The organism is Myroides sp. (assembly GCF_032073645.1).
GTDB classification, from domain to species: domain Bacteria; phylum Bacteroidota; class Bacteroidia; order Flavobacteriales; family Flavobacteriaceae; genus Flavobacterium; species Flavobacterium odoratimimum.
Window position 1 is genome coordinate 115,343 of the sequence record NZ_DAMANB010000006.1, and the last position, 57,671, is coordinate 173,013.

The 57,671-nt window shown below is 32.7% G+C and carries 49 protein-coding genes (2 of these 49 running past the window's edge); 32 read left to right on the plus strand and 17 right to left on the minus strand.

Annotated elements, in window-relative coordinates; translation table 11 throughout:
- The 13 genes from RT228_RS06575 to RT228_RS06635 form a co-directional block, all read left to right on the plus strand.
- Positions 1-285 carry the 3' end of a deoxyhypusine synthase family protein gene (locus tag RT228_RS06575; protein ID WP_006258986.1) on the plus strand. The gene continues 693 nt to the left of window position 1, outside the view, so 285 of the gene's 978 nt are visible here — the last part of the coding sequence; its start codon lies beyond the left edge, outside the window; its stop codon occupies positions 283-285.
- 145 nt (positions 286-430) lie between these two features.
- Positions 431-985 (plus strand): hypothetical protein, encoded by a 555-nt coding sequence (locus RT228_RS06580; RefSeq protein ID WP_006258985.1) that lies wholly within the window; start codon positions 431-433, stop codon positions 983-985.
- A gap of 1,016 nt (positions 986-2,001) precedes the next feature.
- Positions 2,002-2,328, plus strand: a complete 327-nt coding sequence (locus tag RT228_RS06585; RefSeq protein WP_006265206.1) for a hypothetical protein — start codon at positions 2,002-2,004, stop codon at positions 2,326-2,328.
- Positions 2,329-2,428: 100 nt separating this feature from the next.
- Positions 2,429-2,776 (plus strand): hypothetical protein, encoded by a 348-nt coding sequence (locus RT228_RS06590; protein WP_006265207.1) that lies wholly within the window; start codon positions 2,429-2,431, stop codon positions 2,774-2,776.
- Positions 2,777-2,951: 175 nt separating this feature from the next.
- Positions 2,952-6,689 (plus strand): two-component regulator propeller domain-containing protein, encoded by a 3,738-nt coding sequence (locus RT228_RS06595; protein WP_313138519.1) that lies wholly within the window; start codon positions 2,952-2,954, stop codon positions 6,687-6,689.
- Between the two features lie 181 nt (positions 6,690-6,870).
- On the plus strand, positions 6,871-9,939 hold the full coding sequence (locus RT228_RS06600; protein WP_006258981.1) for a SusC/RagA family TonB-linked outer membrane protein: 3,069 nt from the start codon (positions 6,871-6,873) through the stop codon (positions 9,937-9,939).
- Between the two features lie 12 nt (positions 9,940-9,951).
- Positions 9,952-11,541 carry a RagB/SusD family nutrient uptake outer membrane protein gene (locus RT228_RS06605; protein WP_006265209.1) on the plus strand — a complete coding sequence of 530 codons (1,590 nt, stop codon included), beginning with the start codon at positions 9,952-9,954 and terminating at the stop codon, positions 11,539-11,541.
- A 63-nt stretch (positions 11,542-11,604) separates the two neighbouring features.
- Positions 11,605-13,398, plus strand: coding sequence for an alkaline phosphatase (locus RT228_RS06610; protein ID WP_230456725.1), 1,794 nt, complete (start codon positions 11,605-11,607; stop codon positions 13,396-13,398).
- Positions 13,398-14,897 (plus strand): calcineurin-like phosphoesterase C-terminal domain-containing protein, encoded by a 1,500-nt coding sequence (locus RT228_RS06615; protein WP_313138520.1) that lies wholly within the window; start codon positions 13,398-13,400, stop codon positions 14,895-14,897. Before RT228_RS06610 ends, RT228_RS06615 begins: the two co-directional genes overlap by 1 nt.
- 328 nt (positions 14,898-15,225) lie before the next feature.
- Positions 15,226-16,713 carry a S41 family peptidase gene (locus RT228_RS06620; RefSeq protein ID WP_006258977.1) on the plus strand — a complete coding sequence of 496 codons (1,488 nt, stop codon included), beginning with the start codon at positions 15,226-15,228 and terminating at the stop codon, positions 16,711-16,713.
- A gap of 115 nt (positions 16,714-16,828) precedes the next feature.
- On the plus strand, positions 16,829-17,539 hold the full coding sequence (locus RT228_RS06625; RefSeq protein WP_313138521.1) for a sterol desaturase family protein: 711 nt from the start codon (positions 16,829-16,831) through the stop codon (positions 17,537-17,539).
- Positions 17,540-17,801: 262 nt separating this feature from the next.
- Positions 17,802-18,935 (plus strand): hypothetical protein, encoded by a 1,134-nt coding sequence (locus tag RT228_RS06630; protein ID WP_313138522.1) that lies wholly within the window; start codon positions 17,802-17,804, stop codon positions 18,933-18,935.
- Between the two features lie 156 nt (positions 18,936-19,091).
- Complete coding sequence (locus tag RT228_RS06635; protein WP_006265216.1) at positions 19,092-20,870, plus strand: aminopeptidase P family protein; 1,779 nt, start codon at positions 19,092-19,094, stop codon at positions 20,868-20,870.
- 49 nt (positions 20,871-20,919) lie between these two features.
- Here the strand turns inward: RT228_RS06635 and RT228_RS06640 are convergent, their stop codons facing one another.
- Together RT228_RS06640 and RT228_RS06645 are read right to left on the minus strand one after the other, a co-directional pair.
- Positions 20,920-21,783 carry a hypothetical protein gene (locus RT228_RS06640; protein WP_313138523.1) on the minus strand — a complete coding sequence of 288 codons (864 nt, stop codon included), beginning with the start codon at positions 21,781-21,783 and terminating at the stop codon, positions 20,920-20,922.
- 736 nt (positions 21,784-22,519) lie between these two features.
- Entirely contained in the window at positions 22,520-23,014 is a 495-nt protein-coding gene (locus tag RT228_RS06645; protein ID WP_313138524.1) for a GNAT family protein, read from the minus strand.
- Between the two features lie 180 nt (positions 23,015-23,194).
- Here RT228_RS06645 and aroC point away from each other — a divergent pair, with 180 nt between their 5' ends.
- A complete protein-coding gene (gene aroC / locus RT228_RS06650) occupies positions 23,195-24,262 on the plus strand; it encodes a chorismate synthase (RefSeq protein ID WP_313138525.1) in 1,068 nt (355 codons plus the stop codon).
- A 3-nt stretch (positions 24,263-24,265) separates the two neighbouring features.
- On the opposite strand, the gene RT228_RS06655 is transcribed toward aroC, so the two are convergent.
- The 4 genes from RT228_RS06655 to hutI are packed head-to-tail and all read right to left on the minus strand — an operon-like array spanning position 24,266 to position 28,618.
- Entirely contained in the window at positions 24,266-25,615 is a 1,350-nt protein-coding gene (locus RT228_RS06655; protein ID WP_006258969.1) for a sensor histidine kinase, read from the minus strand.
- A 1-nt stretch (position 25,616) separates the two neighbouring features.
- On the minus strand, positions 25,617-26,291 hold the full coding sequence (locus RT228_RS06660; protein WP_006258968.1) for a response regulator transcription factor: 675 nt from the start codon (positions 26,289-26,291) through the stop codon (positions 25,617-25,619).
- Positions 26,292-26,293: 2 nt separating this feature from the next.
- A complete protein-coding gene (locus RT228_RS06665; protein WP_006258967.1) occupies positions 26,294-27,337 on the minus strand; it encodes a formimidoylglutamase in 1,044 nt (347 codons plus the stop codon).
- A 39-nt stretch (positions 27,338-27,376) separates the two neighbouring features.
- Positions 27,377-28,618: an imidazolonepropionase gene (gene hutI / locus RT228_RS06670; protein ID WP_006258966.1), complete on the minus strand. Its 1,242-nt coding sequence runs from the start codon at positions 28,616-28,618 to the stop codon at positions 27,377-27,379.
- Positions 28,619-28,697: 79 nt separating this feature from the next.
- Here hutI and corA point away from each other — a divergent pair, with 79 nt between their 5' ends.
- Both corA and RT228_RS06680 read left to right on the plus strand, forming a co-directional pair.
- Complete coding sequence (gene corA, locus RT228_RS06675; protein ID WP_006258964.1) at positions 28,698-29,783, plus strand: magnesium/cobalt transporter CorA; 1,086 nt, start codon at positions 28,698-28,700, stop codon at positions 29,781-29,783.
- Positions 29,784-31,055: 1,272 nt separating this feature from the next.
- Positions 31,056-32,090 carry an LLM class flavin-dependent oxidoreductase gene (locus RT228_RS06680; RefSeq protein WP_039329459.1) on the plus strand — a complete coding sequence of 345 codons (1,035 nt, stop codon included), beginning with the start codon at positions 31,056-31,058 and terminating at the stop codon, positions 32,088-32,090.
- A 64-nt stretch (positions 32,091-32,154) separates the two neighbouring features.
- On the opposite strand, the gene RT228_RS06685 is transcribed toward RT228_RS06680, so the two are convergent.
- The 3 genes from RT228_RS06685 to RT228_RS06695 all read right to left on the minus strand — a co-directional run bounded on the left by RT228_RS06685 (position 32,155) and on the right by RT228_RS06695 (position 34,552).
- A complete protein-coding gene (locus RT228_RS06685) occupies positions 32,155-33,567 on the minus strand; it encodes a PLP-dependent aminotransferase family protein (RefSeq protein WP_016649477.1) in 1,413 nt (470 codons plus the stop codon).
- 159 nt (positions 33,568-33,726) lie between these two features.
- Positions 33,727-34,152, minus strand: a complete 426-nt coding sequence (locus RT228_RS06690; RefSeq protein ID WP_313138526.1) for a hypothetical protein — start codon at positions 34,150-34,152, stop codon at positions 33,727-33,729.
- A gap of 154 nt (positions 34,153-34,306) precedes the next feature.
- Positions 34,307-34,552 carry a hypothetical protein gene (locus RT228_RS06695; RefSeq protein ID WP_006263517.1) on the minus strand — a complete coding sequence of 82 codons (246 nt, stop codon included), beginning with the start codon at positions 34,550-34,552 and terminating at the stop codon, positions 34,307-34,309.
- Between the two features lie 409 nt (positions 34,553-34,961).
- Between RT228_RS06695 and RT228_RS06700 the strand changes: the two genes are divergently transcribed.
- The gene (locus RT228_RS06700) at positions 34,962-35,699 is read left to right on the plus strand and encodes an OmpA family protein (RefSeq protein WP_006261139.1); all 738 of its coding nucleotides are present in this window, start codon (positions 34,962-34,964) and stop codon (positions 35,697-35,699) included.
- Positions 35,700-35,859: 160 nt separating this feature from the next.
- A complete protein-coding gene (locus RT228_RS06705) occupies positions 35,860-36,543 on the plus strand; it encodes a phosphoribosylaminoimidazolesuccinocarboxamide synthase (RefSeq protein WP_006258958.1) in 684 nt (227 codons plus the stop codon).
- A 53-nt stretch (positions 36,544-36,596) separates the two neighbouring features.
- Here RT228_RS06705 and RT228_RS06710 read toward each other — a convergent pair whose 3' ends face one another.
- The 6 genes from RT228_RS06710 to RT228_RS06735 form a co-directional block, all read right to left on the minus strand.
- Positions 36,597-36,836, minus strand: coding sequence for a twin-arginine translocase TatA/TatE family subunit (locus tag RT228_RS06710; RefSeq protein WP_006261141.1), 240 nt, complete (start codon positions 36,834-36,836; stop codon positions 36,597-36,599).
- Positions 36,837-36,930: 94 nt separating this feature from the next.
- A complete protein-coding gene (locus RT228_RS06715; protein WP_006263518.1) occupies positions 36,931-38,010 on the minus strand; it encodes an alanine racemase in 1,080 nt (359 codons plus the stop codon).
- A gap of 4 nt (positions 38,011-38,014) precedes the next feature.
- Positions 38,015-38,458, minus strand: a complete 444-nt coding sequence (locus RT228_RS06720; protein WP_006263519.1) for a GNAT family N-acetyltransferase — start codon at positions 38,456-38,458, stop codon at positions 38,015-38,017.
- Between the two features lie 803 nt (positions 38,459-39,261).
- The gene (locus RT228_RS06725; protein ID WP_006258953.1) at positions 39,262-40,380 is read right to left on the minus strand and encodes a GNAT family N-acetyltransferase; all 1,119 of its coding nucleotides are present in this window, start codon (positions 40,378-40,380) and stop codon (positions 39,262-39,264) included.
- 88 nt (positions 40,381-40,468) lie between these two features.
- Positions 40,469-41,137 carry a spermidine synthase gene (locus RT228_RS06730; protein WP_313138527.1) on the minus strand — a complete coding sequence of 223 codons (669 nt, stop codon included), beginning with the start codon at positions 41,135-41,137 and terminating at the stop codon, positions 40,469-40,471.
- An 86-nt stretch (positions 41,138-41,223) separates the two neighbouring features.
- Positions 41,224-41,736, minus strand: coding sequence for a helix-turn-helix transcriptional regulator (locus RT228_RS06735; protein ID WP_313138528.1), 513 nt, complete (start codon positions 41,734-41,736; stop codon positions 41,224-41,226).
- Positions 41,737-42,040: 304 nt separating this feature from the next.
- Between RT228_RS06735 and RT228_RS06740 the strand changes: the two genes are divergently transcribed.
- The 11 genes from RT228_RS06740 (at position 42,041) to RT228_RS06790 (ending at position 51,384) form a co-directional block, all read left to right on the plus strand.
- A complete protein-coding gene (locus RT228_RS06740; RefSeq protein ID WP_071307647.1) occupies positions 42,041-43,192 on the plus strand; it encodes a M14 metallopeptidase family protein in 1,152 nt (383 codons plus the stop codon).
- An 88-nt stretch (positions 43,193-43,280) separates the two neighbouring features.
- Positions 43,281-43,760, plus strand: a complete 480-nt coding sequence (locus tag RT228_RS06745) for an Lrp/AsnC family transcriptional regulator (RefSeq protein ID WP_006258948.1) — start codon at positions 43,281-43,283, stop codon at positions 43,758-43,760.
- A 149-nt stretch (positions 43,761-43,909) separates the two neighbouring features.
- Positions 43,910-44,914, plus strand: coding sequence for a metal-dependent hydrolase (locus RT228_RS06750; protein ID WP_006261145.1), 1,005 nt, complete (start codon positions 43,910-43,912; stop codon positions 44,912-44,914).
- 32 nt (positions 44,915-44,946) lie between these two features.
- Positions 44,947-45,903, plus strand: a complete 957-nt coding sequence (locus RT228_RS06755; protein WP_006261146.1) for a hypothetical protein — start codon at positions 44,947-44,949, stop codon at positions 45,901-45,903.
- Positions 45,904-46,023: 120 nt separating this feature from the next.
- Entirely contained in the window at positions 46,024-47,313 is a 1,290-nt protein-coding gene (gene kynU / locus RT228_RS06760; protein ID WP_313138529.1) for a kynureninase, read from the plus strand.
- A gap of 84 nt (positions 47,314-47,397) precedes the next feature.
- A complete protein-coding gene (locus tag RT228_RS06765) occupies positions 47,398-47,964 on the plus strand; it encodes a hypothetical protein (protein WP_313138530.1) in 567 nt (188 codons plus the stop codon).
- Positions 47,965-48,051: 87 nt separating this feature from the next.
- The gene (locus tag RT228_RS06770; protein WP_006258942.1) at positions 48,052-48,639 is read left to right on the plus strand and encodes a hypothetical protein; all 588 of its coding nucleotides are present in this window, start codon (positions 48,052-48,054) and stop codon (positions 48,637-48,639) included.
- Between the two features lie 71 nt (positions 48,640-48,710).
- The gene (locus RT228_RS06775; protein WP_006261148.1) at positions 48,711-49,358 is read left to right on the plus strand and encodes a DUF4240 domain-containing protein; all 648 of its coding nucleotides are present in this window, start codon (positions 48,711-48,713) and stop codon (positions 49,356-49,358) included.
- A 219-nt stretch (positions 49,359-49,577) separates the two neighbouring features.
- Complete coding sequence (locus RT228_RS06780) at positions 49,578-50,276, plus strand: hypothetical protein (RefSeq protein WP_313138531.1); 699 nt, start codon at positions 49,578-49,580, stop codon at positions 50,274-50,276.
- Positions 50,224-50,835: an SMI1/KNR4 family protein gene (locus RT228_RS06785; RefSeq protein WP_313138532.1), complete on the plus strand. Its 612-nt coding sequence runs from the start codon at positions 50,224-50,226 to the stop codon at positions 50,833-50,835. The genes RT228_RS06780 and RT228_RS06785 overlap by 53 nt, the downstream gene beginning before the upstream one ends.
- A 15-nt stretch (positions 50,836-50,850) precedes the next feature.
- Positions 50,851-51,384 (plus strand): DUF4303 domain-containing protein, encoded by a 534-nt coding sequence (locus tag RT228_RS06790; protein ID WP_313138533.1) that lies wholly within the window; start codon positions 50,851-50,853, stop codon positions 51,382-51,384.
- Between the two features lie 39 nt (positions 51,385-51,423).
- On the opposite strand, the gene RT228_RS06795 is transcribed toward RT228_RS06790, so the two are convergent.
- Complete coding sequence (locus tag RT228_RS06795; protein WP_016649469.1) at positions 51,424-52,653, minus strand: MFS transporter; 1,230 nt, start codon at positions 52,651-52,653, stop codon at positions 51,424-51,426.
- A gap of 349 nt (positions 52,654-53,002) precedes the next feature.
- Here RT228_RS06795 and RT228_RS06800 point away from each other — a divergent pair, with 349 nt between their 5' ends.
- Positions 53,003-53,758, plus strand: a complete 756-nt coding sequence (locus RT228_RS06800; RefSeq protein WP_006258936.1) for a hypothetical protein — start codon at positions 53,003-53,005, stop codon at positions 53,756-53,758.
- A 78-nt stretch (positions 53,759-53,836) separates the two neighbouring features.
- Here the strand turns inward: RT228_RS06800 and RT228_RS06805 are convergent, their stop codons facing one another.
- The gene (locus RT228_RS06805; RefSeq protein ID WP_006263530.1) at positions 53,837-54,583 is read right to left on the minus strand and encodes a glutamine amidotransferase-related protein; all 747 of its coding nucleotides are present in this window, start codon (positions 54,581-54,583) and stop codon (positions 53,837-53,839) included.
- Between the two features lie 326 nt (positions 54,584-54,909).
- Here RT228_RS06805 and RT228_RS06810 point away from each other — a divergent pair, with 326 nt between their 5' ends.
- Positions 54,910-56,877: an OmpA family protein gene (locus RT228_RS06810; RefSeq protein WP_006258934.1), complete on the plus strand. Its 1,968-nt coding sequence runs from the start codon at positions 54,910-54,912 to the stop codon at positions 56,875-56,877.
- Positions 56,878-57,201: 324 nt separating this feature from the next.
- A protein-coding gene (locus RT228_RS06815) for a hypothetical protein (protein WP_006258933.1) crosses the window boundary here: on the plus strand, positions 57,202-57,671 show its 5' portion. The gene runs 4 nt beyond the window's last position; only the first 470 of its 474 coding nucleotides appear in the window; the start codon lies at positions 57,202-57,204; the stop codon falls past the right edge of the window.

Sequence of the window (57,671 nt, forward strand, 5' to 3'; positions counted from 1 at the left end):
GATCAGGGAGTTGGTTTCTTCCAGATAGGAGGAGGTATTGCTGGAGATTTCGCTATGTGTGTAGCTCCTATGTGGGCACAGGATTTAGAGGATGATTCAGTATTGAGATGGAGATACTACTGTCAGATTACAGATTCTACCACTTCTTTTGGATCTTACTCAGGATGTATTCCAAACGAGAAGATTACTTGGGGTAAACTAGACGTAGATACACCAAGTTATGTAATCGAATCAGATGCTACTATTGTAGCCCCATTGATTTTCTCATGGGTATTGAAACAATAAATTAGAAAGAGCCTTCGGGTAGTCATGGTCGGAAGATTAATCTTCCGACCATGACTAGTTTTAGAACCTCTTTTTTTATGTTTACAAATGTAGATATTTAAATTATTACATTAATTTAGATCTAAATAAAGTTTAGATTTAAGTGATGAAAAGATTAATACTATTGTTTGTTCTGCTTGTTTTGTATGGATGTACAGATAAAAGCGGTATTAATTTAGACAAGCATTTTTTGGAAAAATTAGCATTTGATTATCCGCTACAAGTAACTGATGATAGAGATACTCTACCATCAAATTATAATTTTATAAATCTATACGCTAGATGCTCTGAAAAACAAGTTACTGTAATTCGTTTGACTAGTTTAATGAGGCTTTATGATCAGTCTAGTAAATCGGTTACATTCTATGAGTTTATTGAAAAAACACTAAATCAACAGAGAGTATTGGATAATTCAAAAGAAACTTCTTGTTTTGATTTAGTAGATAGTGTAACAGGAGAATATGAGAGATTGAGTTTTGATGAATTTATTGATTTGTATTTTTCAAAATCTTTATCTGATCAATATATTTTAAAGCAGGATGTAGATCCTAAAACAATAGATACTATTGCTTACTATTGTTTTATAAATAATTACTTAGTAGAATTTGATTGTTATATTGGTTTATACCATTTATATAAGATTAGTGATATAATTGAGTAAACGATGAGTATATGTGGGTGGTGGATTATGTTTATCTTTTTTTAGCTCCTATTTTAAGAATCTATTTTTTAATATTTAGAGAATTATAATTTAACCTAGACACAGGAAAAATAATAGAGTGAAGAAGAATATTATAGTTAAAATAATCGTGGTAATTAGTGAAAAAAGAGCCTTCGGGCTCTTTTTTTTGTCTTAGAATAAAGGACTAAAAGCAACGTTCCTTTTCTTAGGAATGAAATGAAAGAATGGTGTAATCAAAGTTTTTCTATGGTATTATTAATTGATTATTAGACTGTTCAATAGATACTAAAGCCTATTAAAATTCTAAATATGAGAATATTTTAACCAATCTAAAATCTAAAAACAGGACAAATCACAGCTGTTAAAAAAATTAACATATAGGCGTTTTTCAGGAATTTACAGCACGCGACAAAGTCAGTGATATCAAGGCTTTCGGGAAGATTGTTTGAGCGTTGTTCGGAAGTTCTTTGCAAAGTGTTCGGAAAAAGGGGGTGTTTTCCGAACACTTTCCGAACAAACCACAACGGAGACCGCATGAATACTCGGTTCGCAGTGAATTTACGATGTTAAAAAACTTGTTAAAATTTTGAAATTGAGATTTTGAAAGCTGTGGTTTGTGCTTTCTTTTTGGTAAGATGTACCAGACTTTGAATAGAAGAATATTCTCAATAATAACCATTGAGTCAAAGCCTTTACTGCAGGCAAAGGTAGTAAAAAAATAGATAGGAGAAAAGAGGGTGTAGGAGGTAAGGGGAGAAATAGGTGGTGTGTCTAAGAGAATTAAGCAATGGGAATTGTTTTATATAGCTATTTGAATTGTTGTATTTTGGTTTTGTTATTTTGATTAATTTTATTCAAAGTGTGAGGAAATGCTATTCATGTATTAATACTCTAATAATAGCAAATGATTTACCTTAAATTAAAAAACACTGCTTTATCTAGAATGATACTGTAGTTGTATAGCAGTAATGTAGATGTTATAATTAGATGATACAATGAAGTTAGTGGACTTAGTGAAATATTTCAGAAAAGGAGGGACTTATCAGGACTTTTGTAAGTTGTACTTCCTAAATGTTGATTCAGAGGTTATCGAAATATATATGGAAAAACCTTTTCAAATAGATAACGAGCTCTCTTTTTTTGAAATAGAACAGACAGAAGGAGTGTTAGAGTTTGAAGCTAATAATATAGTGTTGTCAAGTTTATTTGATTTCTATGTGTTTCTTGACATGATCGAAGAATCAAATCAAGAGACCTATAAGAATGTAAGCGATCTAGATATTGCTAAAAGGCTTATTAGTTATGGTTTAAATAATGCTTGAGGAAAGCAATACTTAATAGATGTTATTTTTATGAGACAAGATGTATGGGGAATAACGGAGAATATTTGTGATAAAAGGAAGATTAATAGTGAGAAATAAGATGAAAGAGATTAGTGAAGAGCAATCGTATAGCTATTTTTTAGAAACCCTTAATTGTTGTGGTACTTTTCTTCTAAATCGTAATGATGATGAAATAGAGTATTTGATTTTTGAAGTATTCGATATTAATGTTCGTACATTTTTTTATTGTGATACGCTTATAAAGTTACTTACTAATAAAAGAATATCAATAGAAATGTATGAAAAAGCAGAGAGAGTTAGAAATCTATATTTGAGTATCGAGGGGACGGACTTATGGAGTATTAAAGGTATAAGAGAAAGTGATATATGGAAAGAGATTTTTAATCTATGTGATGATATAAGAAGAAATGAAATTATAAAAGAATGAATAAGATACAGTTGTTTGGTAATCCCAGTAAGGATATATTGTCAAGAGATGTGTTATCTGTATAGTATTAAAACATTTTTTCTAACATATAGGTAACTATAATTTAACTTGGGCTTATAGACTAAATATTTCAATACCTTTATTTTTACGCATTTTATAAGCTATAATAGTGCCGATGCGTTGGTTTTTTATATTTTTTCTGTTTTCTTGCCTTTCTTGGGGGCAAAGTGTCCACTTTAAAACAATCACTACAAAAGAAGGACTTTCTAATAATTCTATTAATTGTATAGCAAATCACCCTGATGGGGCAGTCTGGATAGGAACATGGGATGGGCTAAACCTATTCGATGGCAAACAAGTAAAGGTCTATAAACACGACCCTAAGAATCCTAATTCTATTGGAGGTAATGATATTTATGCATTACTAAGGGATAGAGAAGATCGCTTGTGGATCTTATCTGATGGGAAACAGATAAGTTTATGGATAAAGGATGATGTTTTTCAGAATTATAGTTTTTCTAGTGAACCTCGTGTACTGAGTTTAGATGAACAAGGCAATATTCTCGTACAGCTAGAATCAAAAAAGTGGTTCACTTTTAGAGGAGGTCAGTTTGTATCTGTAGATGCTCGTTATATTGGTGATATGGCAGACCACTTAGTAGAGGATGCTAGAAAGAAGTCTCCTCAGTATTATGTGCAAGCTAGTTTACTAGAGAATATACGAGAGCAATTTCCGGAGTTCATTATCAATGCTATTGCAACAGAGACTAATGGGAATACATGGATCGGTACTAAAAGCCAAGGTGTTTTTCTATTAAGAGCAATAGAGGGGGAATATAAGATTATCGAAAACCATAAAGTAGATCCACAGCATCCTTATAGCTTACTCAGTAATGAGGTGATGGTACTGCATATAGATAAGTTTGACAATATATGGGTAGGGACTAAAGATGGTGGAGTCTCTATTCTACCGACGAATAAGGCAAGTCTTGATTATGTGTTTTCTCATTCAGAGAGACAACCTCATCTACCACATGAGACCATTCGCGCTATTGCGGTAGATAAGCTAGGAGGTAGATGGATAGGATATTATACACAAGGGGTTTTTTATCAAAAGAAGCGTAATGAACCTTTTGTACCAGTTGTTATAGAAAAATACAAAGAGAATAAGGATTGGAACAGAATACGCAGTTTATACTCGGACTCTCATGGTAATATCTGGATAGGAACCTATGCAGGAGTAGTAAAGATAGAAGAGGGTAAACAAGAGTTTTTTCAAGAGGGAATTACCAAGCATTTTATCAGTAATAGAACGTATGCCTTTGCAGAAGATATCAATCATTATCTATGGATGGGTAGCTGGGGAGGTGTGAGCAAGTATAATGCACTGACTAAAAAGTTTGAACCTTTTATCAATCAAGATAAATTAAAGCAATACCATATTCGTCATATTTCTATTCAAGATAATTTATTGATTTTAGCTACTGAAGAACATGGGGTGGTATTCTACGATTGTCGATCTGGGGAGATTAATATCATTAATCAAGAAAAAGGATTGCTAGGCAATAGTGTATTCTCTACTTATGCAGATGCTTTTACAGGTGATCTATGGGTGGCTACTTTAGGAGGGATATCAGTATTTGATACTGACTATGAACTTAAGAAGCAAATTAGAGAAGAAGATGGTCTTCCTAGTCATTTGGTGTATAGTCTTACTCCTTCTCAGGATGATGTTTGGATTAGTACTACTAAAGGAATAGCTTCAATAGATAAACATACTTATAACGTCTTAAACTTTAGTAATTATATTGGTTGGCAAGGACTAGAATTTTCTGAAGGAGCATATAGTCAGAGTAAAAAAGGCTTTTTGCTTTATGGAGGAAATAAAGGCTTAAATATCATAGATCCAGGACATCTCAGAAATGATCAAAAAGCCCCAGAATTTAGAGTCTTACTCAATGAACGTATAGCAGAAGAGGGAAAGGTTAGTTTTTTTGAACCAGATGAGAATAAATTGCGTCTTACTTTATATCCTATAGGTTTTAATCAATATCCGATTAATCAATTTGAATATAGAATAGTAGGTCTTTTTGATGACTGGAGGGTTCTTCCTCAAAAAGAAGTTAATTTAGATGATTTAGACCATAAACGCTATCAGATAGAGATACGTGATACAGTACAAAAAGACAAGCGTATAGTATATATGATTGCTTTTGAAATCGAAAAGCCTTTTTTCTTACAGCCTTACTTTGTTATTTTATTTGTCATCGCTGGAGGGGTAATTGTTTTATGGCGTGTACGTATCAAGCAAAGAAAGATGAGAAAGAGAGAGATCGAGCTTAAAAAACAGGTAAGAGATCGAACAAAGGAAGTGGAAGCACAAAAGAGACATCTCGCTAATAAAAATGAACAACTTAGTATTTTAAATCAAGAAATAGAACAACAGAAAGGAGAATTACTGAATCTACATAGCAAATTAAAGAATGACGATATAGAGATGGAGAATTTCAGAATCTTCTTGTTATCTCGAATTAAGAAACCTATTGTTAATACATTGGGAATACTAGAAGAATTAAATGTTGAAGCAGCACAAAAAGAGGAACTAATTAAAGTTTATGATATGGTTCGGGAGTGGAACTATATAGAGCAAGTTAAGGATTTTGACACTATAGAATTAGTAAGTGTAGAGATGACTTCTTTTATAGAGCACCTAAAAGAGGAGTGGGGAGCGATAAAAGAGAAGTATGGCGTAGAGATAGTAGTGTGTAATGAAGTAGATGCTCAGTGGGTAGAAGTAGATTTATTGCGTTTTAAACTGTGTTTGCGTTATCTGCTATACGAATGTTATAAATACTTAGAAGATAATCAGCAGATAACGGTTCGCTTCTATATGAAGAACAATGTTTTACATATTGATTTAGACTCAGAGAGTCATACTTTATTTGCGTTTTGGAATGACAACAGAAATTTTAGTCCTTACTACAGAGCTTTTGAGACTTTATTACAGAATCTAAATGGTATACTGATCATTAATAGTGAGTCAGTGTTCTCTCTTGGCATATCTATTCCTCTAGTCCCATTAGAAGAAAATAGGAGAGTAGAGAAGGGGAATTGGGATGAATTCTTAGAAGAGCTACAAGTGCTCCCAAAGGATAAAACCAATATTCTAGTGTATGCTAAAGAAGAGGATAAAGCAATTGTCAAACAGTTATTAGCAGGACAAGAAGATACTAATTTGGTCTATAATCACAGTGTGAGTAGAGTGGTAGGGAATATAGAGCATTATAAGTATGATGCTTTAGTACTTTATAATATTGAGATGTCTGATCGCACCTTATCTCTATTTGCACAGATTAAAAAACTGGCTCAGAAACAAAGGTTACTTATCTTTTATATCGCAGAGACAGTAGATTATTTTGTACAAGAGCAATTGAGTCAATTGGGGGTTAGTGATTTTATTCACTTACCAGTTGGTAAAACTACATTAGATAATATGGTTTTTAAGCGTATTCGCTATGATAAAGAAAACAAGGAAAGCAATACACTCCTTTGGAAGACGAATCTAACAGAGGATGTTATAGTGAATCTCTCACCTAATGAGCGCTTGTTTAGAAAGGGGATGGAAATGATGAATGCAAGATTTAGTGATGCCTCATTCAGTGTAGATCAATTGACAGTAGAATTAGGTATTTCTAAGATGAAGTGCTATCGTTTATTTAAAGAGTTTGTAGAGCAATCTCCTTTAGAAATATTAATTGAAATGCGCTTACAAAAAGCAAAAGTATTGATCGAGAAAGGTGACCTAACGATTTCAGAAGTCTGTTTTGAATGTGGTTTTAACGATCCAAAGTACTTCAGTAAATCTTTTAAAAAACGCTTTGAACACAGTCCTTCACACTTTAAAAATGACTAGAAGAACGTGTAGAATAGATTATCCTAGTGTTAACTAAAGGTTATTGTCCAAATAGTACACTACTCTGATATAGAATTAGCCTTTTACTGAAAGATTATTACACTTGACTGAAAGAAAATTACCCCTGTATTATACAAAGCAGAAGTACTTTCGAAAGTGAAATATCAATGTAATCAATCTTATGAAAAGACATTTCTTAGTATGGCTGTTATGTATAGGAGGTAGTACTTTCTTACATGCACAAGTGATAGTAAAAGGAAAGGTAGCAGGCAAAAGTGATGGCCTACCTGTTTCTTTTGCTACAGTAATCGCTAATAAGGATAATTCTACTTGGGTAACTACGGATGCCGATGGGAATTTTACGCTAGAATTAGCCAAAGAAGCGGGTACTCTTTCTGTGGAGTATTTAGGATACAAAACGAAAACGATCAACTATCAAGGCGCTCAATTAGTAAGTATCCTTTTAGAACAAGACAGCAATATCTTAGATGAGGTTGTTCTAATTGGATATGGAGCTTCAAAGAAAAAAGATATTACCACTTCGATTGCAACAGTGGACAATATTAAACAAGTTGCTTCTAGACCAGTGTCTAATTTAAGTGATTTCTTACAAGGACAAGTTGCTGGGGTAACTGTAACGCAGCAAGGAGGAGATCCTTCTGAGAGCAGTAAGATGGTTATTCGTGGTTCAGGTTCATTAGCTAATGAGGCTCCACTTACTGTAGTAGACGGTGTGCCTTATTACGGACCAGCAATTAGCCCAAATGATATTGAATCTGTATCTATCTTAAAAGATGCGGCTGCAGCTGCAATCTACGGAGCTCAAGCTGCTTCAGGAGTAATTGTAATTACAACTAAAAAAGGAGTAAAGGGAGATCCTAGTGTTTCTTTAAATGTGTATACAGGTTTTTCAAAAGCAACAAACTTACCAACACCATTAGATGCACAAGGGCAAGCTTCTGTATATAATATGGCAGCAGATAATGCAGGAGTTCCTAGACAGTCTGCGCATGATGCTCTACTTAATCCGTGGGGACAAGTGAATAGAACAAATTGGATGGATGAAATCTTTAGAACAGCAGCTATGCACAATGTAGATGCTAGTATCTCTGGAGCTTCTGACCATACGAATTATTTTGCTTCTCTTGGGTATAATAAAAAAGAAGGAACTTTAATAGGAACATTTTCTGAACGTTATAACTTTAGATTAAAGGCAGATACTAAGCTGACTGATAAAGTAACTATTGGAGAGAATGTATACTACTCAAATACAAATGCTATTGGTACTAATACTACAAGTTCTTATTCAGGAAGTGTTATCAGTGCTTTATATATGCCTTCTGCAGCGCCTGTATACGATGCTGATGGTAAATTTGGAGGAGTAGTCCCTCATGATTTAGCACAGTTTGCTGGAGCGTATGGAGATGTGTATAATCCAGTAGCACTATTGCTAAGACCTACAACATCTAATCCAACGAATTTCTTGAATGCCAATGTGTATTTAAACTATGATATCGTTGATGGACTATCCTTCAAGACTTCTTATAGTTATGATTACACAAGTAATAAATATAAGAAATTTACGCCTAAGGCACCAGAGTTAGGAAGAACAAACTTAAATAACTACTTATTAGAAAATAACTACGAAAAAACCCATTGGATATGGGATAACCAGTTGACTTATCACAAGACATTTGGTAAGCATGATGTTAATCTAACGGCTATTCATTCAGCACAAAAAACAAATTACGACTATATTTCTGTACAAGGAGAAGGCTTTGGAAGTGAAGAATCATTTAACCAGTATATGGGTAATGCTTCTATCATCAGAAAGCCAGTTACAGAGGTGTATGAAGATGCCTTAACTTCTTTGATAGGACGTGTGATGTATAACTTCGATGATCGATATTTCGTATCGGGAAGTTTGCGTAAGGACACTACTTCACGTCTAGCTAAGAATAACCAATCAGAAGTATTCCCTTCTGCGTCTGTGGGATGGAGAATATCACAAGAGAACTTCTTTAATGTAAATGCAATAAGTGAATTAAAATTAAGAGCTTCTTGGGGACAAATCGGAAATATTAATTCTGTAGGCTATTATTCTTTTGATGTACCACTTAGCAATAGTGATATTATTATGGGAGAAGATGGTATGCTTACAGGTAAAGGAACTTATGTAAACCGTCAGTCTAACCCTAATTTAAAATGGGAAACATCAGAATCTTTTGATATTGGATTAGATGCTGCTTTCTTTAATGGACGTTTAAACGTAGTGGCTGATTACTTTAGTAAGCGTACTAAAGGGATGATCATTCCAGGATTAGAAGATGCTCATCATGGTACAGCGGCAGCAGATGTAAATGGTGGTGAAGTACTGAATAAAGGTATCGAATTGTCATTGAGTTATAATGATCATATAGGAGACTTAAACTATAAGATCTTTGGGAATGCAAGTTTCTTAGAAAATGAATTAGTAAACTTAAATGGATATAACCAAAGCGGAATAGATTATATCGCTCATGGAGATAATGTTCGTGGGGTACTTTCTCCATATAGATCTGTAGTAGGTAGACCGCTTTACTCTACTTATTTAGTTCCTTATTTAGGAATCTTCCAGTCGCAATCAGAGATTGATGCGCACCGTTCTAATGAGGGTAAATTAATACAACCTAATGCTAAACCTGGTGACTTTAAGTTTGAAGATAGCAATGGAGATGGTAAGATAGATAATAATGATAAGCAGTTTATGAACGCTTACTTACCTAAGATTACTTATAGTTTTGGTTTAAACTTAGAATATAAAAACTTTGATCTAAGTATGTTCTTCCAAGGAGTAGGTGATGTGAAAGTATTCAACGGATATAAGTTCACAGCTTACAATGCTTCTTTACAAGGATATAATTTAGATAGTCGTGTGATGGGAGCATGGACTCCTGATAATCCGAATGCTAGTCTTCCTAGATTATCTACTAAAGATGATAATCAGAACTATGGAACGACTTCTAGTTGGTACTTAGAAGATGCTTCTTATTTACGATTAAAGAACTTAACAATCGGATACACTATGCCTAAGAGTGTAATGAATAGTCTATCTCCTAAATCTAGTTTAAGAATATTCATGTCTGGAGATAATTTATTTACGATTACTGGATATGATGGTATAGATCCAGAAGTAGGAGGTGTAGGAATGGACGTAGCAAGATATCCTGTGTCAAGAACAATATCAGGAGGTTTCTTATTTACTTTTTAATCACTTATAATTATGAAAAAATATAGTTTATCTAAATATAGCTTAGTATTAGGTTTATCAGCAATCTTATCACTAGGAGCTTGTAGTTCTGATTTTACAGAGTTAGATCCAAAAGGGAATACATCTTATGAAAACTTCTGGAAAACAGAACAGGATGCTACAGAGGCGGCTAATAGCTTGTATCAGATGATGATGGAAGATGAAATGTTCGGGAGAGGGTTCTTTTGGTATATTAATGCTTCTGACGATATGGTAACAGGACGTCTTAATGCAACAGCAGATAACATTAAAAACTTTAACCTAAACGGGGATGAGGGCTATATCAATGGTATTTATCAAAATGCTTATAAAGTAATCCGAAGAGCTAATGATATCATTGTTAATGTTCCTGGAATGAAAATTAGCGAATCATTAAAGAAGAGAGTACTAGGTGAGGCTTATTTTATGCGTGGTTTCTTTTATTTCTGGCTAGCGCATACGTATGGAGATAATGGAAATAACGGTGGTGTGCCTATTATTACAGAGGCTAATATGTCTCAGCCAGCAGGAAGCTATACAAGGCCAAAAAGCGTGATTGAGAACTATGACCATATCGTTCAGGATTTGACAAAAGCATCAGAGTTATTACCTCTTTTTACTTCTTATTCAGCTGATAATTATGGTAGAGCACATAAAGATGCTGCTTTAGCCTATATCGCAAAGACTTATTTATATTGGGCACAATATGACTCTTCTAAGTTTAATGAAGTAATTAAGTATGCAGACGCAGTTACAAATTCTGGATCAGGAAGAGCACTTGTCAATACAGGTAATCCTTCTAAAGATTACAGAGAATTACACAGTGCTTTAAACAACTGGAAGAGTGAGTATATCTGGTCTGTAAACTCTGGAATAGAAGGAGGAAGTATTCTTCCGGGCTGTATGTTAGAGAACAAAGGATGGGGAGCTTATAACGGATGGGGGTATTTTACACCTACTGAGGGGTTATACCAAGAGTTCGAAAAAGGGGATGCACGTAGAGCAGTAACGCTATTAGTCTTTGGAGATGATTTCAGCTACTTTGGACAGACCAAAAGATACTCTTCAGAGAACTCGATGTCTGGACTTCAGTTTAACAAGTATATGTATGAGTATAGTACAGAAGATGCTTTAGGGAAGTTTATCAATATGAATGGAGATAAACCTACAACGAATTACAATGTTCCTCTAATGCGCTATGCTGAGATTTTACTAATGAAGGCAGAAGCTCAAATTATGTTAGGGCAGAATGGTGATCAGGCATTAAATCAGGTACGTAAGCGCGCTGGATTAGCACCTAAGAATGGGGCGACAATGACTGACTTAAAACATGAGAGAAGAGTAGAGTTAGCTGGAGAATTTGCAAATAGACATTTTGACTTAGTAAGATGGGGAGATGCAAAAGAGGCTTATGGAAAACCTCTTTATGGAAGAATTCACGAAGATCGTTCTAACCCTGATTCTCCTTATAAGGTATCAGAGGTATGGAAAGCTAGAAACTTTGATTCAAGTTATATGCACGTATGGCCAATACCAAATAGGGCTGTACAATCATCAGGAATACAACAAAACGTAGGATGGTAATTTAATTTCAAAACCAATTGAGGGCTACCTTTTTGGGGCTAGCCCTCTTTTTTATGCAACACAATGAAACGACTTTTTTTATCTATAGCCTTTATTTCGAGTGTTTTAATGGCTAATGCTCAATCAAAAAATTATAAAATACACTCTCATAATGATTATCATCAATCTACTCCTTTCTGGACGGCTTACTCTAATGGAGCAGAGTCCATAGAGATTGATTTAGTCATAGAACAAGGCAAGTTATATGTAGCACACGAAGTAAGTTCTGTACAAGTGAATAGAACGATAGAAAGCTTGTATTTGGAATCATTAGAAAAAGCTATTCAATTAGGTATCGGTAAGGCAAAGGGACTTAGTTTTTTAATTGATTTAAAATCAAATGCAAATCAGTCTATGGAGCTATTATTACCAGTACTGAAGAAGTATGAACGATTAATTAAAGAACAAGATATCACTTTTGTTATTTCTGGAAATAAGCCAGATACAAAAGTTTTTGAACAATATCCAACCTATGTAAAATTAGATCACCAGAGTTTAACTCCTTTAAAAAATGCAATGCTATGGGAACGAGTAGCCATGGTAAGTCTTAATTTTAAAGACTACTCTGTCTGGAATGGTAAGGGGCGCATGGTAGAAGAAGAAAGACAAAAACTTCAAGAAGTAATAGACTTAGTTCACAAGCAAGGTAAACAAGTCCGCTTTTGGGGAACTCCTGATGGGAAAACAGCATTTAAGGCGTTTTATGATATGGGCATTGATGTTATCAATACTGATAATCCTTATCTAGCACAGACATACTTAAAAAACTTAGATCGTGCTGTATATCATAATAAAACAGTATCTGAGGTCTATAAGCCAACATTTGCAAATGATGATAAGGATTTACCAATTAAGAATGTTATTCTTCTTATAGGGGATGGAAATGGGCTGACGCAGATATCTTCTGCAGCTTTAGCAAATGGAGGTGACTTAAGTTTACTTCAGCTGAAGAGTGTAGGCTTGATCAAAACGCAAGCAGGAGATGATTTTACAACGGACTCTGCAGCAGCAGGGACTGCTTTAGCAACAGGTCAGAAAACCTATAACCGCTCTATTGGGATGGGGATGGACAGAATGCCTTTAAAGAATATGACGGAGTACTTAGCGCCGTTTAATTATAAAACGGGAGTAATTACCACAGATGAATTAACAGGGGCTACGCCTTCTGCTTTTTATGCACATCAAAAAGATAGAGATGATAGCTCACTAATAGCTCAAGATTTATTAAAAAGTCAACTTTCTCTCTTTGTAGGTGGAGGAAAGAAGTCTTTTAACAATGTGAATCTAAAGCAAGAGTTTACTTTACTAGAGCAAGTAGAACAGCTTAGTACCAGTAAGGATGCTCGTGTTGGTTATTTCTTAGGAGAAGGAGGATTAAAAGGTGTGATAGAAGGAAGAACAGACGTTTTAGCCCAATCTACTAAACACAGTTTAGACTTTTTGTCAAAAGGAAATCAACCTTTCTTTTTAATGGTAGAAGGAGCTAAAATAGATTCTTATGGTCATTTTAATAATACAGGGGGGATTGTAACAGAGGGAATTGACTTCGATAAAGCGATAACAGAAGCTTTAAAATTTGCAGATAAAGACGGGCAAACGTTAGTTATTATAACAGCAGATCACGAGACAGGTGGTTTTGCAATTCCACAAGGAGACGTAAAACAAGGTATTATTGAAGGAGATTTCATTTCTCATGATCATACAGGAGCTATGGTACCTATTTTTGCTTACGGGCCTAAATCGGGTGAGTTTAGAGGTGCTTATGAGAATAATGAAGTGTACCATAAGATTATAAAACTCTTAAATCTAGATAACTAATGAAGCGCTTATTAGTAGGTATAAGTCTTATTATAACGAGTGGAGCTTGGGCACAACAGACACAAGTAAAAGGTAGAGTTTTTGAAGATAGCAATCAAAATAGGCAATACGATAAAGGAGAACCTTTGTTAAAAGATGTTTTGATCAGTAATGGCAAGGATTTAGTAGTGACTAATGCTAAAGGTGAGTATAAGATCAACAGTTTAGAACAAGGTCAAATCTTTTTAATCAAGCCTTCAGGATATCAGTCTCCTTTGTCAAAGTCAAATAAAGTTGAGTTTTATATTCCCTTTGGAGAAGAACATAAGGGTTATGATTTTCCTGTGTATAAGCAAGAGGAAGATAAACCTCTAAAGGCTGTTTTATTGGGAGATTTGCAGTCGGATGTAATGGATGATATTCATCACGTAGAAAAACTCGTGGTAAGCGAATTAGCTACCACACCTCCAGATTTAATCTTTCCGCTTGGAGATTTAGCTTTTGATCGTTTAGAAGTATTTGAGCCTTTATCACAGGCATTAGGTGTAATCGGTAGCCCTATATATTATGTGGTTGGAAATCATGATTTAAACTTTGGATCAGGTCTAACACTTCAAGATAGAGATAGTAGTTATAAGAAAGCTTTTGGCCCATCTTATTATGCATTAGAATATGGAGAGGAGCTTATTTTAGTACTTAATAATATACTTCCTGTAAATGACAAAGAATATATAGGAACAATAGATGAGGTACAAAAAGCTTTTATACAAAATGTACTAGCTCGTTATGCTCTAAAGTATGATAAAGTAAAAGTGATGATGCATATTCCTATTGAGTTTATGGAAGATAAGCAGGAGTTTCTAGACTTGTTTAAGGACTATAAAGAAGTCTTTGTAGCTGTAGGACATACACATACACAGTATCATCAGTACTTTGAAAGAGATAATAAAAAACCTGTACATCAATTAGTAGCTGGAGCTGTTTGTGGTGCGTGGTGGCAAGGGCCTCATGATATCGAAGGTATTCCTTTTGCTATGATGTATGATGGTACTTGGAAGGGATACTGGACACTAGAAACACAAAAAGGAGATTATAACTTATCCTATAAAGTATCTGGTAGAGCTGAGGATAAACAGATTCAGATTTGGACTCCAGAAGTACAAGAGTGGGATAAGAGTTTAGAACACTTAAACGATGGATATGTTTATGCAAATGTATTTGCGGCAGATCTAAATACAGATGTTGAAATAAGCTTCGATGGTGTAAGTTGGCAAAAGATGGAGTACTATGAAGGCGTAGACCCTCATTATACCCGTTTAATAGAGCTACAGAATCAAGGGCGATATAAAAATATGAAAACCTCTCCTTTAGTAGACGCTAAAAGGAAGAGTAAACATTTATGGCGTATGCCAATACCTAAGGGGTTAAAAGAAGGCCCTCAGTTAATTAAAGTAAAAGCTATTGATCCTAGATACGGTCTTAATCATGTGGAGAATCGTGTCTTGTGGACCCCAAAATAGTTTTGTTGTAAGAAGTTGTTGTTTCAACTTTTTAGATTAGTAGTGTTTGTATTGGAAGGTGGCCTGGCGAGGTCACCTTTCTTTTTTGAACTCTATTTAAAAGCACAAAGTAGGTTATTTTAAAAAAGATTGTTTTTTTAACTTTTATAAAATAATAAAAATGAGAATTAGCTGTTATAATATACATACTAGTAAAAGTTGCGTAGGTATATGCTTAACTTTATCTTTGTATGCTTAGGAAATAAAGAGATTTGCATAAATTGCTTTTGGAATAATGTTTTAAAATGCTATAAATTCTTTATTTTAGATAATTTAATTGAGAACAGGAATGATAAAAAAAGGTTTATTATTAATTGCCTTATTATTGAGTAGTTCTTTTGTATTAGGACAGAAGAAATATTCGGAGTTGACGAAAGAAGATTATTTAAATGATTTTGATATACTTATTAATATTATAAAAAAGCAACATCCTAATCCATTTCGAACTATTAGTGAAAAGGACTTGGATGCAAAAGTTGCAGAAATAAGAAAAAAACTAGAAGAGAATCCTTCTTATGCTAATTTCTTGTTATCTAATCCGATTCCTCTAATTCACGATGCTCATTCCTCTTTGAGTACAGATAGTACCGTTTTTGAGGATTTTACAAAGGAAACTTCTTTTTTCCCAATTAATACCATTGTTTATGATGGAAAGGTGTTTGTGAATCAACACAATCCTACTATACCTGTGGGAAGTATAATTACCAAAGTAAATGATGTAAAATCAGAAGACTACTTAAAGCGTATTAATGTAACAACGGATGGAAGTATAGAAGCTGATGATGCTAAAGACTTTTCGTTCTATGTGTCTTTAATGAGTCCTGAGCAAGAGTATAAAATCACTTATCTTGATAGTCTAAATGCTGTAGAGAGTAAAGAAGCTACATTAAAGGCAGTTAACTATGCACGAAACTATTACAATGTACAGAAAGCTATATTGCCAGTAGATATCATTAGTTATTCTTATGGAATCTATGGACAGAAGGTCAATGACGATACATACTGCCTAACGATTAAGACTTTTGCTTTTTCAGAAGAGTTCGCCTACCAGAAATTAAGTTCTTTCTTTGAGAAGATTAATGAAGAAGGAGTAAAGAATTTAATTATTGACATCAGAGGTAATGGAGGAGGATATCTAAGTAATATTCCTTTGTTTTACTCTTTTATATCACAAGAAAAAGTGTTTAAAAACAATTACAGATATGCAACTAAGGTAATAGATATCAATGTACGTGAGAATCTTATAGATGCTAGTGGTAGACAGTATTCTGATATGGATATTAAGAATATGAATAACTTTATGTTCCAGCGATATGATAAGAGCGAGGTAGAAGGAGATGAGTACTACTATGGTAATAATCGATTAGATGAGTCTTATGTAGAGAACTATCCTCGTGATCGATATTTCTTTGAAGGGAATACGATGTTATTGATAGATAATAATACAGTATCAGCAGCAGCGTATTTTGCTTCTTTATTTAAAGAGAATAAAAGAGGGATTATCATAGGACAAGAGACACGTACCTGTAGTAACTTCACTACGGCATCTTGGTTTATTAATTATAAACTACCTAATACGCAGACAATAGTTGATTTGCCTCGATCAGAAGTGTTTTTTAATAATTCAATTAGTACAGAGAAAGGCTGTAGAGGAGTATTACCAGATTATACAGTAGATGAAAAAGCCTTTTATAGAAGTATATTGAATGAAGAAGACCCTGAGCTTACATTTGCTTTAGATTTGCTAAAGAGACAAGCTCAAAATGAAGAACAGTAATTAAGAATACTCTAAATAAATATAGATATAAGATGTAGAAGGATGACTCAAGCAGTCATCCTTTTTATTATATGTTTTTTGTAAGTTTGATTATTAATAATATAAATAGAGAATCATGTTAGATCTAGTGATCGGAATGTCTATTACACAACTAATCCTTTTTAGTATCGTTTTGAATATACTGTTCTATGCTGTATCTATTGGATTGTATTTGACTCTAAACAGATGTAAGAAGGGAGAGTATATCCAAGAAGTAAAGCAGGAGATTACTAGAAGAGATCTAATATTATCATTTGTTGTTTTGCTGTGTAATGCAGCCGTTTTTGTATTAGGAGTAGGGTTGTATAATTATGGGTATATTCATGTATTAGAAGGTAGCTCTATCACTGTTATAGCTCTACAAACATTAGGACTAGTGATTGGTATGGACTTTCTAATGTATGTATTTCACAGATTAGCTCATATCCCGATTTTTTATCCATTAGCGCATCTAAGACATCATGAGCACAACAGTGTTAATGCGATAAGTTTATTTGTATTACATCCACTAGAGGCTATTGGTTTTGGGCTACTGTTTATCTTGTTGTTGTGTATATATCCTTTTGACACTTTTTCGATAGGACTTTATTTATTTATTAATCTTATTTGGGGAACTATAGGTCATATAGACAAGGATGTGTTTAAGAATACTTACTTTGAACGTTGGACACGAGATATACTGTGTCTTACCTTGTTTCACAATATTCATCATCAAGATCCGAACTGTAATTATGGTTTTTACACTTTATTATGGGACAAACTTTTTAAAACGTATCGAAAAATATAATAAATGTCTTGTAAACGTTTGAATATTAGTAGGGTACTAATTTTTTTGCTATCATTATAATGATGTGATTTACTTGTTTCCTTTTGTAAGGTGTTGATATATAATGGTGTCTATATCTATATAGTGGTTTATAACTATCTATTTAATTGTTTTTGGAAACGTAATTTTATTTTTTTGTCATTTGAAATTTGTAAATTTGATATTCATGGTTTTAGACAAGGAGTTTAGGATTATGCATACTATGTTATTTAAAAAGAAAAATATGAAAAAGGGTATTGTATTATTGGCACTAAGTATAGGAGGAGTACTATATGCGCAAGATCATACTACAGTGACAGATTCTATACATAGAGATACTCTTAAGTTGAAGGATATTAGTTATCTAGTAGAGACTTCTACTGTTAATGATAGTTTGAAAGTTGTAGAGAAGACAGCATCATATCCTAATACATTATCTATGTTAACGGATCGATTAAAGTTTATTTCACTTTATGATCAGCAAGCTAAGGCATATATAGAGGTAGAGAATAAACAAGATACAATACAGGTAAAGGCTATATATCAAGAAGGGGAGATATATAAAGGACTATTAGTAGAAGAGAATGTATCTAATGATCTTGATATCGTTTATTATGAAGATGCTATTCCGAGATATCGTTATACTACAGATCATGATTATCATTACTATACACTATTATCTAGTGAGTTAGATAAGAATGATTCTATACGTGGGCAGTTCTATGACTTACATGAAGGGAGCCTATTACCTTTAAAGCAAGAGTATGTAGATGGACAATGGGTAACAACATGGCAGAAAGACTTAGAACAGCAAGAAGTAGTGATAAATGGATTAGCTACTCCTGCTATCTTGTACTCTTCATTAGATGATAAAAAAGAGCGCATGGTATGGAAAATCGAAAATGAAAATAAGGAGTTACATTATATATTCTTACAAAGAGAGGGAAATATGATTCTAATCTATGAACAAGCTTGCCCTGTAGTAGAAGGAGAAGAGGTGTATCTAAATGTTGCCTCAATGATAAACGTTGGTTTTGACAAAAAAAGGGTAACTGCTAGGACCAATAATAAGGAATCTATCTCAGATGTTTACTTTGAAAACTTTGGTAAGCGCGATTGGAAAAAGCCTAATCAGTATGTTTTTGATTATTATAGGAGATCTGATAAGAAGCTTGTACGAGCACGTGCTGTACTAGATCCAACAGTTATGAGTAATAAGGTGTTTTCAGACTTTATAATCGCTTTAGTGAACAATCCAGAGTTGTTTAGAAGAGATGTTCATTTAAAAGACTTTACTTTTGAAGATGTATTAAGTAAACAAATACTAAGGTTAAATTCTACGATTAAGCCAACTCACATTTTAGACGAACAGAAATAAAATAAAAGAAGCCAACTAAATGTTGGCTTTTTTGCATTTAAGGGATTAGAAATTAAGCTAGTATCTACAGAAGTAAAAACTATTCTAATTTAACAGATTTATCTTTTTGTAGTACTCGTCATTTTGTACCTTTAGCTTGAAAAATTTATTATCGTAATGACATATTTAGAAAAATTATCGAAGATACGTTCACTGATGAAGGAGAGAGGAATTGATGGATACATTATCCCTTCTTCAGATCCACATATCAGTGAATATTTACCAGATTATTATAAGTGTATAGTTTGGACATCTGGTTTTAGTGGTTCAGCAGGAACATTAGTGATTACACAAGACTTTGCTGGATTATGGACTGACTCTCGTTATTTTGTACAAGGACCAGCGCAGTTAAAAGGATCTGGTTTTGAGTTAGTAAAATTAAAAGTTCAACATGCACCTGAGTATGTGTCATGGTTAGGAGATAAATTACAAGCAGGTAATACAGTTGCCTTTGATGGTAACTTAGCTTCATTAGCAGTGGCGAATGCTGTAAATACTATATTAGGACCTTTAAATATCAAGGTAGACGGTCATGTAGACTTATTAGATGTAATATGGAATGATAGACCAGCTTTGCCAACAGAGCCAGCTTATACATTACCTATTTCTATTACAGGACAATCTACTCCAGATAAGATAGCAGCTGTACGCAAAGTTTTAAAACAAAAAAGAGCGACATGTCACCTAATTTCATCTTTAGATGATTTAGCTTGGATATTGAATATAAGAGGTACAGATGTAAAATGTAATCCTGTTACACTTGGTTTTGTATTTATCAGCCAGGATAAATCTATCTTATTCATTGATTCTAAGAAATTAGATAAAGGTACAGCTGAGGAGTTACAAGGATATGGTATCTTAATCAAACCTTATGAGGAAGTAAGAAATTACTTAAAATCACTAGGAACAAGCGAAACTATCTTATTAGATCCTAAGCGTACTTGTTTTGCTACTTATGATTCTGTTCCTGAGGGGGTAACTATCTTAGAGGATATGAATCCGTCTACTATGCTAAAAGCAGTGAAGAATGAAGTAGAGTTAAATCATGAGCGACATGCCATGATTAATGATGGTGTAGCACTGACCAAATTCTTTAAATGGATAGAAGAAAATGTAGCTTCAGGCGAATTATCTGAGATGAGTATTGCAGATCATTTAAGAGGATTACGCGCAGAACAGCCAGGTTTTAAAGATATTAGTTTTGACACTATTGCTGGATATAAAGATCACGGAGCTTTACCACACTATAAGGCAGAATTGGATAGCAACTATAAATTAGAGGCTAAAGGATTGCTATTAGTAGATTCTGGTGGACAATACGAGACAGGAACTACAGATATTACACGTGTGGTATCTTTAGGACAGTTGACTCAAGAAGAAAAAGAAGATTACACTATTGTTTTAAAAGGAACGATAGAAGGATCTATGGCTATCTTCACTAAAGGTACTAGAGGATATCAAATCGATGCTATAACACGTCGTCCTATCTGGGCTACTATGCGTAACTATGGACATGGTACAGGTCATGGAGTAGGATTCTTCTTGAACGTACACGAGGGGCCTCATACTTTTAATGGTGCTGCAGTAGATATTGCGATAGAGCCAGGAATGATCAGTTCTATAGAACCAGGATTATACAGAGAAGGTAAGCACGGTATTCGTATCGAAAACTTAGTAGTATCTAAGGATTTAGCTTCTAATCAATTCGGTGATTTTATGGATTTCGAAACAATCACCATCTGTTATATCGCAACAGATTTAGTAGAGAAGTCACTATTAGATCAAGTACATATTGATTGGTTAAATAACTATAATCAATGGGTGTATGAATCTTTAGAATCAAAATTATCAGCAGAAGAAGCTGCTTGGTTAAAAGAAAAGACAAAAGCAATTTAAGTTACATATAAAAAGGTTGATTCATTTGAATCAACCTTTTTTACTTTTATTACGCTTGTAATATGTTTGAGTAGCGAATAATAGGATTATATCCGTTACTTTCAAATTTTTTGTACTTTGTGATCAATGACTCAGTAGAGTTAAAGCCACATACATCAGCAATCTCTTCGAATGAATTCTTTGTAAAGAATACAAGTTCTAAACTCTGTAGGTACTTTCTCTTATCATAAAAGGTAAGGTACCCTTCTCCAAAGAAATAGATAAAATCATTATTAAAGTCTACACTAGAGATATTCTTTTTATCTAGTACTTCTTTTAGAGCCTGTGGTGTGGTTACTTTACTTAATGCTAATTCTCTATACAGCTTTATATATTTAGCCTTGTCTTTCATATAGAAGTCTACTTCTAATAAAGAATCAATGCGTTCATTACGAATGTTTAAGTAGAATAAGTTTAGAATGAGTTCTCCTGTTTTAGAGTCTTTAAATAAAGTTCCTCCTAAGCCACATAGTCTATTCTCTCTATTTAAACAATTAAATTTAATGTAATGATAAGTATCTTCGTTCAGTCCTTTAGTTAAAAAGGGAAGATCACCTAGCACTACTTTCAAAATCTGCTGTTGAACTTTAGGTTCAAACTTGTCAAAGTTAATATCTCTTACTTGTTTAAAATTTTTATCTAGTACTAATGAGAATGCTTCTGCATATTGGACATTGTCTTTCTCTTGTTGTATAGTCGCATAGTTTAAGTGAACTAATGACTTATACAGCGTAGTTGTCATAGAATCAAAATAATTGTAATGAAATCGTTGCCAAGCTAGAGAATGCTTGTTCGTTTTAATGTTGAGGTTAGTAAATTTCTCTACGAATACCCCCAGGACATCTGAGAGTTCTTCAAATAATTCAAGTGTCATAATAAGTTGTTTGATTAGTTAGGTTTTGTTAAGGACAATTTATATAATTTTTCTATAAAAACAAACAAGAATATTTTAATTTAAATATTTATTCCTGTGTTAAAATTATTAATAGCTAAATATTTATGGTATACTATTGCATTATAGTCAATGTTCGGATAGGGCTTAATGTCTGTATAATCGTGGTGTTTAGAAGATTTTAGTATTGAAATATAAAGTAAGAAAAACAGGTTATGAGGAATCTATATAAATTGACTTTAAATACTTAAATGGTCTAAAAAGAACTGTTTTTTTCCTCTTTGAAAACTATATTTATTTATAAAAGCAGTGTTTTGTACTGCTATGAATGTATTCATCTTGCTTAAAGATGTCTTTTAAGTTTAATAAAATGTGATTTCTGTACAGAAAATAACCTTTATCAGCAGTAGTAAAGATGAAAATTAGAATCGAGCTGATATCTGTTATCTTTAAACTAAAACCTGATTATAGATAAGATCTTTTAAATAAGAGGAATTATAAAAGAATAGAAGGAATACTATAAGACTGTACAGTACTAAGTAGGATTGTGAACTATAGTTGTACAGTTATAGAAGGACTAGACATTCGAGTCCTTAGTGAGTCCGTTAAAACAAATATTATAACGGAGTCACTAAGGAAATAATCTGTTGCAAATTTAGATCGACTAGCAACTTTGTCACTAGAAAATAGAAATATATATAATAGCTATCGTAAGTGGTTACTTTTTAGTATAGTCCATTTGTTTACTAAACCATTGTTCTCCATTTGGTAGATCAAAACTTCTCATAGTAACATCAGCAAAGGTAAAGCCTATTTTTTCATAACATTTAATAGCTCCAATATTCCAATCAAATACATTAAGGATAACAGAATCACTTTGGATATCATTTAGACAATAATCTACAAAGGCTTGCATCATCTTTTGTCCATAACCTTTTCCTCTATTATTTCGATCACCTACCACTATACGAGCTAGTTTAGTAGCATTATTCTCCATCAAAATAATTTCGCCAACTCCAATTACGGTGTCATTATCAGTGTCAATTGCTTTAAAGAATAAAGAGTTTTCTACTTTCATGAAAGCCAAGACTTGATCCTCTGTAAGAGGATGTGTAAATGCAGTTCCTCCAAACTGTAGTAGTTCTTCTTCTGTAAAATTCCAATCTATAATTATTGGGGCATCCGTTTTGGTAAATGGTTTTAGTATAATCATTTGTTTTATTTTGAATTACAAATATATCGATATCTGCTTAAAAAAGGAAGTGGTTAGGGAATATAGAAGGACTTTGGGAGTAAATAAGGTAAGGTCTAGAAAGTAACTTTGTCAAAAAATATCTAGAATAACAAGGTGCAAAACTTAGAAAAGTGGTAAACTTGTATAAAATACATGAATATGGCAGGTAATACTTATGGCAATAGATTTAGAGTAACTACTTTCGGTGAATCTCATGGAGTAGCGATCGGTGGTATTATAGACGGTTGTCCAGCAGGAATAGAGTTAGATTTAGAACAAATTCAGTTGGAATTAGACAGACGTAAACCAGGTCAATCTAAGATAGTTACACAGCGAAAAGAAGCGGATGAAGTAAAGTTTCTTTCAGGAATATTTGAAGGGAAGACAACAGGTACTCCTATAGGTTTTGTAATTGAAAATACAAATTCAAAATCAAAGGATTATGATCATATCAAAGATATTTATCGTCCGAGTCATGCAGATTATGTATATGATGAAAAATATGGACATCGTGACCACAGAGGAGGTGGGCGTAGTTCTGCTCGTGAGACTGCCAGTAGAGTAGTAGCGGGAGCAATAGCAAAGCAAGTATTAAAAGAAATAAAAATAACAGCTTATGTGTCTTCAGTAGGAGATATTGCTGTTGAGAAAAAATACAGTGAATTAGATTTGAACGAGATAGAGAACAATCCTGTTCGTTGTGCTGATCCTATTAAAGCAGTAGAAATGGAGACTTTAATTAAGGAAGTTAAAAAAGATGGGGATTCTATAGGAGGAACTATTATCTGCGTGGTACAGAACGTGCCTGTAGGATTAGGAGAACCTGTATTTGATCGACTTGATGCTGATTTGGCTAAAGCTATGCTTGGGATCAATGCTGTTAAAGGAGTAGAGTTTGGTCGTGGTTTTGAAGGGACAAAGATGAGAGGTAGTCAGCATAATGATTCTATCCTTCCTGATGGCTCTACAACAACCAATAATGCAGGAGGAATAGTAGGCGGTATAAGTAATGGAATGGATATTTATTTTAAAGTTGCTTTTAAACCAACTGCTACCTTAATGAAAGACCAACAGTCTATTAATACCGCACATGAGGTGGTGACTGTACAAGGGAAGGGGAGACACGATGCATGTGTATTACCACGTGCAGTGCCTATCGTAGAGGCAATGACTGCAATCACTCTTCTAGATTTTTATATCGAACAGTTTGGTTTCAAAAGAAAATAAACTTTAAAATGTTAAAGTAATAATTGTCCCTTGTTCTAACTGAGAAATAATGTCGAATTTAATGTGATGTTGTTCAAAGATGATAGTAGCAAGGGACAGTCCTATACCACTTCCTTTAATATCTCCGACATTTTTACCTCTGTAGAATGTTTGTTTTATAAAAGTAAGTTCTTCTTCAGAGATACCTTTTCCATGGTCTTTTACCTCTAGTTGTAGCCTATTGTTATGTAGAGACAGCTCTACTGAAACAGGTTTGCTATTAGAGTATTTTACAGCATTTTCGACAATATTGTATAATGCTAGATGGATTAGCGTTTCATTACCTTTATACTCTAGTTTAGTGAAGTCATCTACATTGATATTTATCTCTAAGGTAGTCTGTAGCTCTGCTAATTTATCTTGTAATGCTTCATATATAGTCCAGATTATCTCGTCTATTCTAAATAGACTAGCGTCTTTCTCTGTGTTTTTTAATCCTGATAATAAAAGAAGGTTACTTAAGATGTTCTCTATTTTGTACACATTTTTTAAAGCTTCTTTGACTACTTGATTATATTCTTCAGGAGAACGTTCTTTCTGAGCAAAAACTTCTAGGTTACCACTGATAGCAGTAAGGGGAGTTTTAAACTCATGAGAGACATAGTTAATAAAGTTCTTTTGAATCAAGAATGTTTCAGATAGTCTGATTAGCAGGTGGTTATAAGTAGAGATTAATTCTTCTAATTCATCATTTGTTTTCGGTACTTCTATACCGTTTTCTAGATTAGAGTAGTTTACCTCATTTACCTGCTGCACAATATTCTTAAGGGGCTTATAGGCGATATTAGAGATGTACTTACTTAAAAAATAAATAGCTAGTAAGCCTCCTACAAGTACAATGCACAGGATAAGAATAAGGCTTCTCATCTGATTCATAAAGTCAGCTGTAGACTCTCTCGTATATACTACGAAATCCCCTTGGTTATCAGGGTAATATATTCCGTAATAAAAAAAGTCATTTGCTTTGAATCGATGTGATTTATCTGTTCTTGTTTTGTTTAAAATAGCGTTTGTCAGTACAGGATCATTAACTAGAGCTCCATAGGATAACTGATTACTAAAGTTATATACAGCTACATTTTTAGACTGAATAGTGGCTCTAAACTCTTCTTTTACAACAGAATGTTCTGTATGAGATAGTTCGTCTTGTTCTAAGTAATATATTGCAGATAGGAGGGTGGTATTCTTCAGATTACTAAACACAGACTCTTGTGTCTTAGAGAAGTAAGCTAAGAATATAATAAGTGATGCAATAAAAAATACTATGCCGAATACTATAGTACTGTATGTGGTAAGACGAGTGCGTAAATTCATATCATTCTTGTAGCATATAGCCAGTTCCTTTTATGGTGTGTATTATTTTTCCTTTAGATTCATCTATTTTACTTCTTAGATAAGAAATATAGACATCTACTACATTGGTATTGGTGTCAAATTGTATTCCCCATACTCGTTCTAGAATCTGCATCCTAGAGACTACGCGATCTTTATTTTCTAATAAGAAAAGTAATAATTTGTATTCTCTAGGTGACAGATCTATTGTTTTATCTCCTTGTGTGACTAGATGTTTTTCAGGTTCTATTTTTAAATCACCACAGATATAGATATGGTCTTTTTTTTCGTAATTAAATTTAGTTCGTCTTGTCAAGGCATTAATTCTCGAAAGTAATTCGCTAAAGTGAAAAGGCTTCGTTAGGTAGTCATCAGCACCACTGTCTAGAGCAGATATCTTATCAGTGGTTTCGCTTAGAGCGCTTAACATCAGTATAGGGGTATAGTTCTTTTTAAAACGAATCATTTTGGTTAACTGAATACCATCTATACCTGGAAGCATTATATCCATTAAGATAAGATCCCAATCAGTACTGAGAATAAGATCTCTAGCTTCTTCTCCAGAAGCAACAAGTTGTACTTGCATACCATTTTCCTTTAAACCTTTGACGATAAAATCACTGATGCGAGAATCGTCTTCGACAAGTAATATATTCAAGACTAAATTTTTTCTGTATTTGATTTGATAAAATCTGTTACTAAATAAGTGATTAACTTTCCTACAAGATGGCTGTTTTGCTCGAAATCTAAAGAAGGAGCCCCTTCACAGATGTGAAGATATCCAACATTCTTAGATTTAGCAAAGTAGTGAATGAACTGTCTCAACCTCTCAGCAGAGAACCCTGTAGGCGTGATAGCACTACTAGCTACTAGTGGCACAGCATCTAAATCTATTTCGATACCATAAGTATTGTTTTCGATATGTCGTTGAGCAGTTAGTAATTCGGTGTCAAAAGATTTCTCTTTGCGAATGCGTATTTGCTCATAAGTATTATACTTAACGCGGTCTGCATGAAGTTTTATATCCCCAAAAACAGTCTTAGAAGTATAGTTCTCATGAAGACCAAAGATAAAGTAGTTCTTTAAAAAACCTTCTTCGAATGCATAAGAAAACCCGTTACCGCTATGTCTTCCTTCTAGTGGTCTAAAATCTGTATGCGCATCAAAGTTGATTACATTAATAGCCTTGCCCTTGGCTAAGGCAAGTCCTTTAATGTTACCGTAAGCATTATTATGTCCACCACCTATAACAATAGGTATTTTGCCTGCTTTTACAATTTTAGCGATGGTATGAGACACCTCTTTATCTATACGAGACACTAGTTCGAAGAGTCTTTTGCGATCTTCTCTATTATTGGGGTCTAGTTGTTCTGCTTCTTTTTGTTCTTCACTGAAATCTAAATGGCCAATTAACGTAGTCCAACTTCCTTTACAGAATCTGTTGTGTTGAATATTTAAAAGGCTGTTTAAGAAATTTTGCCAAGCAGAAGAAGTACCTGTACGGCCTAGATTAGCTTTTACACCTATATCTTCAGGAATACCAATAATAGCATATTTAGCGTCTGTAGCGGCTAATTCGTTATGCCAATTCTCTTCTGACTCTAAAGTGTGAACTCTTTCTCCAAATTTGATTTCCCCACTTCTGAATTTGGTCAAGGCAACCAAATCAGTTTTCTTAAATAACACTAGTTTTTGTTTGTTCATAGCGATGTTGTTGTGATGCAATTGATACTAGGGTATCTTTTATTTTTGTATTTCTCCATTTAGAATTACCTGATCTATAAGGTTAGAACCAAAAGCATAAGGTAATTCATAAAATGAATTTAGTGGTTTTGTGATAATTAAACTAGCTTTTTTACCTTTTGTTATACTACCGTACTCTTGTTGTAGTCCCATTGCATAAGCTCCATTTATTGTAGCTGCATTAATCGCTTCTTCAGGAGTCATTTTCATTTTGATACATGCTGTAGCTACGACAAAGTTCATATTCCCAGACGGTGTAGTACCAGGATTAGAATCAGAAGCTAAAGCTAGTGGTAGACCTGCTTCTAACATCTTTCTAGCAGGAGTATAAGGAATAGAAATAAAGAAAGAACATGTAGGTAAGGCTACAGGCATTGTTTTGCTTCCTTTTAGAATTTCGATATCTTCGTCTGTTACTATTTCTAGATGATCTACTGATAGAGCACCGTTTTTTACACAAGTTTCGATTCCTCCAATAGCAGTAAACTGGTTAACATGTACTTTAGCAATAAGCCCGTGTTCTTGTCCTGCTTTAATGATACGCTCTGTCTCTTCACAAGAGAAATAACCTGTCTCTAAGAAAGCGTCTACATACTCAGCTAAGTTTTCTTTAGCAATAGCTGGGATCATTTCATTGACTATAAGGTCGATATATCCCTGGTGGTTATCTTTATATTCAGTAGGGAAGGCGTGAGCACCTAAGAATGTAGCTTTAATGGCTATAGGATAGTTTTCTTTTAGTTTTTTAATCACGCGTAGCATTTTAAGCTCGGCTTCTACTGTTAATCCGTATCCTGATTTTATTTCAACAGCTCCTGTACCTTGACTGATTACTTCTTCTAAACGTTTGCGCGATTGTTCATATAAATCTTCTTCTGAAGTTTCTTGTAGTTTTTTTGCAGAGTTTAAGATACCACCACCTCTGTTGAAGATTTCTTCATAACTAAGCCCATTGATGCGGTCTACAAACTCTAATTCTCTATTACCAGCATAGACTAAGTGTGTATGACTATCTACCCATGTAGGTAAGATGGTTTTCCCAGTAGCATCTATTACTTGATCCATTTCACTTTCATTAGGACAAGTGTCCATCGTACCATAATCCGCTATCAAGTCGTGTTCTATAATTAGATATGCATTGTCTAGCTTAGGTAAAGTTGCCATATCAGCTCCAGATACTTTCTCTATAGCTTCATTTCTAACTTGTAGTATTTCTTTTATATTCTTAATTAGTGTTTTCATATTTGTTTGAGTTGTTTTTTTAGGCTTATAAATGAGATAAAAGTCTAAAAACTTTTATCTTTAAGCAAATTTACAAAATGTGAGACGAGTTAAATATAAGAAAACTAGAAAACTTCAGCCAAATTCTCTAGAATATGCAGGTTCTTTTCCAGAGGTACCTATTTCTATGCAATTGTTTATCTACGATGAGAATACATTCGAGGAGTACAATGATTTAAGTTTGAAGGAAATAGAAGAGATATTATTAGCAGCATCTCCTAATTCTATAAAGTGGTTTAATCTACATGGACTACATGATATAGATTTATTAAAAGAAGTTGGAAGTTTTTTTCATATAGAATCTTATATCATGGCAGAGATTCTAAATTTCTCTAGAAGAACAAGAGTAGAGGAGTTAGATAATACACTGTTCTTTAGTGTTAAGGCCATTTTGCCGTCTTCTAATGAAGATATTCTAGTAGGGATAGAACAGATAAGCTTTATCCTCCAAGAGAATGTACTGTTGTCATTTCAAGAGAAAAGAGGAGCTTTCTTTAATTTGATCAGAGAGCGTATTAGAACCAAAACAGGACAAATAAGAAGAAAAGATTCAGGATATCTATTGTATGGCTTATTAGATTCTTTAATGGAGAGTTATTTTGTAACCTTAGACTTGATAGAAGATAATGTAGAGCAGATTCTTTTAGAGGCTAGAACTAAATATCACAAGCAAATTCTGGTAAGTATAGAAGAATATACTCAACAACTACAAGAGGTAAAACGAGCTATTATACCGCTAAGAGAAGTGCTATACAACCTAAAAACACAGCATGATAAAAAGAATGTAGAGAGTCAAATCAGCAGAAGTAGTATTGTTTTCTTTGACCGATTACAGTATAAAAGCTATGAAATGCTCGATCAGATAGATTATAATCTAAACAAACTAGATAGTGCTACCAACTATTATTTCTCTTCTCAGAGCAATCGAATGAATGAGATCATGAAGGTATTGACTATTGTATCTGTAGTCTTTATTCCGCTAACATTTATTGTTGGAGTGTATGGAATGAACTTTGAGAATATGCCAGAATTAAAAACAGAGAATGGTTATTTCTATACTTTATGGGTAATGTTAGGACTGGTTGTTCTCATGATAAGTTATTTTAAATGGAGAAAATGGTTCTAATAAACTTCTAGTTATATTATATTGACTGTAAAAGTTGGGAAGGAAAGTTTAACCCAGATTAAGCATTAGCCAAAGACTGCAAAGCAATTCTACTTCATATCTTTTTTATTTCTTCTAAAACCATACTACAGTATGCTTTTTTCTTAAATTCAGAGCTATTTTGTATAATTACTTTTCGTTTCTATGTCTATCGCTTAATCTGGGTTTAAAACAATATTTTTGTTTTATGATGGATAGCAAAGAAATATTAAACTAATCTTGATAGAGTATTTGGTAGAGCTTTCAATATTTTAAGAGTTGAAGAAAGAAATAGTTGTTTAGCTATTTCTTTCGAAGAAAAAGTGCTTACTTCCACTTTTTTCCATTCTTTTCCAAATATTTCTCAATATTTCCAAAAAAGTCTATTTATTTCCATTTATTAAATCATAAACACCTCATTACCAGTGTTTATTAGTTTTTGATACACCCATTTATTCGGAAGCTCTTCGGAAGAGTTCAGTATTTGTTCGGACTGAGGGGCAGTTTTCCGAAGAGCACCCAAAGACTGCCCAATAAACTCCCGAAGAACATGCACTTAGTTTTCTAATTTTTAATGATCTTTAAGGATATATTACTTATTGATAATCAAAGTAATTTTGCTGTTTTAGTAACGTTTAAAAATTACTATAGGATACAATAAAAAAAAGCTCTATCAACAACAATAGAGCTTTCATAATAGGAAACAACATTATAACTTAAATAGAACGTTATGTTCTATGATAGTTCTTTTTTAGCACTCAGTCTCTTTGTTAAGTATTAAAATACTGAATGATAGTGTCTTACTTAGATAAGACGTAAGATTTACTTGTAATAAGTAAGGAGTATTAAAAAATCTAGTATTTATACTTCTATTCTTCTTTATTATTAATCTTGTAGGACAAAAGTATAAAAAAAGCACAGTATAATTTCCTAATTTGACGCTAAAACTTATTAAAAGTGTCCTTTTTGCGAATAAAACTTTTTGATTGTTAATCTATATCTCTTACAACTTCAAATTATACTAAAAGAGATTAAGTTCTTTAATTAAATGTAGAAAACTGTAATACTTTTATGTTTGAACAAGCTGTTTTTTTAACTTAAAATGCCTTTTTGGTCATTTTCTTTGAATAATATTAAGCTTTTATACAGGGCTAGAGCATTATTGACAATATCTGGCTGTGTATATCTTAATATAGATTAAGTATAATCCATATTAATAGGAGTAATTTTATAGTATAATAAAAAATGATAAAGATGGAAATAGGAATTAGCATGTTTGGGGATTTAAAATTCGACAAACAAAACAATAGTTATCAGTCAAGTACACAACGTATAAATGAGATTATAGAGGAAGTTAAGTTAATGGATGAAGTAGGATTGGATGTTTTCGGTATAGGAGAACATCACCGTAAAGATTACGCAGTCTCTACTCCAGATATTATATTAGCTGGTGCAGCTACAGTAACTAAGAATATCAAGTTGACGAGTGCTGTTACTGTATTGAGCTCTAATGATCCTGTACGTGTGTATCAATCATTCTCTACTATAGACGCTATGTCTAATGGTAGAGCAGAGATTACAGTAGGACGTGGAAGTTTTATAGAGTCATTCCCTTTGTTTGGATATGATCTTAATGATTACAATGAGTTGTTTACAGAAAAACTTAATTTATTGTTGAATATCAATGCAATAGATGGTCCATTGACCTGGACAGGAAAACACAGAGCTTCTCTAAAAGAACAGCAGGTTTTCCCAAGAAGTGAACAGCCAATGGATGTATGGATTGCAGCAGGAGGAACACCAGAGTCTGTATTAAGAGCGGCTAAATTAGGATTGCCTCTTGTGTTCGCTATTATTGGTGGAATGCCAGAACAGTATAAACCATTCTTTGACTACTATAAACAAGAGTATATTAATGCAGGTCATGATATTAGTAAAATGCAGATCGCTACGCACTCACATGGATTAGTAGGAGTAGACGGAAATGCTTTAGCTAAAGATTATTTCCCTGTATATAAAGAACAGATGGATAGAATAGGGGCATCACGTGGATGGCAACCTTACACTTATGAGCAGTATGAAGGAGGAAGAAGTAGAGACGGTGCTTTATTCATAGGAGATGTGGATCAAGTAGTAGATAAGATTTTATATCATCAAGAGATGTTTGGTTTAACACGTTGGTTAATGCACAGTGACTTAGGAGCGCCTGATCACTTAACACAGATGAAAAACATAGAGCTATTAGGTACTAAAATTGCTCCTGCAGTTAAAAAAGCATTGCGTAAATAATACCAATGATTATAACAAAAATGAATTCCTTTAGTAAAGTCTTTACTAAAGGAATTCATTTTTGTTATAAATGTCTTTTTAAGCATAGTATAGCTTCTTCTATTTGTCGTTCTGACAATGATCCGAAACTAAATCTAATCCCTTGTAATTTATCACTATAGGAGAACCTTTCAGGCCCCATAAAAGCAATTTTATCTAGGTCTAGTTTCTTTTTGAGTTTGTCCCAATCTGTTTCTTTTTTAGGAACTAACCATATTGCTAACCCTCCATCAGCGATTGTATAATTTACTTGTTCTTTAAGGTTCTTCTCTAGTAAATCGGCAGTTATATCTCTCTTGCTTTTATAGTAGTTATGTGCTTTTTTTAAATGTTTTCTTATGGTCCCGTCATCCATTAATTGTAAGATAGCTTGTTCCATGATATTATCACCTTGTACATCGATGATACTTCTTAGTTCACCTATTTTTTGAATCAGATCATTGTTAGTCGCTATATAACCGATACGTAGAGAAGGAGCTACGACTTTACTTAATGTTCCTATATATACGTAGTTTAGTACATTCGGAAGACTACTAATCGGCATAACGGGTCTATGTCCGTAATGAAATTCATAGTCGTAATCATCTTCTATAATAGTAAAGTTATACAAGTTAGAGAGCTCTATCAGCTTATATCTTCTCTGTAAACTAAGGGTTGCTGTAGTTGGATATTGGTGGTGAGGAGTAATATAAATAGCTTTAATTCTTTTGTTTTCTTTTAAAAGACTTTCGACTTGATTGATATCAATTCCTTGTTCATCTACATTAGCATATAACAATTTTGCTCCAGCATGCTCAAATGTGTGCCATGCTTTTCTATATCCAGGATGTTCTACTATAATATAGTCATCTTTCTTTAGTAGTACTTGAGCGATAAGGTACATTGCCATTTGACTTCCTCTAGAAATACATATTTCTTCGGCAGTTACTTGCATACCTCGCCAATGATTTAGCATTTTACTAATATGTTCTCTAAACTCAAATAATCCTAGAGGAGATGAGTATCCCATCATCTGCCACTTTCCTTTTCGCTTAAATATTTGGCGATAAGCTCTTGCTAATTCTTCAACAGGAGCAATAGAAGTATCAGGGTTTCCATCATCAACGGTGATATTGTATTGAATAGTTGATTTACTTTCTTTTTTTATAGGAATTTTATTGAGAGGAGTTATATTTATGTCAGCAAGTTTAGAGACGTAAGTTCCACTACGCGATTTGGACATAATCCAACCTTCACTTAATAAGACATCATAGGCTTCTATAACTGTATTTCTATTTACTCCTAAGATTTCTGCTAACTTTCTACTTCCTGGTAGGGCTTCTTCCTCTTTTAGTTGACCTGTTTTTATAGCTTCTATAATAGCGTCAGCTATTTGGAGATAGATAGCTTTTTTTTCAGTATTAATAATTTGAATTTGTAAGGGCCAAGGTCTAAGCATATTAATAAAGTGTATGAAATAAGTAAATGAATTTAAATCAATCTAAGGCTATTTAATACAAAATAGAGATTAGATATAAAATCAAATCAAAGGTACAATGAAAAAGAGAATTTTGTTTCTTTATTTATAAAAGAGAATGTAGTCCTTTAATCTAAGCTTTTAATTTTTCTTGTTTATTAATTTTATACATGAGGGTTGTTTTTCTACACAAGAGGTTCCGTCTGGAGAAGGATAGCAGTTAGGGGTATTATTAGGTATAATACAGTTATTACTACCGTATATAAGATACTCACCTTCTACACGTGGTATAGAAACTAAATGAGCAAGAGAAATAAGAGTATAATCCTTACTATTAGAAATAAAATAGTATAGATTATTATGCTTCAAGATAGTTAGTATAGGAGAAGTAATCTTTGAAAAATGAGGAGTAAAGTACTCTTCTATCTCAGCTTTAAGAGCTTTAGGTTTGATTAGGAATTGATAAGATTCATTACCTAAAGAATCTTTAATAATTCTAACAATATTTTTTTCTTGTAGAGTTTTCTTTTGATAGGCAGTGATTGTAGTCTTTTTATTCTGACCCAAACAGTAAAAAGAATATAGAAAAAAAATAAGTAAAAGTCTCATTATTAAAAATTGTATGTGTTTAATAATGAATGCACAAACACTATTCCAGTTTTAAGATAAGGTATGTGTAAAAGGTTAGTAAGGTGTGAAAATCTGTGACCTATAAAACAAGTTAAAACTGGATTAAAAAATATTTTATTCTCCTCTTTTTAAAGAGGAAGTAATTGTACCTATATTTATATATAGGAATGATGACAAAGCCTTTTTCTTTTAGTTTTTTCGATATAGAAGTCGGTAAATTCTTTATAATACATGAGTTATTTCCTTTTATAGCAGATTCTTTTAGTTGATTTATTATTTTTTTGTATTGATCATTAAGAGCATTTTCTGCAATAATATTTAGTTCTTCCGCTGTCATTAGATTCTTAATTAAATATATTGTATCGCTGTAAAATTATACAAATGATTAAAATAATTCGCAAAAGGTGTTTTTTTTATATTATTTTCATTGATTGTAAGGGATTTTTTATTGAATTCATTATTTAGAAGTATAACTACTAATAATGTTTCTTTTTTGAAAGCGAAATCGATAACAATGACTTTGTAAATTAACAATAAGTGACAACTATGGTGTAATATTTGAGTTTTTTAATTTAAATTAGAATAAATAATGAAATTGTGTTTCGTATATTTATTTATTGTTAGGTAAAAAGCAAAAACAAAACATATTGCTCTAAATAAAACAACTATAATGTTAAAAATTATAAAATAAAGTGTAGTTTTGTGTAAGGAGAATAATAATGTTTATTAGTCTATACTAGAATGATATGAAAAAATTACAATTAATAACTTTAGGACTTTCTTTATTTAGTTTTATTTCTGTATCTGCTCAGAAAATAGAGGGTAAGGTATTTGATAAAAAAACAAATAACCCGATAGGAGAAGGAGAAGTAACATTCTTTAATTCATCAGGAGATAGAATAGCTACAGTATATACTTCTGCAGATGGAGCTTATGTTTTCGAACCTAAAAGGATGACAGATATTCATAAGGTATCTACAGCTGCAAAGAATTATAGTAAAGCAGAGGTTCTTTTGAATCAAATGGATAATGGTGTAGTTGCTAATTTTGGATTAACAAGTGTAGTAAGTGAATCTCAAAATAGAGGTAATACAATAGCAAGTGGCGATTATAATACAACTAAAACTTCTAACGTAAACTATGATAGCTCTACATTGCCATCCTTTTATTACGATTTTAATAGTTCTTATTTGAATACAGATAATAAAGCATCAGTGGATGAGATAGTAGCTTATATGTATAATAATCCAGAGGCTAGAGTGAGAGTTCACGTTTATTTCGATACGAGAGGTAATGCTAAATATGATGAGTGGTTAGCTGATAGACGAGCAGATAGAGTTATTAATTATATGGTCATGAAAGGAATTTCTCCTTCGAGATTATTAAAATTAGTTGAAACTGTGTATCAGAATGTGCCTCCAAAAGAAGGTAGTTATAGAAGTGGAGGATCAGAAAGTAGAAGATGTGATTTCGACCTTATTTAAGGGATAAGTATAAATATAAAAGCTGGAAGTAATGAATACTTCCAGCTTTTTTTATGCTGTTTAGTTTTAGACATAGCTGCTATAAATAAAGTTTCTGAAAAATCGTTGGAGTTGGGACATTTGTCTTATTTTTGAACTTTAATAACAACACTAACACACAATGACATTAAAGTATCAAGGAAAGACTAAAGATGTATATAGTCTATCAAACAATCAAGTTCTTTTAAAGTTTAAAGACGATGTAACAGGAGAAGATGGTGTATTCGATCCAGGTGCAAATACAGTAGGTTTAACTATCGATGGAGCAGGTAAGAGTGGATTGAAAATGACAAAACACTTCTTCGAAGTTTTAGCACAAAAGAATGTTCCTACACATTATGTTTCGGCTGATATAGAAGATGTATCGATGGTTGTAAAAGAAGCGATACCATTTGGTAAAGGATTAGAAGTAATCTGTCGTTACAGAGCAGTAGGAAGTTTCTTTAGAAGATATGGGGCTTATTGTACAGAAGGTCAACCATTAGATAGCTTCGTAGAAGTAACCATTAAAGATGATGAAAGAGCAGATCCAACTATTTCTGACGATGCATTAGAAATGTTAGGTATATTATCAAAAGAAGAATATGCAATTTTAAAATCTCGTACTAAAGAGATTTGTCAAATTATAAAGGATGAATTAGCTACTAAGAATTTAGAGTTATATGATATCAAATTAGAGTTTGGAAGAGATAAAGCTACTAATGATATTATCTTAATAGACGAGATTTCTGGTGGTAATATGAGAGTGTATAAGGATAATGTCTACATCGCTCCATTAGATTTAGAAAAAGAGTTTTTAAAATAAGAGAAAATAAAAGAGGGATATTATTATAATATCCCTCTTTCTGCTTAAAACCTTTATTTAATAGGTTCATTTGTCGATTCAACATTGCTTTTTTGCTCTTGAATATTTTCATTTGCAATAGCATTAGTTGTATTTGTTTCTCTTGTAGCTTGTTTGAATTCTTTAATTCCTGTTCCAAGTCCCTTCATTAATTCTGGAATTTTCTTTCCACCAAAAAGTAATAAAGCTATTGCAACAACAACTATTAATTCAGAAGGAGCTACTCCGCCTAATGGGATAATTGTTGAAACCATATTGTAAAGATGTTTTGATTGAGGAAAACAAATGTAATTAAGAGAAATCTTAATCAATTTTTTTTAACATGATTTTAATTTGCGAATAAAGGAATTACTCTCTACCAATTACTCTTTTATCAACATAATTAGAATTCATAATTCTAAGAATCCCCATATAGCTCATATGAAATGAGATCGTGTCACCCACTTTTAAGTTTTCTGGGTTATCTCCTAGATCCATAACCATCATATCAGAACTAGATCCTACGAATTGCTGCTTAGCATTGATAGGGGTAATGTGGTCTTCTTCTATATCTAATAACCCTAAGTCTATAATCGCTCTATAATTCACACTATTTTCCCATTCTGGTGCTAACTCTACTTTCTCTCCTGTCATTTTCAATCCGATTTCTCCCTCAGGCATCATCGGCTTTTCATATAGCTCAATAATTTCTGCATGAAGCATAAAGATATTCTGTTCAAAATCAGGATAAGCTACATTGTCATAGGCATTGGTTCCCATAAATAAGGTTTCTCCAATTCTAAAGTGATTAATAGCTGTAGGGATAGTGTCATTTAATATTAAAGGAAGCGTTACAGATGCACCACCAGATAGATAGGGGATTGTCTTTTTAAATTTGAGTTCCAGTAGGTCTCTAAATAGCGTTAGCTGTATTAGTTTATCATTATTAGGTAATACGCCATACATGCAGGTAAGATTAGTGCCTAGTCCAATAATATCAATGTTAGGTAGTTCAAAGACTTGGCTGTAGAAGTCTATCAGTTCTTCTCTTAGAACACCTTCTCTTAGTTCGCCAAGTTCTACCATAATAACAATTTTATGTACAGTATTCTGACGTTTAGCTTCTTCAGAAAGAAGTTTGATCGTCTCTAGTTCTGTATTAAAACTGATATCTGCGTACTCAATAATTTCTTCAATACTACCATTAGGGGCAGGTTTAATATAAATGGTTTCAACTGTAGGATCAATTTGTTTGATCATTCTTAAGTTAGAAACTCTAGAATCACATATTTGTTGAGGGTTTAATGCTAAAACCTCTCTGAGGAAGGTCTCATCACCACAAAGTAATTTTCCTACAACAGCCCAGTGTATTCCTTTCTCCTGAAATAGAGCATCTAGCTTGTTGTAATTATGTTTTAATTTACTTTGATTTAATGTTATATAAGCCATCTTCCTATTTTGTTAATCTCATTTCTATGTATTTTTTCTCAAAGCCTTTTCGTTCATATAAGTTTTGAGCAGGATTATCTTTATCTACATGTAGTGCAATAGAACCGTGGGCCTCTTGTTTTAATCTATCTATTAATTGTCCTCCTAGACCTTGACCACGTACACTAGAGTCTATCGCGATATAAACAAGAATATGTTCAGGGATAAATCCTCCCATTAAGGTGTCTAGTAAGACTGTAATACCAACAATCTCTTGTTTTGGATTTTTGGCAACTAATACAAATCCACCTGGTTTGTTGTCATAAGAAAGAGCGTAGTGAATTGCTTTTTCTATATCTTGTTTCTCGTCTCCATATTGTTCTAAATGAAGGTATAGAAAATCAACATATTCTTTGATTTGTGATTCGTTTGTAGAGGTGTGTTTGTCTATTTTATGAATTGAAAGCATAAAAAAAATGTTTATATGCTTATTTAGGCTTTACAGAAAAGATGAAGACAAAATAGAAAAGGTAAAAACCTTTGATTTGAAAGTAAAAAAATAGAAACGAATATTGTGTTTCTACGGAATATCTCTTTTAATAAAATAGCTAAATAAGCTTGATTAAATAAATTTGATTTTTGTAAAAATACAAAAAATATGATATTTTGACAAGTTTAAATGATATTTGATGAGAAAAAGTAATTTTTATTGATTGTAGTTGCGCTTTGTTTTTATAAATAAAAGTAGGGGCAATACCTTTATTATAAAGGGTTTAGTAATGGTGTAGTAAGAGAGATAAAAAGACAAAACTAAAGTATACTTACTATTAACCCAAATGCGATTAATAAGTAACTTTATCACAATTATCTAAGAAGTAAAACAAACAGCAATATAAATAATGGTATGATAAAATATTCAAATATCGGATTTAAAAATGCTGTTTTTTATTCGTATTTAGTGATAAACTAAAGGTGGTTTTATTCTGACTTACTAGGGGATTGCTTGAGGGTTTCTTGCACCTTTCTTCGAGAAAAGCACCTTCTGGGCAAGGAAAGCCCAAGAAAACTCCTAGGAATCCCCTAAGAAGTGCAAGCAAAACGCTATTATTTTATTCATAATTAACGAAATCAAAACTTATGTATTTATACTTCTCTTTCTGCTTTAACAAATTGGTTTCCCTTCAAAATAAAGTGTAAAGCCTTTTAATCCGGGTTTAACCCAAAATACGGATTAAAAAAAGGCTAATAGTGAGTTCTATTAGCCTTGTACATTTATTGAATATCTAGTCGATATGTTTTGCGTTCTTTGTGAATCTCTGGATCTAGCTGTTTCCAGAGTTGTTGAATTTTATTGTTTTCAACCAATAGAGGATTAGTCTCGACAAATGTGATATTGTGTTTTGAAAAACACTTGTATATCTCTTCAAAAATTATTGCAGTTACTCCTTTATTTCTATATTCAGGATCTACACCAATTAAATAGAACTCTGCATGACTGTTTTTCTTAATTGCTTGTAGTAAATGCCAAAAACCAAAAGGGAAGAGTTTTCCATTAGCCTTTTGGAACGCTCTTGAGAATGAGGGCATTGTAATGGCAAAAGCAATCATTTTATTATTTTCATCCATAATACAAGAGATGTAGTCTGGATGAATAAACTGTAGGTATTTCTTTTTATAGTGCTCTACTTGAAAAGGCTCTATAGGTACAAAGCTTTGTAAGTCTGCATAAGTCTTGTTTAATAGAGCAAACATCTCATCAACATAAGGCATTAGTTCTTTAATCGTTTTGAACTCTAGTACTTTTACATTGTATCTCGTTTTTATAAGAGAAGACATTTTGTCTATTTTCGGTTTATCAAATTTAGAGATATCGAGTTTGTATTCAATCCATTCAGCCTCAGGTTTAAAACCAAGTTGTTGCATATGTTGTGGATAATACTCGAAGTTGTATAGTCCTATCATGGTTGCTATATAATCAAACCCTTTAGTAAGCATTCCTGCCTTATCCATATTAGAGAATCCCATAGGGCCTTCTATATATTCCATATTTTGGCTTTTACCGAATGCGATAACAGTGTCTATTAAAGCTTTTGTCACTTCAATATCATCAATCATTTCTAACCATCCGAAGCGCACTTTAGGCTTGTGTAAATCTTTTACTTCTGTCCAATTGATACAGCAAGCAACTCGTCCTACAATTTCATTGTTTTTATAAGCTAGGTAAAAGTGAACATCTACAGTTTTGAAGATATCGTTGTTTCTATCAAAACTTTTGATTTCTTCTTTAATCATAGAAGGAACCCAGTACTTATTGTCTTTATATAGTTTAAAAGGGAACTTAACGAATTCTTTAATTTCTTGATTCGTTTTAGCTTCTCTAATTTCAATCATTTTGTTTCGTTTTTATAAACTCAAGATTACAAAGATACTTATTTGTGATATTAGAAAAACAAGGTTTGTCTAATTAAAAGTATAGTTGTTATAGTAGTTTCTTGATAGTAAGGAGTTCGTTATACTTTTGTTGTTTAGGATAAGACCGAATAGAATAGCTTTCTTTAGGAAATAAAGTATAAAATTGCTCATTACGAGCCTCATCTTCTTTTGTCAGTACTATGGTGTTAAATAATATGAAGCCTTTTGGGTTTAATAATACTTGTAACTTCTCAACAAAATAACGTTCAAATAAGAAGTCAGGCATTCTTGCATCTTGAAAGATATCTATGATGATTAGATCATACTGTTCTTTAGAACGCAAGACAAATTCAAAAGCATCTATGTTGTGAATAACGTGGTTAGTGTTGTACTTTTCGATATCAAAGTACTTTTTACCAATAAATAGAATAGCTTCATCTAGCTCAACACTATCAATAGCACTCTGGTATTTTACTTCATCTCTTAATGTCTTTAGAACTCCACCTGCTCCAAGACCAAGGATAAGCACCTTGTTCATTTTTTTGATTTTCTCAAAACCTATAAAGCTTAGACCGTTCTTTAGTACTTTTTCTAGATTACCGTAAGAGTAGTTGGTGTGTTTAGTATCTACTACTAGATGTCCATCAATCCAAGTTACTTCTAATTGTTGACTAACTTTTGAGGGAATTCTCTTTTCTATAACTGGGGTAAAATAACTTAGGATTTTCTTTATCATTTTTTTCTAGCTCAACTTTCCTTCAAAGATAAATCAAATATTAGATACCTAAAGTTACAATTTTTATTACTTGAAATAGGTTAAGGTTAGCGTGGTTTGAATTGACTAAATGTTCCGTCTTTATAAAAAATAACGACTTGTTCAATATCTCCTTTATCTGTTCCTAAGGTAAAATGAGGGAGAATATTTTCAGTACTATTTTCTTCTTTTTGGTCGTGAATAGAGATGTTCTTGTCCGTTGTTATTTCTTCTTTTTTCTCTACAAAACTTGGAGCTGATTCTTCTTCTTTTTCAGCCGAAAAAAGATCAGTTGAGTAAGGAGTGGTCATTGGAGTAGAAGGAGGAGTTTGGATAATTTTAGTGATAGTAGTGGTATTGTCTTTCTCTAAATAGTTACCCGTTCCTTTGATTAACCATTCCAAACTTAGCTCAGGAAAAGCTTCGTTTATTTTTAAAATAAAGTCTAAACTAGGTTTATTTCTACCTGACAAAAGGTGAGATAAACTTGACCTTTGAACACCAACTTTGTCTGCAAAAGAAGAGGCAGAGTAGTCATAGTTGTGAAGTATAAATTCAAGTCTGTTTACAAAGTTATCCATAGCATTTTGTTTATAGAAGTAAATAGTTATAGTGTTTACAAATGTAATATTGTTTATAATATTACAAATGTATACATATTTAGAATTGTAAACAACACTAAAGTTTATGTTTAAGTAATAATATATAAAGTACTGATAAATAATTAAGTAGCTGACATTGTTTAATTTTGTAAACTTCTAAAGTGTTGCTGATGGTAGTTATAGTTTAAGTATGTTACTTTTGTAAACAAAGAGTTACTTTAAATTGTTTACAGATGTAAAAGATAAGTTATTTACATTTGTAACATCATATAATAATAGAGGGATGAACTATAACTTTTTAGTAGATAACTATACCAATAAATGTGTGTCAGGTAGATATGTGACAGCTGACATGATTGTTGATTTTTTAAATGACTTAAACCTAAACTTCAAGGTTGAGGAGAAAGGAAAATCAGTAGAAGGAAGATCGATAAAAACGATAACATGGGGTGTTGGTAGCACGCGTATTTTTATGTGGTCTCAGATGCACGGAAATGAATCTACAACAACAAAAGCAGTATTAGATTTTCTTCTTTTACTCCATCAAGAAAAAGAGAGTTTCATTAAAGAATGGTATGCTAAATTTACCTTTTATATAGTGCCTATTCTGAACCCTGATGGAGCACATTATTATACTCGAGTAAATGCAAATCAGGTAGACCTTAATAGAGACTCTATTGACCTTAGTCAACCAGAAAGTAAATTGCTTAGAACTTTATTAGAAGAGTATAAACCAGACTATGCATTTAACCTACATGATCAGCGAACAATATTTGGGGTAGGAGAGACTGGGAAACCTGCTACAGTTTCTTTTTTAGCTCCTTCTTATAATATGGAAAGAGAGATTAACGATAATCGCTTAAAAGCAATTAAATTAATCGTGTCAATGAACAAAGAACTTCAAAAGGTAATTCCAGGACAAGTAGGAAGGTTTGATGATGGGTTTAATATAAATTGTATTGGAGATTATTGTCAATCACTAGGTATACCAACCATATTATTTGAAGCAGGACATTATCCTGAGGATTATATAAGAGAAGAAAGCAGAAAGATTATATTTAGAAGCTTACTAGTGGTAGTTTCTGAGATATTTTCTTCAAATTATGAGAATAATACAGTAGATTCCTATTTTAGTATTCCAGAAAACAGTAAAAACTTCAATGATATAGCTATTGAATTTGTCAAACTTAAAGAAACTGACGAGGATTATATTGTAAAAATCCAATATTTAGAGCAATTAGAAGAAGATAATGTTAAACTTTATCCTATAATTGTTGATATTATTAAAAAAGAGAGTAAATTTGTCCATCATCGTATAAAAGAAAATCTCTTTTTTAAAGAAAGTATTGAAAATATTGATGAAGTACTAGATAAAAGATTAACTGAGGTTATTGATTTAAAGGCTGAAGAGGTTAATTATTTATTAAAAAAATAATAAAATTTATTTTTTTTTCAGAAAATCCAAATTTTATTTAGTATTATTGTACAGAATTATAGATTATAATAAGATAAATAATTGATTTATGAGTAAATTTCGTTTAGATGAAATCGATCACCAAATCCTAGATATGTTGATTGACAATACGAGAGTTCCTTTTACAGATATAGCAAAAAAACTATTAATCTCTGCAGGTACTGTTCACGTTCGTGTTAAGAAAATGGAAGATGCAGGAATTATCCAAGGTTCTTCTTTAACATTAGATTATGAAAAATTAGGATATGCTTTCATCGCATATATTGGAATCTTCTTACATAACACGTCACAAACTAAGTTTGTATTAGAGCGTATTAATGAAATTCCTTTCGTAACTGTAGCGCACGTAACTACAGGTAAGTTTAACGTGTTCTGCAAAATTAGAGCGAAAAACACACGTCATGCAAAAGAAGTTATTTACATGATTGATGATATCGAAGGAGTTTACAGAACTGAATCAATGATTTCTCTAGAAGAAAGCATCAATGATAAAAAACGTTTAATGCATACGATCTTTAAAGAACTTTAAGATTAGAATGTATATCACATATAAAAGAGAGTATCTACTAGATACTCTCTTTTTTTGTATTTATATGGGATAGAGACTATAAAAATGTCAAGCTGTGATTAGGTTTATAGGGCATCTTTTCTTTTTATTTGTATTTTTGAAAAAAAAACATGGACTCATTAACACAAATCATACTAGGTGGTGCGGTTGGAAATGCTATTGTAGGTCGTAAGATAGGCAATAGGGCAATTCTTTATGGAGCAATAGCAGGTACTATACCTGATTTAGATATTTTGTCTGGTTTTTTTACTGATCCTATCACAGCTGTAGAAGTACATCGTGGGTTCACACATTCTATTCTATTTGCTTTTTTTGGAGCTATATTGTTCGGTTATTTACTCTATTTTATAGAGAAAAAGAATAAAGTAACCTATGAAGAGGGGTTTTGGCTTTTCTTTTGGGGATTCTTTACACATGCCCTCTTAGATATGTTTACCACATGGGGGACTAGACTGTTTTGGCCTCTTGATTATTCTTTTGCATTCAAGTCTATCTTTGTGATAGATCCATTATATACTTTACCTTTTGCCTATTTCTTAATACGCTCAATGCGGGAGAAGTCAAACTTAGACAAAAGAATGTTTTATAATAGAATGGGATTCTATGTAAGCTCATTCTATCTATTTATAACGTTAATGCTAAAGGCATTCGCGTTTTACAGTTTTACTGACGCATTAGATCGCCAAGGAATTAAGTACACAGAAATGTCTGTAAAGCCTACAGTGATGAATACTATCCTTTGGAATGCTATTGTAGAAACAAAAGATTCTTTTTTAATAGGAGAGTACTCTTTCTTTGATAAGTCTCCTATTACCTTTCAGGAGTTTCCTAAAAACCACACTCTTATAAAGTCTTTAGAGAGTCACCCACTAATTGTACGCTTAGTAAAGATTAGCGAAGGATATTATACTTTTTCTGAAAAGAAAGATGAAGTCTATTTCAATGATTTGCGCTTTGGTCTGTTGAAAAATGAAGGAGAAGAAGTGCAGTTTGCTTTTAGTTATAGATTCTACTTAGATGATAAAGGAGAGCTACAAGTAGAAGAAGTGAAAAAAGAGAGAAAAGATGGTTTTAAATTATTGAAAAAGCTATGGTTTAGACTCCAAGGAGTATAACTAAATGAGAAAAACTTATTATTCTTTTACCTATGTCAGCTTATCAAAAACATTTTATTCATATTATTTCAGAACAACTGCCGGAGGGAGTAAAGCTAGTTGATTTTATCTCTGAGCTAATTCATCTAGGTAAGGAGGCTTGTTATAGAAGAATCAGAGGAGAAGTGGAGTTTACCTTGACAGAGGTAGTTACGATAGCAAAAGCAATGAACATTAATCTTACTTCTTTAATTATTAGAGAAGGAGGAGATAAGATTACTTGTAACTTAAGAGTATTAAAGGAGGATACTTTAGAACAAGTTTACATCAGGATGATAGAGGCTGAATTAAACGTTTTAGAGGGGTTTGAACAAAAAAGTAGACATACACTTCACATGGTGTGTAAAGAACTTCCAGAGCTTCTGTATTTAGCTTCAGATAACCTGATGAAGTTGCGTTTAATGAAAATAGAATTAAACCAAGGGGTTTTAATACCGACAGCGTTTAAAAAAATTGAGATAACCTCAGCTATCAAAAGAATTCAACAACGATATTGGCAAGCTTTGCAGGACTTTAAACTCACTGTGTACTTAGGGCCTGATATATTAAATATGTTGGTATACGATATCTTGTATTTTTATAAGATCAATACATTAACAGAAGAGGATAAAACGCTAATACAAAGTGAGCTTAATGATGTAATAGATCTACTTAGCTTGATAGGAAGTACAGGGAAGTATAAGAATAAAGAGATAGAGCTTTATCTGTCTTATTTAGGATTAGATATTTCTCATAACTATTTAAAATCTGATGGATTAGAAGCAAGTGTAGTACATCTAAGTAGTCCAAATAGTATTTTATCATTTGATCCTGCATTTAATAACGCACAAGAACATCGCATTAACATGATAAAACGGACTTCTACTTTGATTAGTTTGTCAGGAGAACCCGAGAAAGTAGCTTATCTAAACAAGCAGAGAGAGGTTTTAAAAAATATAAAGAGCAAGTAATTGCTCTTTTTTTGTGGGAATAGACATAGATGTTATTCTTTGTTTCGCTATTAGACACAGATTGAAAAGCTCTTTTTCTTTTATAGTTGTTATTTACAGCTAATAAAAAACGACAGATCAATGGCAAATAAAGATTTTAAACCAGGCATAGAACAAGCGAAAGCACTTGATAAGGCAGATGTATTATATAGATTTAGAGAAAGATTCTTCCCCTTAGCAGATAATAAGATCTATATGGATGGTAATTCTCTAGGGTTAGCGTCTAAGGATGCAGAGCAAGCTTTGTTACAAGTGATGGAGGTATGGAAAAGAGAAGGTATTCTAATTTGGAATGTAGAGAGTGGACATTACTTTAACTATGGTAAGAATCTAGGAAATAGAGTAGGTCGTTTGATTAATGCACAGGAGAATGAGGTAATGATTACAGCTAATACAACGCTTAATATACACCAGGTTATAGCGACATTCTGGAAACCTACTAAAGAACGTTATAAGATACTCGTAGATGATTTAAACTTCCCGACAGATAGATATGCTGTAGATAGTCAGATAGCATTAAAGGGGATGAAGGTAGAAGAAGTTTTAAAAGTAGTAGAGAGTAGAGATGGAGTGTTCATTGATGAGGACGCGGTGATAGAGGCGATGACCCCAGATGTAGCAGTGATTTTATTGCCTTCTGTTTTGTACAGAAGTGCTCAACTCCTAGATATGCAACGCCTAACGAATGAAGCGCATAAACGCGGTATATACATTGGTTTTGACTTATGTCACTCTATTGGAGCATTAGCACATGATTTTGACTTAATTAATCCAGATTTTGCTATCTGGTGCAATTATAAGTATCTATCAGCAGGTCCTGGTTCTACAGCAGGTCTTTATATCAATAAAAAACATTTTAATAAATCAGTGGGACTTGCAGGTTGGTTTGGAAATAAAGACGAAACACAATTCCAACTAAAGCATGAGTTCGAACAAGCTTCTGATATAACAGCTTTTCAGACAGGGACGCCTAATATTTTTTCGATGGCTCCTTTGGAAGGAGTATTAAATATATATGAAGAAGCGGGAATGGAGCATATTAGAGCAAAGTCATTAAATTTGACAGCTTATATGATGTATCTCATCGATACTCGATTAAGACCATATGGATATTCGTATAATAATGAAACAGAAGACCATAAGCGTGGAGGACATATAGCATTAGTCCATGAGGAAGCTTATAGAATTTGTTTAGCCTTAAAACATCATAATATTATTCCTGATTATAGAGAGCCTAATGTTATTCGTCTTGCTCCTATAGCATTGTATAATTCTTATCAGGAAGTCTATAAGTTAATCGAAGTATTAGAAGTAATTGGTCAAGAACAGCAATGGAATAATTTTAGCAATCAAAGAGCAATAGTTATTTAATTTAATATAAAGAAAGACGTTTCAATAGTATTTGGAGCGTCTTTTCTTTTTACTTTTACAATAGAATTAGAAATTGTTTACTGAATGATTATTGATATTAATCAACATAAAATCTCTATTGGGAGTCATTATGACATATTTATTGATGGAGAAAAGATGTATTATGGAAAGCAAAAGCTTTTTAAGTTGTTTGCAGAAGTGAATTTGTTTGCAGAAACAACCAATGAACAAGCCTTTAAGTTCAAAAAGAAGTTCTTTCTGTTGTACCCTACCTATGTACTAACTGATAGTCAAGGAAGAGAAGCTATATTAGAGATGAAGTCCTATTGGAAGACTCACTATCAATGTACTTACCAACATAAAGTATATGATATCTATGCACATCGAGGGCGCAAGTGTTCTGTTTTTATAAATGGAAAGCAAGTAGCATGGTGGGATAAGCAGGCAGTGTCTTGGTTTGATGGAGATAATTATCAAATTATAGCGGATGATGATGTGAATGCAGAAGTGCTGATTGCTTGTTGTTTAGCTTATGATAACTATACTTATAAATCTCAAGATAAAGGTGTGTTTAATTATGATCTAGGTAACTTAATCTTTCAAAACAGAAGTTTTGATAAACAGTGGAAACCTAACAATAAAAATAAATAAAGCATTTTAGGATAAAAAGGCTCTTTAACACTAGTGTTGAGAGCCTTTTTATCTTTAGTTTTATAGAGTCAAACACAAAGATGAATAATGGTTATAGAAGTAGATCAATTGATAGATTACCATTTGATTAAGTACAAAGGGTTTATCAATAAAGAGAAGAGATTTTACGCAGAGCAGAATGCAGATAGCGATTTTGTAGATATTAATTTGTTTTCGACGAGTAGTGATATTCCTGTTTTTAATATTAGAAGAGGAGAAGGTACAGGTCTATTTAAGCCTGCAAAATATATTCTAACAGATCAGCATGGGAATACAGCGAGGTTAGAAATGCTCTCTTATTGGAAAACTCACTATCAATGTCATTATAACTATAAGGTATATGATATTTATGCTCATCGCGGACTAAAGTGCTCTATTTTTGAAAACAGGAAACAAATCGCTTGGTGGGATAAGGAAAGAATAAGTATTAGTTATGCTGATAATTATTTTATGATTGCCAATAATGATGTTAATCAAGAATTACTTATTGCTTTTTGTCTAGCGTATGATGATTATCATTTTGAACCAGCAGAATATAGAAGGCATTTCATAAGAGATAAAATAAAACTAAGTATAGGAAATATCTTTTTTGAGAAAAGAAAATTTGATAAAAACTGGAAGGCAAATAAATATTGAGTAAAATAAAATCCAATAGATAATATTATCTAAATTTATAAAGAGAACAAGAACCTTAAAAATATACAGAAATGAGTATTCTAAAAGCAACACAACAAGAACAAGATAACTTCTTTTGGAAGATTATAGATGAATCTAATGATGTAAAAGATTTTGATTGGGAGGAATATGATCAAGATCAACACATCGATCAAATGATTGATTTATTAAGTAAAACAGACAAAGATCATTTAATCGTTTTCGAGAAAGTAATGCAACAACAATTACATAGATTGTACACTGCGGAGATAGCAGAGCTGTACATCGTCTTGAATAATGATTTTGAGGTAGAAGACGATGTGATAGACTTTGATGATACGATTTCTGATGATGCATTTATCTATTTCAGATGTTGGTTATTACTTAAAGGTAAAGATTTTGTAGAAGAAATTAGTAGTGATATTCAGAACTTTGTAAATGGAGAATATAGTTTTGATATCGGAGAGTGTGATGCAGAAGAGTTATTGTATGTAGCAGACTTAGCTAATGAAGAGATGACGGGTATCGAAGAGTCAGAAGAAATAAGAGATGCTATTTATGAGTCTTTTCCAGACGTAGTGAACTATGATGATGTAGATGTGAAGATGAATAGAGAGGTAAAAGGAGGAACAGCGCTACAAAAGGCTTACCCAGAATTGGTAGAAGAAATATGTGATGTACGCTCTGACGTAGAAGAATAAGATAAAAAGAAGTTTAAAGTATCTATGCTCTAAACTTCTTTTTTTAATCCAGATTACGATAGACATCTAAACGAAAAGTAATTATATAAAAATAGGCCTGAGTAAGTGAGTATAGCATACTATAGTATGGTTTTAGAGCTAATGAAAGAGCTACGAAGTAGAATTGCTTTGTAGTATTTGGCTAATGCGGAATCTGGGTTTAAATACTAAAAGGTAAATATGAAAGGAAAGACATTGTTTAGGAGTTTGTTGATAGCAGGTTTGTTATTTGTAGCTACAGAAGCACAAGCTCAAAAAATAGAGAAAAATTATAGAGAAGATTGGACTTACTCACATAATAGATATGATGCTCAGTTAGAAAAATCCTTCTTTGGAGGTTTAGATTTCTCAGATAATAATAGAAATAAATTAGAATTTTCAAAAGAGTACCTAAACTTAGAATATAGCGGGATTCTGGAGGATGACGAGTTTCAGCAGTTGTTCTTAATGGACTTAGTTAAGAAGTATAAGTATACTAATCGTTATACAGCAACTTATGAGGTGGATATGTTTGGAAAAGTGACGATAAAAGATAACCAAGGAAACAGGATTGAGTACGGTACAGATTTGTTTGGGAATAAAATTTATGAAGACAAGAAAAGAGGGATTAAGTATTCTATTGGAAAAGATTTAATGGGAGACTATAACTATAAGTCTGGTAGAGAAAGCGCTAGTTTAAAGAAAGATATCTTTGACAAATGGAAGTATACAGATAGTTTTGGTAATAAATTAGAGATAGGACAAGAGACTTGGGGACGCTGGATTACACAGTTTAGAGATGAAGAAGGGATATTACTCTATTTGACAACACTTTTTTTTAGAACGAATGATAACATTATGTATAGAGAAGAAGGAAGATATCATCATTCCTTTTATTAGAATAGGTGATCCTTTATGGGAGGAGAATACTAGACTTATTATAGAGTCCTTAGCTGATAATTGGGGAAATGATTTAGCAAGCCCTAAATCAGAAGAGGAAATACAACTATTAGAAGCAAGAATAGCAACAAGTTTACCAAATTCTTTAAAGGAATTCTATAAAGTGTTTGGGGTAGCTGATATAGGCGAACAGTTAATCAGCTTTGATGAAATAGATTATCTTGGTAAAATATGGGAACCTCACCCAGAATACGGTCCTAGCTTCACACAAGAGGACTTATCAGTGTTACCTTACTTAATTACTTTTAGTGATTATCTAGGTAATGGTAATATGTTCTGTTTCCATAAAGAGACTAAAGAAATCTATTATTTTGATCATGATAGTCAGCCTTATTTGACGAAGATGTTTAGTCTTTTTGATGATTACTTAAAAGGGTGTTTGGTTTTTGCACAGGCAGATTTATTTGGAGAAGTAGGGCAGGATAAGGTTGATCAATGGACAGAACAAATAGTTGATGAGTTGATAGAAGCAGACCTAGTTCGTAAATGGAGATATTAAAATAAAACAATTGGAATGATAGAAATAGCTAATTGGAGAACTTTCGAAGAACAGTATAACTTCGAAGAGTCTGTATATAATTATGTAAGAAAATCACTTGAACTAATCAGCCAATCTACTTTAAAAGAAGAAGTGTTTTGTTCTTTTGCTTTTAACTGTAGTGCATATAATGGATATGTATTATTGAGTTTAGACACCGATATGCTGAATAGAGAGAGAAAGTATTACCCACCAGATTGGACTTATGAAGTTGTAGAAGATTATGTTTTAGAACTTAGAAGCCTTGGTAGTCGCCTTTATGAACCTATAGAAGATGCATATCACAATATTGTAAAGGATTTAGAAGATCAGTATAAGTTCGATGATTTTACTAATGGCTTTTTGACTAGTTTGAGAAGAGTAATGGTAAGAATAGAAAGAGAGAATCTACTATCACAGTATTTAAAAGTAACACCTGAGCTATGGACATTGGTTACTGAAATAGATGCCGATGAAGAGGAAGAAGAAAGCTTGTTACAAGAAGAGCGTACTCGCAGTATGGAAGTATAAAACTAAACAAGGGAAGTAACTTACTTCCCTTGTTTAGTTTTATAAAGTTCGTTTGCGTACTAACTTATTAACTCTACTCATTAAGATAATACTAATAGTAGATACAACAACAAGTACATAAGCTACGATATTGTAATTAACAAGTGGGCTGTTATCATGCTCTTGGTAGACAATTAGTCCCGCGATAGCAGCAGCAATACCTCCTGATATCTGTTGAAGTGAAGAAGTAATACTCATATAAGCTCCTCTGTCAGCTGTATCAGGCACAGCACTGTTTAAGGCTGATGAAGGAACCATACGACTCATGATACCGATCATCATTAAGATATTTGTTCCAACTACTAGAGCAAAAGGGATTTGAGAAAAATTAGTATAGACCACACTAACTATCATTAACCAAATAGATGCAATGGTAAATAATTTGTATTTACTCACTCTATCACTTAAACGACCTATAAAAGGCATTAATGTTAATGAGGTAACTCCAGATATCATAAATAGGATAGGTAACTGATCTGGATGAACACCTAAGTTATTCACAGCAAAGATAGTTCCGAATGGCATCATCATAAATCCTCCTACAGATAGCATGGTGATAGACATAAATCCTATTCTATAATCCTTGTTTTTCACAGTATTCCACAGATGCGTAAGTACCTTTTTTTGAGGTTGTAGACTTAAGTGATCTCTGACAGGTTTTAAATAGAACCCAATAGCAATAGCGATAAGTATTGACAATCCTACAATCATAAAGAAAGGAGCTTCCCAAAACCATTTGTTAGCAATATATAAGCCTATAGGAATACCAAGTACCTGGCTTGCTCCAAATCCCATTTGTATAAACCCCATTACTCTTCCTCGTTGTTTTAGTGAAAAGATATCCGTGATAATAGCCATAGAGATAGAGCCTATTACTCCTCCAAATAGTCCTGTAAAGATGCGAGCAAATACGAGTGTCTCATAAGAGTTTGCTAAACCACAGAATAGGGTTCCAATGATAAAGCCAATGTAGAAGAACAATAATAGTTTCTTTCTATCAAACTTATCTGCAAAGCCTGCTGTGAGTAGTCCTGCAGCTCCTGCGCTAAATGCATAAGCAGATACAGCTATCCCAAAATCCTGTGTAGACATAGATAAGCTTTTTAGTAAGAGATCTCCTAGTGGAGCCATAACCATAAAGTCTAAGATAACAGTGAATTGTGTGATGGCTAATATGAAAATAACGAATTTCTCGTATTTGGTAAACTTTTGATCTAGCGTCTGTGTCATAGTAATATATAGAGATATCTCTTTAATTTACATCTAAATAAATTGAAAAGAGTGAAATGCAAATATAAGTCATTATTCTTTTCTTTATCTTTAGCTAGTGAGTACTAAAATAATTAACTTTATTAGTTAGATATTTACTGTATATAGTATCTACTATATTACTTGTTTATAGTGTTTTTAATTCTCTACGATGAATAAGAATAGTTTTAGTATCTAAGTTTTATCAAGTAGTACAAATAGAGAACTTTAGTGACTTAATCGTGAAAGAGGTGTCCTAAGAGAATGTTCTTGTGGAGCATATATAAAAGTATATAATATATAAAAGAGGATAGACGTAATTAAAAAGGTGATGAGTATAAGTTTATATAAAAAAAAGTACAATGAACTTTCTAAAATGTTTAGAGAGAGTTATAGCATTAAGGACTTAGCGTCTGATTTATTTGATTTATTGTATGCATTGCAAGCAGATGAACAAACGAGTGAGAATTTATTGTTGCAGAGTCATATTTATGCATTATTAGAGTATTGGGAGACTGCATATAGATTGTTACTTGAAGTAGAAAGTAGTAAAACTCATAAAATCCAAGATAAGCTTTTTGTTTTTTCAGAGAAAGCAAAGACTCATAAAGATATTTTTGGTGTAAAAGATCTTCGAAAGTTAAGAGAAAGAAAGACAATAGACCTTCTGTTTCCAGAAGATATCACCCTTGTAGAGGGGACTAATAATCAATATGGTATAAAAGAGAAGAGAGTAGTTATTTTTAATAAGTACTGTCCACTTGATCGGTTTTTGATTATTAGCCATATTCCTTTTGATAGCAGAGCACAGTCTAAGGTGATAGATTATCTATATTGGCTTACAGACTTGCGTGAAGAGCTAATAGGATTCTATAATAGTGAGAATAACGCTTTCCTTCCTTTCTTAGACGGAAAAGCAGATGATGATTGGTATGATACCTTAGATGTATATAGTGTTACAATCTGTTTACATAATTTAGCACATATTACAGCGTCTATTGCAATAGGGGATGAGCTTATCGCTGATCATATTATAGATATAGAAATTTCTAATAAAGAATGTATCGAAATGAGTATAGATGGATAATAGAATATCTTGACTCTTACTATGTATATGAAGCCTGTATGAGTTAGAAGTGTGTTCTAATAAATACAGGCTTCTTGTTTATAGATGATGAAGTGGTCTAACGTCAGATAGTTGTTTATATTCTTCTACTAACTTATCTAAGAATGTATATAAGGCTTGATTCATTGTAGTATAGTCGTATTTCATTAGTTGTTGAGCAGACTGTACAAAGCGATGATTAGCATATCTCACTAAGCTTTCTTGGTCATTAGCAATAATTAATTCTATTACTTCTGGTGTAAATTCCATATGACACTGCAATCCATACACTAGATTAGAATATTCTATTATTTGTCTAGGACATCCTTCGCTAGTAGCTAGTACTATAGCATCTGGTGTAAGTCCTGGCATATCATTGTGCCAGTGGCCTACTGGAAGTTCATTTTCTATATGTTTAAACTTTGGATGGGTCTTTCCTTCATCAGTAAGGTGAATAGGCCATACACCAAACTCTTTTTCTGGGCTGTGACTATAAGCGTTACACAGAGCTTCTCCTATTAGTTGTGCCCCTAGACAAACACCAATAACCGCTTTATGAGCAAGTATACACTTTAGTATCAATTCTTTTTCTTTTTGTGCATCAAAATAAGGGCATTCATCTGTTGTCGTAATAGGATCTTGAGGTCCTCCTAATACGATTAGTAAATCAATGTGTTCTGCTGAGGTAGGCAAAATATTGTTTTCATATAGTTTAGTCATACTTACACTATAATTATGATCTTTTACCCAATCTAAAAAGGCACCAGGCCCTTCATACTCTTCGTGAATTACAAAATGTATATGCATTATATCTATTGTTTGATTGGCAACAAAGGTAAATGCCTAGATAATGAAGGGTATAGTCCAGAATAAACAAAAGCTTCCTAGTCCAAGTAAATAAGGCGAAATTAGAAAGTATGGGGTATATGGTTGCTTATATTTTATTAAAATATACTAAATAGTTATGGTTTGTTTATTTTTGTTGTTTTTAAAATAATTTTTAATATATAAATAGTTGTAAAGTAGTTGTTATGTGGTATTATTGTAGGCGTAACCTCTGTTTTGTTGTGTTTTTGACAATACTTAATGTAGTTTTGTATTAGGTGATTAACCCCACATTCCCAATCTAACGTATGAGAAAACAATTACTAAAAACAGGTTTATTAAGTATTGCTTTATTTGCGCTAAGTACTAGTGTACAAGCTCAGCGTGTAGCTGAGAAGAAAGCTGATAAAGAGTATGAAAAACTAGCTTATATAGATGCTATAAAAATCTATGAACGCATGGCTAAAAAAGGATATATTAATGGAGATATATTAATGAAATTAGCTGATTCATATTATTTTAATGGGAAGCTACTTGATGCTAATAAATGGTATACAGAGCTGTTTAATGGAGAGTATGATGATAAGGATACAGTGAAGATTCCTTCAGAGTACTACTATCGCTATGCACAAACCTTAAAAGCTGCTGAACAATATGATGCTTCTAAGAAGGTAATGGAGCAGTTCGTTGTATTAGAAAAGGAAGACTCTAGGGCAAAATTATACCTAGCGAATAAGGACTATTTAAAAACAATAGAGGAAGGTACAGCTCGTTATGAATTGACACATACATCTATTAATACTCCTTATTCTGATTATGGAGCAGCAGTGATAGGAGATCAACTTATTTTTACTTCTGCACGTCCTTCTAGTGAATTATCAAGTAAGAAATTACACGAGTGGACGAATGAGAGTTTTACTACACTATACAGTAGTACGATCTTAGCAGATGGTAAGTTAGGAGAGCCTGTTGTTTACGCTCCTGAGTTGAGTTCTAAGGTTAATGATGCTACTGCTGTATTTACGAAGGATGGAAAGACCATGTTCTTTACTCGTAATAATTCTAATTTAAAAGGAAAGCGTAAAAACAATAAGAAAAACTCGTCTCTATTAAAGATATTTAGTGCTACTAAACAAGCTAATGGTACTTGGGGAGATATAAAAGAATTACCAATCAACTCAGATAACTTTAATACTGCGCACCCAGCGTTGACACCAGATAATGAATGGTTATATTTCTCTTCTGATAGAGAGGGAAGCGAAGGGCAGTCAGATATTTTTAGAGTAGCTTTATATCCTAATGATGTGTATGGAGGTGTAGAGAATATCGGGAAGAAAGTAAATACAGCAGGGCGTGAGACATTCCCATTTATTTCTTCTGATAATTATTTATTCTTTGCCTCTGATGGTCATCCAGGTTTAGGAGGATTAGATATCTTTTCGGCTAAGTTAGAGAAAAATGGGGTGATAGGAGAAGTAGTTAATTTAGGAGCGCCTATTAATAGTCCGTTTGATGATTTTTCTATTTATATCAATAGAGACACAAATGCAGGATATGTGAGTTCAAACCGACCAGAAGGGTTAGGAGGAGATGATATCTATTCTTTTATTCAGAAAGCATGTCTACAGCATATAATAGGTACTGTATATGATATTAAAACAAAGAAAGGTATTCCTAATGCAACTGTTGTGATATCAGATGGATTATATGAAAAGTCTAAAACCATTCAGACAGATGAGCAAGGTAAGTATAGTTCTGAGACATTAGATTGTAGTGAGAAGTATCGTATTAAGGCAGAAGCACCAGAGTATAGTACAGTAGAGTTAGTATTTGCTGCAGCTGATGTGGCAGGTGATAAAGAAGTGAATATCGGTTTAGATAAGGCATATGAGACAGTAGGTATAAACGATGATTTATTTAAGAAGCTAAAATTACAACCTATCTATTTTGACTTTGATCAATCATTTATCCGTAGAGATGCATCGATAGAGTTGATGAAAGTTGTTGAGGTAATGAGAGAGTACCCAGCTATGATCATAGATGTGCGTTCACATACAGATAGTAGAGGAAATGACAATTATAATTTAGCCTTATCAGATAGACGTGTGAAAGCAACTATTAAATGGATGATTTCGCAAGGTATAGAACCAAATCGTCTGACAGGTAGAGGATATGGAGAAAGTCAACTACAGAACAGATGTTCTAATGGAGTACCATGTAGTGAAGCGGATCATCAGCTAAACAGAAGAAGTGAATTTATCATTATAAAAATGTAACAAAAAAGAGGCGAGAGCCTCTTTTTTTAATTAGGAATTAGGAGTTAAGAATTAGGAGTTATCTGCCTTGCGGGCAATATGCACACACAGAGTATCAATGTAGAGATGCAATATTTTGCGTGTCACACAATACATACATACCATTTTCGTCTCCACACAGTAGTCATAAGTCATCTCCATAATCGTAGGGACTATTTCATACATCTGTACATCGTAACCACAAACTTTGTCTAGTTATAGAAATAGTCTTTTAATGTTTGAATACTATATATTTATCTAAATTATAAGTTTTAAAATTGTTATGCTGATTTTAAATATATTAAGATGAAAAAGATAGTACTTTTTATGAGTCTATTACTTATAATAGCTTGTAGTAGTGACGATGAATTTAGTCCAACAGTTGTTGATACTAATTATAGCATCATGTTAAAGGATATTAAAGGACATAATCTATTAGACCCTACGTATGAGGGATCCTTTTCTCATCAAAAAATAGTATTATATGAAGCAGATACAAATGGTCAAAACACATCTATTATTTATAGAAAAGGATCAGAAATAATAAAGTCTGTATCTATTGAAGGAAAGACGGAATATTATCTAGAAATACAAGGAGGTTCTTATATTGCACCTGATAGATATATTGTGTATTTATCTTTGCCAAATGGGGATTTAGATAAACTGGAAATGAAGTTTAAGAAGAAAGGTCATAGTACATTGAAATATGAAGTGTACTATAACTCTAAATTAATATGGCGTGAGGGAGATATTGATTTAGGGTTTGTTATCATTAA

Bases quoted from the DNA above. Each gene is read 5' to 3' on its own strand.
- RT228_RS06600 (WP_006258981.1), top strand. From the start codon at position 6,871: ATGAAAAGACATTTCTTAGTATGGCTGTTATGTATAGGAGGTAGTACT.
- RT228_RS06785 (WP_313138532.1), top strand. From the start codon at position 50,224: ATGATAACATTATGTATAGAGAAGAAGGAAGATATCATCATTCCTTTT.
- RT228_RS06745 (WP_006258948.1), top strand. From the start codon at position 43,281: ATGAGTAAATTTCGTTTAGATGAAATCGATCACCAAATCCTAGATATG.
- RT228_RS06740 (WP_071307647.1), top strand. From the start codon at position 42,041: ATGAACTATAACTTTTTAGTAGATAACTATACCAATAAATGTGTGTCA.
- RT228_RS06630 (WP_313138522.1), top strand. From the start codon at position 17,802: ATGAAAAAGGGTATTGTATTATTGGCACTAAGTATAGGAGGAGTACTA.
- RT228_RS06755 (WP_006261146.1), top strand. From the start codon at position 44,947: ATGTCAGCTTATCAAAAACATTTTATTCATATTATTTCAGAACAACTG.
- RT228_RS06645 (WP_313138524.1), bottom strand. From the start codon at position 23,014: ATGATTATACTAAAACCATTTACCAAAACGGATGCCCCAATAATTATA.
- RT228_RS06610 (WP_230456725.1), top strand. From the start codon at position 11,605: ATGAAACGACTTTTTTTATCTATAGCCTTTATTTCGAGTGTTTTAATG.
- RT228_RS06580 (WP_006258985.1), top strand. From the start codon at position 431: ATGAAAAGATTAATACTATTGTTTGTTCTGCTTGTTTTGTATGGATGT.
- kynU (WP_313138529.1), top strand. From the start codon at position 46,024: ATGGCAAATAAAGATTTTAAACCAGGCATAGAACAAGCGAAAGCACTT.
- RT228_RS06685 (WP_016649477.1), bottom strand. From the start codon at position 33,567: ATGCTTAGACCTTGGCCCTTACAAATTCAAATTATTAATACTGAAAAA.
- RT228_RS06585 (WP_006265206.1), top strand. From the start codon at position 2,002: ATGAAGTTAGTGGACTTAGTGAAATATTTCAGAAAAGGAGGGACTTAT.
- RT228_RS06620 (WP_006258977.1), top strand. From the start codon at position 15,226: ATGATAAAAAAAGGTTTATTATTAATTGCCTTATTATTGAGTAGTTCT.
- hutI (WP_006258966.1), bottom strand. From the start codon at position 28,618: ATGAAAACACTAATTAAGAATATAAAAGAAATACTACAAGTTAGAAAT.
- RT228_RS06725 (WP_006258953.1), bottom strand. From the start codon at position 40,380: ATGATTGAAATTAGAGAAGCTAAAACGAATCAAGAAATTAAAGAATTC.
- RT228_RS06790 (WP_313138533.1), top strand. From the start codon at position 50,851: ATGATAGAAATAGCTAATTGGAGAACTTTCGAAGAACAGTATAACTTC.
- RT228_RS06680 (WP_039329459.1), top strand. From the start codon at position 31,056: ATGGAAATAGGAATTAGCATGTTTGGGGATTTAAAATTCGACAAACAA.
- RT228_RS06605 (WP_006265209.1), top strand. From the start codon at position 9,952: ATGAAAAAATATAGTTTATCTAAATATAGCTTAGTATTAGGTTTATCA.
- RT228_RS06800 (WP_006258936.1), top strand. From the start codon at position 53,003: ATGAGTATAAGTTTATATAAAAAAAAGTACAATGAACTTTCTAAAATG.
- RT228_RS06715 (WP_006263518.1), bottom strand. From the start codon at position 38,010: ATGGCTTATATAACATTAAATCAAAGTAAATTAAAACATAATTACAAC.
- RT228_RS06720 (WP_006263519.1), bottom strand. From the start codon at position 38,458: ATGCTTTCAATTCATAAAATAGACAAACACACCTCTACAAACGAATCA.
- RT228_RS06695 (WP_006263517.1), bottom strand. From the start codon at position 34,552: ATGACAGCGGAAGAACTAAATATTATTGCAGAAAATGCTCTTAATGAT.
- RT228_RS06805 (WP_006263530.1), bottom strand. From the start codon at position 54,583: ATGCATATACATTTTGTAATTCACGAAGAGTATGAAGGGCCTGGTGCC.
- RT228_RS06700 (WP_006261139.1), top strand. From the start codon at position 34,962: ATGAAAAAATTACAATTAATAACTTTAGGACTTTCTTTATTTAGTTTT.
- RT228_RS06625 (WP_313138521.1), top strand. From the start codon at position 16,829: ATGTTAGATCTAGTGATCGGAATGTCTATTACACAACTAATCCTTTTT.
- RT228_RS06765 (WP_313138530.1), top strand. From the start codon at position 47,398: ATGATTATTGATATTAATCAACATAAAATCTCTATTGGGAGTCATTAT.
- RT228_RS06710 (WP_006261141.1), bottom strand. From the start codon at position 36,836: ATGGTTTCAACAATTATCCCATTAGGCGGAGTAGCTCCTTCTGAATTA.
- RT228_RS06705 (WP_006258958.1), top strand. From the start codon at position 35,860: ATGACATTAAAGTATCAAGGAAAGACTAAAGATGTATATAGTCTATCA.
- RT228_RS06640 (WP_313138523.1), bottom strand. From the start codon at position 21,783: ATGACACTTGAATTATTTGAAGAACTCTCAGATGTCCTGGGGGTATTC.
- RT228_RS06665 (WP_006258967.1), bottom strand. From the start codon at position 27,337: ATGAACAAACAAAAACTAGTGTTATTTAAGAAAACTGATTTGGTTGCC.
- RT228_RS06810 (WP_006258934.1), top strand. From the start codon at position 54,910: ATGAGAAAACAATTACTAAAAACAGGTTTATTAAGTATTGCTTTATTT.
- RT228_RS06615 (WP_313138520.1), top strand. From the start codon at position 13,398: ATGAAGCGCTTATTAGTAGGTATAAGTCTTATTATAACGAGTGGAGCT.
- RT228_RS06780 (WP_313138531.1), top strand. From the start codon at position 49,578: ATGAAAGGAAAGACATTGTTTAGGAGTTTGTTGATAGCAGGTTTGTTA.
- RT228_RS06795 (WP_016649469.1), bottom strand. From the start codon at position 52,653: ATGACACAGACGCTAGATCAAAAGTTTACCAAATACGAGAAATTCGTT.
- RT228_RS06735 (WP_313138528.1), bottom strand. From the start codon at position 41,736: ATGGATAACTTTGTAAACAGACTTGAATTTATACTTCACAACTATGAC.
- RT228_RS06730 (WP_313138527.1), bottom strand. From the start codon at position 41,137: ATGATAAAGAAAATCCTAAGTTATTTTACCCCAGTTATAGAAAAGAGA.
- RT228_RS06595 (WP_313138519.1), top strand. From the start codon at position 2,952: ATGCGTTGGTTTTTTATATTTTTTCTGTTTTCTTGCCTTTCTTGGGGG.
- RT228_RS06775 (WP_006261148.1), top strand. From the start codon at position 48,711: ATGAGTATTCTAAAAGCAACACAACAAGAACAAGATAACTTCTTTTGG.
- aroC (WP_313138525.1), top strand. From the start codon at position 23,195: ATGGCAGGTAATACTTATGGCAATAGATTTAGAGTAACTACTTTCGGT.
- RT228_RS06590 (WP_006265207.1), top strand. From the start codon at position 2,429: ATGAAAGAGATTAGTGAAGAGCAATCGTATAGCTATTTTTTAGAAACC.
- RT228_RS06750 (WP_006261145.1), top strand. From the start codon at position 43,910: ATGGACTCATTAACACAAATCATACTAGGTGGTGCGGTTGGAAATGCT.
- RT228_RS06655 (WP_006258969.1), bottom strand. From the start codon at position 25,615: ATGAATTTACGCACTCGTCTTACCACATACAGTACTATAGTATTCGGC.
- RT228_RS06770 (WP_006258942.1), top strand. From the start codon at position 48,052: ATGGTTATAGAAGTAGATCAATTGATAGATTACCATTTGATTAAGTAC.
- RT228_RS06635 (WP_006265216.1), top strand. From the start codon at position 19,092: ATGACATATTTAGAAAAATTATCGAAGATACGTTCACTGATGAAGGAG.